Raw genomic sequence first — 57,671 nt, 5'->3', positions numbered from 1 at the left:
ACGAGTGACCCATAATCTACGGAAGTCACGTTTCTTTTGACGACGGTCTCTGTAAGCATAAGTATAAGATTTCATTACTTGTTCTTTAGCTGTTTTGAATAATGTATGTTTTGAACCGTAATAACCTTTAGATAATTTAATAATCTTTTTGCGGCGTTTACGGGTTACTGTCCCACCTTTTACACGTGGCATAGTGATTTCCTCCTTATTAGAACCAAAGTTCTATCTCGTATTGTTGTTTAGAATTATTTCATTTGTGATAATTGTTGGCTGATGCGTTTCATATCAGATGCGCTGACCATTGAAGCCTGACGCAATTGACGTCTTTGTTTCTTCGTTTTTCCGTGGAATCTATGGCTTGTAAAAGCGCTCCAACGTTTTAGTCCGCCGTTACCAGTTCTTTTGAAACGTTTAGCTGATCCACGGTGAGTTTTTTGTTTTGGCATTTGTCTTTCCTCCTAAATTAAGTTACAAATTTATTTATCGGCTTTGGGCGCCAACATCAAGAACATGCTTCTTCCGTCCATTTTAGGATGAGATTCAATCGTCGAAACGTCAGTAAGCTCAGATGCAAGGCGATCAAGGACCCTTTGTCCGATCTCTTTGTGGGTGATTGCACGTCCTTTGAATCGGATGGATGCTTTCACTTTGTCACCTTTTTCTAAGAATTTGCGAGCATTCCGCATTTTCGTTTGAAAATCATTTTCGTCGATGGAAGGACTCAAGCGTACTTCTTTTAGGCTTACCACTTTTTGGTTTTTACGGGCTTCACGTTCACGTTTTTGTTGATCGAAACGGAACTTGCCGTAATCCATAATACGGGCAACGGGCGGGTTTGCATTTGGCGATACCAAAACTAAATCTAAATTTGCTGCCTCTGCAATCTGCAATGCATCACTTTTCGATTTGACTCCTAGTTGCTCGCCGTCACTACCGATAATGCGTAGCTCGCGGGCACGGATGCCGTCGTTAACCATCATATCTTTTGCTATGGTCGTTCACCTCCATGATATTTGAGAGAAAGAACGCAGAAAAAAGCCGGCGGGTCATAATAACCCGCCGACAATACTCGCATTGCTGCAAGTTACTTGTACATATCTGGCCCAGGGACGCAATTGTCCACTTAGGCGAGAAGCGGGTGCTTCTGCTTAATTTCTCAACTTTTATAGTATACCTTGTTTAAATGAAAACGTCAAGCGCATTTCTCTAAAAATGTTCTTTTTCAAGATATGATCAGATATTCAGGATTCAGGTGCGTATTGCCAGATTTCTTCGAGATCATTCGCTGGCAATTCCGCCACTAATTCATTGACTGTTTTGTTCCATTCCGGAACAACATATTCGGGATTCAGTTCCTGCAAGGGCAACAGCACAAAGGCGCGCTCCTGCATCCGCGGATGCGGAACGGTCAACCGTTCTTCGTCCAAACGCTCCACTCCGTACAAAACGATGTCGACGTCCAAGGTGCGCGGGCCGAATCGGATGGTGCGCACTCTTCCGAGTTCCTGCTCGATGCTTTGGCATCTGTCCAGCAAAGCCAAAGGCAGCAGGTCCGTTTCCGCTTCGAACACAAGGTTCAGGAAATCCGGTTGGTCGAGATAGCCGACGGGTTTCGACTCATAAATGGATGATACGCGTTTCACTTCCACATCCGGCAAGGCCCGGAAGAGCTCCAAAGCTTTTTCGAGATGGTCCGCGCGCGGTTCCAGATTCGTGCCTAAGGCGATGTACACGATAGGCATGCGCTTAGCTCCCTTCCCTTTCACGGTAGATTTCAACCGCAACGGAATCATAATGGCCGACGATCGGAGGATCCGGTTTGATCACTTTCACTTGGCAAGCCTGCAGCCCGTCGAAGCGCGTAAGCAAAGCGATGGCGATATGTTCTGCCAAAGCTTCGATCAGGTTGAAGTTTTCGCCCTCCACTACCGCTTTGACGGTCTTGTAGGCATGTCCGTAATGGATCGAATCCTCCATTTTGTCGCTGTAGCCGGCTTTTTTTGTATCGGTGTGCAGCACAACATCTACGTTGAAGCGTTGTCCCAACACCTTTTCTTCCGCATTCAATCCATGAAAGGCATAGAACTGCAGATTATTCAAATAGATTTTATCCAATCGGGCTCTCTCCTTTTTTCAACATGATATCCATCATCCGTGCCATTTCCGCATTGGCCTTCACATTGTGCACGCGGAACAGCTGGGCGCCGTTCACGATGCCCAAAGCAGTCGTTGCGGCCGTCCCCAGATCGCGCTCCTTGAAAGGGAGATCGCCAAGTGCCGTTCCGATGAACCTTTTCCGGGACGTTCCCAAGAGCACTGGGTACCCAAGATCCACAAATCGCTTCAGATGATGGACTACATTCAGATTATCTTCATAGGTTTTTCCGAATCCGCAGCCGGGATCCAAGATGATATTATGTCTCGGAACGCCAGCATCCACTGCGATCCGTACGCTCTTCGCCAAGTCAGCCAGCATATCTTCGATCAAAAAGGCATAATCCGGTTTTTCCCGGTTATGCATCAAAATGATCTGCACATCAAATACCGCCGCCACCGCTGCGATCTCGGGATCGTACTTGCAGCCCCAGATATCATTGATGATATCGATGCCCGCTTCACAAGCCGCGCGGGCAACCGCCGACTTGTAGGTGTCGATCGAAAGCGGCACATCGACTGCCTTTTTGAGTGCTTCAATGATCGGTACCACGCGGGCGATTTCCTCTTCATCAGAAATCTGAGTGTGGCCCGGGCGTGTGGATTCCCCGCCGATGTCGATGATATCGGCGCCATCCGCAACCATTTCTAGGGCGTGGGCAACAGCTTTTTCGACCGTATTCCACTCTCCACCATCAGAAAACGAGTCCGGCGTCACATTCAGTATCCCCATGATATGGCTGCGCTGCGACAGGTCATATACTTTCGTCTTCGTTGTTAGTTTCAAAATCCAATCTCCTCGTCAGCGTGTAATGTGTCTACAGTTTGATCAATTCCAGCACTTCACTTCTGGATTTGAATGATTGTTTGAATGCGCCACGGACTGCGGATGTCACGGTTTTGCTGCCCGGTTTTTTCACGCCCCGCATTGTCATGCACATATGCTCGGCTTCCAAAACCACCATGACTCCCTGCGGTTGCAAATGCTCCATCAGGATATCCGCAACCGTCGTCGTGATCCGTTCTTGGATCTGCGGCTTTTTGCTGACCTCATCCAGGATACGCGCCAGCTTGCTCAACCCGATTACCTGTCCATCCTTCGGCATATAAGCGATATGTCCCACCCCGAAAAAAGGCACCAGATGATGTTCGCAAGTCGAATAGAAAGGAATATCCTTCACTAATACGATTTCGTCAGTGTCTTCATGGAAGACCACCTTAGCGTGATCGGCAGGGTCTTTCTCGACACCGGAAAAAATCTCGGCATACATGCGTGCTACCCGCTTCGGTGTATCCTGCAATCCTGAGCGGTTCGGATCTTCCCCAATCGCCTCCAAAATCATTTGGACGGCGGTTTCTATCTTTTCTAAATCCATTTTTATCCTCCTAAACGCTCATTCCCCGGCTAACGCCGCAAGGGTGATGTCAGCGACTGCTTTAGCCGCGACCAATAGAGCTTTTTCATTGATGTCAAATTTCGGGTGATGATTATTGAAAACTTCTGCCTGATTCGGGCGGGCGCCGACATTCAGGAAAGCGCCGGGGATCTTCAGCAGATACTGTCCGAAATCCTCCGCTCCGGTGTTGGCCGAAGTCTCGATGACCTGCTTCAAGTAAGACCCCACACCATGCTTTTCCAGAACAGCGGCAGCTTTCGCGGTCTCCTTCGGATGGTTGTACAAAGGCGGATAATCGGAGTTGTAGTCGATCTCCACTTTCACGTCGTACATCTCCTCAAGACCGCGGCCGATTCGGTGGAAGTGTTCCTCGATGACCTTTCCGACCTCAAGATCCATGTAACGGGCATCCCCACGCAGGATCAGATTATCCTTGATGACATTGCTGCTGCCGACCGCCTCGAAGGAGCCGATCGTCACGACAGCCATGTCATAAGGGTTGATGCGCCGGGAAACGATGGTCTGCAGATTCATCACGAAGCTCGATGCCGCCACAATCGTATCGTTGGAGCGGTGCGGTTGCGAACCATGCCCGCCCGTCCCCTGGATCGTGACTTTGATGTCGCTGCAGCCTGCATAAGCGTAGCCGCTGGTATAAAAGACGGTGCCGACTTCGTAGTCCGGATAGAAATGGATGCCGTAGATTTCATCGACATCATCCAGCAAGCCAGAATCCATGATGCTCTTGGCGCCGGCCGGGGCCATTTCTTCAGCATGCTGATGCACGATTTTGACGGTGCCTTGCCATTTGTCCCGCAGGCGGATCAGACAATCTGCCAAGACCATCAGATAGGCGGTGTGTCCATCATGTCCGCAGGCATGCATGACGCCTGGATTTTTGGATGCGAACGGCAGACCGGTCTGTTCCTCAATCTGGAGCGCATCAAAATCCGCCCGTAGCGCGATGGTCCGGCCGGGTTGTTTTCCGTTGATCGTTACGACGATGCCATAGCCGTTTCCGACGTTCGTCTGCACATCAACCGGTTTATCCTGATAAAAACGGGCGATGAACGCAGCCGTTTCCTTCTCGTCGAATGACAGTTCAGGATGCTCATGGAAATGACGGCGCAAAGCGATCATGTCATCTTCGCGGCCGTCCAGCATTTTCATCAATTCATCTCTTAACATCTTCTCATCAACCCCCATTAAGCAAATTATATAAAGACGAAGGCCCGGAACACAAACTGCCATGTTCCGGGCCTTCATCAAGCTAACAGAATCAAAGCTACATCACTGAAACTTATTGTATCATGATTTGCTCAGAAAGATGTGGATTTGATAAGATTATTTGAAGTTTTTGATTTCAGATTGAACCTCAGCCAAGAAATCATCCATGCTGAAAGTAACCATTTCTTTCGATCCGTAGCGACGGACAGTTACGGTTCCGTTCAGCAATTCCTGATCGCCGATGACCAATTGGTAAGGAATTTTTTGAGTCTGGGAAGCACGGATTTTGTAACCCATCTTCTCGTTGCGGTCATCGACTTCGACGCGCATACCCAACTGTTCCATGACGGCTTTCAGTTCAAACGCTTGATCGGCATGCAGATCCAAGTTGACAGGGATGATCGTCGCTTGGACAGGAGCCAACCATACCGGGAATGCACCTTTATACTCTTCGATCAGATACGCCACAAAACGCTCCATTGTGGAGATGACGCCACGGTGGATGACGACCGGACGGTGGTTGTTTTCGCCGTCTTCGCCGACATAAGTCAGGTCAAAGCGCTCAGGCAACAGGAAGTCCAATTGGATAGTGGACATCGTTTCCTCCAAGCCCATCGCTGTCTTGAACTGCACATCCAATTTAGGGCCGTAGAAAGCAGCTTCGCCGATGGCTTCGAAGTATTCCAAACCAAATTCGTCCATCGCTTCCTTCAGCATCGCTTCCGCGCGGTTCCACATATCGTCGTCATCGAAGTATTTCACTTTGTCCTCAGGATCGCGGTAACTCAGGCGGAAACGGTAGTCTGTGATCTGGAAGTCAGCGTAAACATCCATGACCAATTGCAGCACGCGTTTGAACTCATCCTTGATCTGATCCGGACGGACAAAGGCGTGGGCATCATTCAGGGTCATTTCACGTACGCGTTGCAGTCCTGACAAGGCGCCGCTCTTTTCGTAACGGTGCATCATGCCCAATTCGGCGATGCGGATCGGTAATTCGCGGTAGCTGTGAATGTCGTTCTTGTAGACCATCATGTGGTGCGGACAGTTCATCGGACGCAACACCAGCATTTCGCCATCGCCCATATCCATCGGCGGGAACATATCCTCATGGTAGTGGTCCCAATGGCCTGAAGTTTTGTACAATTCCACGTTCGCCATGATCGGTGTGTAGACGTGCTGGTAACCCAAACTGATTTCTTTGTCGGTGATATAACGCTCAAGCGTACGACGAATCGTTGCGCCTTTAGGAAGCCAGAAAGGCAAACCGGAACCGACTTCAGGGGAAATCATGAACAAGTCCAGTTCTTTGCCCAATTTGCGGTGATCGCGTTCTTTTGCTTCTTCGCGCATCTTGATGAATTCAGCCAAGGCTTTCTTGTCGAAGAAGGCTGTTCCGTAGACACGTTGCATCATTTTGTTGTTCGAGTTCCCTCTCCAGTAGGCACCCGCCAACGACAACAGTTTGAACACTTGGATTTTCCCGGTTGCCGGCACGTGGACGCCGCGGCAAAGGTCCGTGAAGTCATCTTGCGTATAGACAGTGATGACGTCACCCTCAGGCAAAGCTGTGATCAATTCGACTTTGTAAGGATCATTTGCGAAGATTTCCAATGCTTCCGCACGGCTCACTTCACGTCTGACGATCGGATAATTCGCCTTCACGATGTTCATCATTTCCGCTTCGACTTTCGGCAAGTCCTCTTCGGCAAGCTGCACTTCCATATCGGTATCATAGTAGAACCCAGTTTCGATCGCTGGACCGACACCGAAATGGATTTCAGGGAACAAGCGCGTCAAGGCATGCGCCATCAAGTGGGCAGTCGAGTGGCGCAGGACACCCAATCCGTCTGCGTGATCCGGTGTCACGATTTCAAGCGAACCATTCGTCTCCAAGGGACGGGTGAAGTCGACCAATTCCCCGTTGAACTTTCCGGCCAAAGCCTTTTTGGCTAGGCTGTTGCTGATGCTTTTTGCTACTTCTTCCACTGTTACGCCGGCTTCGAATACTTTTACGGCGCCGTCTGGAAAAGTGATTTTGATTTCTGACATGCTGATTCCTCCAATTAATTAAATTCTGACCTTACATTGGTGATGAGAAATGCTGAACGGGTTCGTTCAGCCCTGAAAGAAATTTAGGAAATCGTGCCGACTGAGCATCGTAGAGCGCAATAGGGACGATTTATCTAATTTCCGAAGGGCTAACCCGTGAAGCTGGACAACTTTTTTAGATGAATGAACTTTTGTGTAAATTCATTCATGTTAAAAAAGGCAATAAAAAAAGCCCATCCCCAGCTTATGCCGGAAATGGGACGTGTCTACGTGGTTCCACCCAAATTCAAAGAGTGCGACAGGCATCCGCTTAAGATTCTGTCTCATCCTTACTTGAACGCGATAACGAGCGTACCGTTTCCCCCTACTGCAGTTTCAGGGAATCTCTCGAAAGGGGTCGATACATGATTGATTAGGATGTTTCACCAAGCCATCCCTCGCTAAAAATCAGTTCATCCACCGGTGTCTTTCTCATCGATTTGTCTTTCGTTTCATCTGTAGTCCATTTAAACACAAAAAATAGTTGTTTTCAAGTTTAATATAAGAAAAGCTGAACGGGTTCGTCAGCCTATTGCTCGAAACGACGGTTCTTCCCGGTCATAGGAATCTCGCGCGATAAGAAGCGGATCCGCTCCATCAGACGTTTCGCCTTCATCGGCTCGTCATCGCCCCGGTTGCCCATGCGCAAATGCTCCTCCAACTGCTGCATCGTAAAGTTGGAACTGAAGAATGTCGGCAAGTCTTCCTGCATGCGGTACTGGAGGATGACACCGAGCACTTCATCGCGGATCCAGGTGGAATTGGCTTCCGCTCCGATGTCATCCAACATCAGAATCTCCGCCTTCTTCACTGCATCAATCTTTTCGTTGACCGTGTTGCTCTGGATCGCCTGCTTCATCTCCATCGTGAAGGTCGGATAATGCATCAGTGTCGTAAGATGGCCGCCCATCGCCAATTCATGCGCAATCGCACCCAACAGATAGGATTTCCCTACCCCGAATGGACCATAGAAATAAAGCGCTTGGTGATGCACTTTCGGATTGCCATTGAATGAATCAATGAAATTCAACGATTCCAGAATGGCCGGCATCCGCTCGTTCGATTGGACAAAGCGATCCAACGTCGCTGTGCGGACATCCTTCGGCATCGACATCGAATGGACGCGGCTCCGCAATTCCTTTTCTTTTTCCCTCGCCATCGTCTCGTCCGTCGGTGTATAGACGACATCTATGTAACCGGCATTCAATACAAGGTTCGGCTCATAGCCGGGATTCTGCGATTCTTTCCCCAGCCGGATTTTCTCTTTTTCCTGCACATATTCGTGCAATTTCGAATAACTTCTCTCGACGATTTCCCGCGACAGTCGCTCTTCGTATTTCTGGAAGAACGCTTGGACATCGGCATCCTGCATAATTGTGTCGATCATGCCTTTGTAGCGTTGGCTGATTTCGGGATTGTTCATATATTTGTAAAATGCTCTTCCGATATGATCCATCACTCATCCCCTGCCTTTCCGCTACTTTTTAATTTTTTGATGCGTTCATTCAATTTTTGTTGCGCTTCCGGCGTCAGCGGTGTTTCCACAACCGCTTTGTGTTCCTCTTTAGCCCAATCCGGCAAGTTTTCTTTCTTGCGCGCCACCGTTTTCCCGTAATTCTTTGCGGTTGTTCGGCTGGCTGCCCGCTTCTCAGCTTTCGCTTTCATCTCGCCGGCGAATTGTTTCGCTTTCGCCAACGCTTTTTCGGGCGAATCGACGCCGTCCTGCAGCCAATCATTTGCGATGGCTTCCACATAGGCCTTGGAAAGATGCGGATTGTTGAGGATGACCAACACATAGTGCGTCAATACATTGAGCACACTTGGTTTGAAATCAGCCTTTTCCATCAGCGTACGCAGCAATTGCGTCTCCGAGGCGGTCACGATGCCGCCTTTCTGCTTTTTGATGCTCGTCAAAAATTGATGCGGCGTCAATTGTTCACAGGCCTTGATGAAAGAGATCTCTTCACTGGAAAAGCGTGCCTGAATCAATTTTTGTTCCCGGCCTTTTTCAGTATCTTTAGCCAATTGGATGCTCTGGGTGACTTTATCCTTAACTTCCAAACGAGTGCTGTGTCTCTGTTCATAGGCATCGGATACAATTTTTTTGAGCGCTTCTCCGTCCACTTTGCCCGATTCGATATCGGCGGCCTCCAGAATGAATTGAGCCATCTGCAGTTCGTCGCAACCATACAGCGTGTAGAGGATAGTGATTGTGTGCTCCAATTCCTTTGTGATGGATTCACGTTTGACGAATTGTTTGTTCAACAGCTGTCGGAAAAACGAGAAATCAAACCCCTCGTTCTCGATTACGGGCAGGCTTGCCGCGTTATCACCCAACAACGTATTATCGTTCTGCCTCATCCGCGCTTGCTCAGTAAAGGCGCTTTCCGAGAAAGAAAAAACATCCAAAAAGGACTTGGTGATATTTTCCGCAGTTTTTACGTCGCGGACTTGCCGGCTGAACCGTTGCTGCAACTCGCGGTATTTCCGTTCGCCGACTTTTTCATACAACAGCAACCCCATCAGGTCATCACTGAAAAACGCATGACTGGACAGCGGTGGCTGCAATTCGTATAGGTACTGCTTCTCAGGCTCGTTTACCAGAAATGTCTTCAGCAAACCGATCCCTTCCAATTTCACGCGCGCTTGATAGAACTCTTGGATTCCGCTATTCGATAAAGCCAATAATTCGGTGTGAAGCAACTCCTTGCTCCAATAGCTCTCTTGCGGAATCTCCGCAAGCAGCGTCAAATAGAGGCTGAATGCTTGCGGCCCGATGATGGGCTGATACAATTGCGTCAGGATTTTGCGGTCCACATCGGAAATCAAGTTCGTCTGACTTGCTCTGAAAGGATCCTTAGGACTTATATTTTGCCATGGATAGCTCATTATTCATTGTCTTCCTTTCCGGGGGCTGCCTCGTTGGGAGGAGCATCGGATGGTTGGATGTCTGAAGATTCAGCTGCTGCTTGTTCGGCTTTTTTCTTCTCCATGTTCTTCAATTCATCAAGGAAGGTTTTCCTGTCCGAAAATTGGCGGTAAACACTTGCGAAACGGATATAGGCGACGTCGTCTATTTTGGACAGCTTGTCCATGACGTATTCCCCGATGACGATGCTGGATACTTCATTTTCTCCAAGCGCTCGGATTTCGGCTTCCACTTCATTGACGACAGTCTCAAGTTGTTCGAGGGCAATCGGCCGCTTTTCGCAGGAGCGGATCAATCCCCGCAACAACTTTTCACGGCTGAATTCTTCGCGCGCGCCATTTTTTTTGATGACAAGCAACGGCGTTTGCTCGATCCTTTCGAATGTAGTGAAGCGGAAATGGCATTGTTCGCATTCGCGACGGCGGCGGATGGCTTTCCCGTCATCAGCCGGACGACTATCGACAACACGCGATCCGTGATAGTGACATTTTGGGCATTGCATCGGCTTTCCCCCTTTTCTTTCCTTTATTATCACTTCATTATAACATACTTGTGGCTCAAAAACCTTGAAAAGATGGTCTTTCCGGGACCATCAGGCTAGGCGGAAAGATGTCGGCGCAGCCATTCTTTGACTTGTTTTTCGGTTTCTTCGATCGTCCCGGAATTGTCGATGACAAAGTCCGCCAGCCCTTTTTTCTTTTCGATCGAAAGCTGACTTTGCATCCTCCGGGTGGCTTCATCTGCATCCAAATGATTGCGGCTCATCAGCCTTTGCAATTGCAGTCCTTCCGGAACATAGACGACCATCACCGCATCGCAACTGTCCGCATACCCGCCTTCGTACAGCAATGGGATATCAAGCACGATCAGTTCGTGCCCTTCCGAAATATAACGCTCTTTTTCTGCCTGTATCCAATGACGGATGCGCTCCTTCAGCAACGCATCCAGTTCTGCCCGCTTCTCCCTGTCCGAAAAGATCAGCGCCCCCAAATGTTTGCGATCCAGCGTGCCATCAGGCAGCAGATAGGCTTCCCCGAAATGTTCGATGATGTCCACTAACCCCGGCGCACCAGGAAGAACGACAGCTCTTGCTCCCAAGTCCGCATCCACGACCGGAATGCCCGCAGACAAAAACAGCTTCGCTACAGTCGATTTCCCTGTAGCGATGCTTCCTGTAAGACCTAATATATAACTCATGTTCGTTTATTTCGCCCCTTTGTACGCAATATCAGTGATGTCTGCTGCCTTCGAACGCGTCTTTGGCAGTTGTTGACAATGCGGACAATAATGCGTCCCTCGCTGTGCAACCCTTATTTTTTCGATAGGATGGCCGCAGTTCGGACAAGGCTGTCCGGTCTGTCCGTAAACGGCAAGGGAGACTTGGAATTTACCGGCCTCCCCCAACGTGTTTTTGTAAGTCCGGATCGTCGAACCGCCGGCTTCCACCGATCTACTGATCACATCGATGATGGCTTCCTGCAGTCTTTTGGCTGCAGCCGGTCCGATTGTATCGGCTGGTTGCAGGGGATGGATCCTGGCTTGGAAAAGCGACTCATCCGCATAGATATTTCCGACGCCGGCAACAATATTCTGGTCCAGGATGACCGCTTTGATAGCCCGATGCGACTTGGCAAGATCCTTTTTGAATTTGCTCAATTTGAAGAAATCCGCGGTCGGTTCCGGCCCCATCTTTTTGAAAGGTTCATAATCATCCCGCTTTTCGATCGGCAACAGCGTGAATTTACCGAACTTGCGCACGTCAAGGTAACGCAATTGGCGGCCATCGGCGAGATAAAAAATGACATGGGTATGCTTCTTGATCGGTTCACCGGATTCGCTCACCTCATATTTGCCTTCCATCCGCAGATGGGAAATCATCGCCCAGTGGTCCAACAAGAAAATCAGATACTTGCCGCGGCGTTCGATGGTGTGGATCTGTTCCCCCCGCAGGACCGTCTTGAACCGTTCCGTGGAGAAAGGCGGCGTGATCATACGATCCCAAAAGACGGCTACATCTATAATGACGGCTCCTCCGACAAGGCTAATGAGCCCCTTGCGGATGGTTTCTACTTCTGGCAATTCCGGCATAAGCAGCCCCCCTTTCTTTTATCGGTTTGTTCCTTGTTTATTTTGCTTCATACCAGCTATCACCGAAGTTACTGTCCACTTTAAGCGGCACAGCCAAGGAGACGGCATGCTCCATGATTTCCGGCACCAATTTTTCCAACACCGGGATTTCTTCTTCAGGGCATTCGAAGATCAGTTCATCATGCACCTGCAACAGCATATTCGCTTGAAGGCCTTTTTCCTTAAGGACTTTATCCATCCGGACCATCGCAACTTTGATGATATCGGCGGCAGTGCCTTGGATCGGCGAATTGATGGCAGTGCGTTCCGCAAAGGAGCGCAGATTGAAATTGCGGTTATGGATATCAGGCAGGTAGCGGCGTCTGTGGAATAACGTTTCGACATACCCGTTCTCTTTGGCTTCTTTGACGATATCCTCCATAAATTGCTTCACACCTGGATATTTGTCGAAATAGCGGTCAATGAACTCTTGAGCGGCTTTTCGGGTGATGTTCAGGTTTTGGGACAACCCATAGTCGCTGATACCGTAGACAACCCCAAAATTGACGGCCTTCGCTTGTCGGCGCAGATTGGCGGTGACGTCTTCCGGGTTTTCGATGCCAAATACGCGCATGGCGGTCGAGGTATGGATATCCTGGCCTTCCAGGAAGGCTTCACGCAGATGCTCATCCCCGGAAATGTGCGCCAGCACACGCAATTCGATCTGCGAATAGTCGGAGGCGAACAACTTCCAGCCTTCTTGTTGCGGAACGAAGGCTTGTCTGATTTTCCGGCCTTCTTCCATCCGGATCGGGATGTTCTGCAGGTTCGGATCGACGGAACTCAAACGGCCGGTCTGCGTCAACGTTTGTTGGTAACGGGTATGGATCTTGCCGGTTTCTGGTTTGATGAATTTCAGGAGTCCTTCCACATAAGTCGATTGCAATTTTGCCAACTGTCGGTAATTCAGGATGTGCTCCACAATCGGCGCCTGCGCCTGCAGTTTTTCCAGCACATCGACCGCTGTTGAATAACCTGTTTTCGTCTTTTTGATGGCGGGCAAGCCCATCTTCTCGAACAGGATGACGCCCAGTTGCTTCGGTGAGTTGATGTTGAACTCTTCCCCCGCTTCGGCATAGATGGTTTTTTCGATTTCAAGTAAACGGCCGGCAAATTCCTCTTTCATGGTCAGCAAGCGCTTTGGTTCCACCTTGATTCCTTGGATTTCCATATGCGCCAACACAAATGACAAGGGCAGCTCCATTTCGTAATACAGGTCTTTTTGCACGTTGCTTTCCAGCTCCGTATTCAATTGGGCAAACAGCGCTTGGATCGCTTTCACTTTGCGCGCCAAATGATCATGCAGCACGGCATCCTCGGGAACGGCCGTTTTAGCGCCTTTTCCGTAGATGGCCTCATCAAAGGAGACATCGTTGTAGCCATATTCCTGAGCGACTTGCGCAAGGTCTTTGCTGTTGTCCTTCGCATTCAGGATGTAGGAAGCCAACAGGATATCAAAGTCGATGCCTGCCAGCGCGATGCCGGCATAATGCAGCATGACCATCGTCCGTTTGCCGTCGTACACAATTTTGTTGGCTTCGGCGTTCTCAGCCCATTCCTTGAAAGCAAGGCTAGCCTGCACAGTTTCCAATGAAGCCGTGTATATTTTTTCGTCCGTGCCCCAGCTGACTGCCAGGATTTTCCCGTCGTGGTAGTTGTCCTCAAGCATCTCCACATAAAGTGCCATCCGGTCCGTAAAATGCTCGGGACGGATTTCGGTAAGGGCTTCGAAATGGATGTCCTCGAAGGATTCCGAGCGGTCTTCCGATGCCACGCCCAGTTTGTCCAGGAAGCCATTGAAATCCATTTCGCGGTAAAAATCGGTCAGTTTATCGATCTGTTTGCCTTCAACCGCGAGTTCATCGAGCTGCAACGTCACGGGCGAGTCCAGATCGATCGTAGCCAATGCTTTGCTCATGAATGCATTGGCTTTGTCATTGATGAGATTTTCTTTCATCTTGCTTTTCTTCAGTTCATCCACGTGCTCGTAAAGATTTTCGATGGAGCCGTATTCGGTAAGGAGTTTCAAAGCAGTCTTCTCGCCGACTTTGGTGACGCCTGGATAATTATCCGACGAGTCGCCCATCAGACCTTTCATGTCGATGATCTGCTTCGGTTCGATGCCGTATTCTTCACGGATGACGTCCGGGGTGTAGGATTTTAATTCCGACACGCCTTTGACAGTGATGTCGACCCGGATATTATCTGTCGTCAATTGGATCATATCCTTATCGCCTGAAATGATGACGACATCATAACCGGCCTGATCAGCCATCCGTGAGTAAGTCCCGATGATGTCATCGGCTTCATAATTGACCAATTCATAGGTTTTGCCTCCGAAAGCATGGACCAAGACGCCGAAATAAGGCCACTGTTCAGACAACTCCGACGGCATGCTGGCACGCCCGCCTTTGTAATCATCATAAAGGGCATTACGGAAAGTCGTTTTCCCTGAATCGAATGCTACCAACAGATGCGTAGGCTCTTCTGTCTGGAAGATGCGTTCCAATATATTATTGAATGCGTAGAGCGCGTTCGTATGCAATCCGTTCTTGTTGCGGAACCCATCCAGATTCGGCAACCCGAAAAAGGATCTGAAAGCTACACTGCTGCCATCCACCAATAGTAATTTTTTCTTTTTATCAGTCATCTGTTTACATCCTAACTCTGCTTATTCTGAATCGTCTGCTGCCATGGATGCGGACTCAGTTTCCGTATCGACAGTTTCCTCGACTTTAGTTTGCTCATTCATGACTACGTTCTCTTCCTCATCAAAAATCAACTTGCGAGGCGTCTCTACAATCAATTCAGCATCCAACACACGTTCGTTTTCCATATTCGTTCCGACAACGCTGATCGTCACTTGTTCCCGGCGCTCATCCACGCGCTCCACTTCGAAATTGAAAGTGATTGTGCTGTTGTGGTAGATCGGTTCAATCACATTCAAAGAAACGTCCACAATATGTGAACCCGGACCCGGTAAATGTTTGGAAACATTGCTCGTCAAAATCCCCACCAACAAAACGGTTGGCACGATCGGCTTATGGAACCGAGTCGTCTGCGAATAATCATGTTGAATATAGAGAGGGTTCCCGTCATTCGTCAACCCAAGATACAGCAAAATATCTTTGTCTTCGATGATTTCCGTGACAGTCAACGAATCCCCCTCTTGAATTTCATCAATCGATTTTCCAAGCTTTATATCTTTCAGACCCATTTTCACTTTTCCTTTCTTTGAACACATATATGTCTATCATATCAAAAACGCCGTTCCGATAAAAGCCGTTTAGCTGATTGAAACCATTTATTCCGAAAACCGGAACAAGCCCTCACCTGCTTGCATCAAAAAAGCCCAGGAAGCAATCCCTGGACTAACAGTGTGTGATGATTCGCGTCTAGATACCCGGACGTTGGAGTGAACAGTGGATGTCCACCTCTTTTGTGGACATCCACTGTTTGCGAAACGGGAGCGGTATCTGCGAATCAGAACCGTTCTATAACAGTGTGTGATGAATCCTGAGCTCAGAGTTTGAGCACTAACGAGGTTCAGAACCGTTCTATTGAATTAATTTGTTGTCGGCACGCTGTGGCTCAACAGCTCTTCATAAGCCAGTTCAAATTTTTGAACATCCCCGGCGCCCATGAAAATGGCGACAGCATCATGGAACTGCAACAGCGGAGACATGTTGTTGACGTTCAATACCGTTGCGCCTTTTTCGATTTTGTCAGCCAAATCGCCGATCGAAACCTGCCCGTCCTTTTCGCGAGCGGAGCCGAAAATATCGCAAAGGAAGACCTTATCGGCCAATTCCAACGACTCAGCGAACTCACTAAGCAGAGCAACCGTACGCGTGAAAGTATGTGGTTGGAAAATCGCAATGATTTCCTTTGTAGGGTATTTCTGTCTGGCCGCATCGAGGGTAGCGCGGATTTCGGATGGATGATGGGCATAATCATCGATGACGACCATATCCGAAATGTATTTCTCACTGAAGCGACGTTTTACGCCTGTGAATGTCTTCAGCTGCGCAGCTACCTTGTCATTGTCCAAGCCTTCCAACCAGCAGAATGTGATGATGGCCAATGAGTTAAGGATATTATGCGTGCCGAATGACGGGATTTCAAAATGACCGTACATTTCGCCATTTATTTCCACATCGAACTGACTGCCGGTTGTATCCTTCGTGACATTTTTGGCGACAACATCATTGTCTTCAGCAAAGCCATAAAATGTGACAGGATATTTGCCTTTCAATTCACGGACATACGCATCTTCGCCGCAAGCGATGACGCCTTTTTTCACTTGGGATGCAAATGAATCAAAAGCGCTGTAAACATCATCGATGTCTTTATAGTAATCCGGGTGATCGAAATCGATGTTCGTGATGATGGCATAGTCGGGTGAATAAGCCAAGAAATGACGTCTGTATTCACAGGCTTCCAACACAAAATACTCCGCATCTTCCCGACCGAAACCAGTACCATCGCCGATCAGATAGCTTGTTGGCGCAATCCCGTCCAACACATGGGACAACAACCCGGTCGTGCTCGTTTTACCGTGTGAACCGGTAATGGCGACGCTCGTATAGTTTTTGATCAAGTCGCCTATGAAATCATGGTAGCGGATGACCGTCAAACCGAGTTCTTTCGCTTTCGCGATTTCCTCATGGGAATCCGGGAAAGCATTCCCTGCGATGACAGTCAAATCGGGTGTGATGTTCGCTGCGCCGAATGGCATGATTGTGATGCCGGCATCATCCAACCCTTTTTGTGTAAAGAAATAAGTTTCGACATCCGATCCTTGGACGCGATAGCCTTTCCCATGCAGGATCAATGCCAACGCACTCATCCCAGAACCTTTGATGCCGACAAAATGATAAATCGTTTCCGTTTCCATAATTACCTCCAAGTGAATAAGAAAGGTTAGTCTTTCGGCTACCTTCTGATGTTTGTGTCACAAAACAATCGTTTAGGACCTGATGACTTGCTGTCCATTTATTGAATCGGAACCAGTATAGCACGTGCAGATTAAGAAAATACTTAAAATTATTTAAAATTTGAGGTCAAACATGTCAATAATTTCATTCAGCAGTACGTGCTGCGCACAAATCGGCCTGATGTTACAAAGCGATGACTAAAAATAAGAGTGGCTTACCGAATCGGCAGGCTCATGAACAAATTTTCCGGCTACATCATAAGCGCGTTCCTGCTCCATGATGCCCAACAGAGAGCGGTTCATTGCCCGTTTGGATTTACCTTCCAACGGTTGCAAGTCACTTGTTTCCACGCTGTCTTCCTCCAGGGCCACATCGTCTTCAACAGGGGAGGCAAGCTCGAAAATAAGCAAGTCCGAGCTATTCTTCTTCAATACTGCCGCAATCGCACGATAATCGATTTTCTTTTCTTTCAGGTTTTCCCAGCCCTTCAGCGGTTCCGGTACTTCGGTCAGTTGGAAAGGCCTTCTGCTCTTGTAGGAAGCGAACGGGTGCATGCCCAATTCCGTGCGGCGTTCCTTCTGCTTTTCGTCCTTCAGTCTTTTTTTCTCGACCGCAAAAATATCTTCAGCAGGCTTCACAGCTTGATCCCTGAAGGATACGAAAGCCTCCTTGTTGTGGCGGATATAAGGGACCGTGTCCATCGGATGCAGCAAATCTTGCGAGATGTAGGAGGACGGTTGTGCAGAATCGCCTTTTACTTCCATGATACCATGCTCTTCGTCCTCTTTTTTCAGGTAATTCGGAAAATCAAACTTATTTGTCACAGGATGACTTCCTTCCACCCCTGAACGATGGTCATGCCGAAAAAAACTTGGTCCATCATAGCGACTCATCCAGTCAGCTCCTCTCTTGTTTTGCTTCCGGTAATTCTACATCCGGTTTCATTGGAATTCCTTTATAATAGTACTTCTTTTCCGTCCAAAATTCTATAGGATTATTTGGAAAATGCTGCGCCTATTGCATAGCTGTCATCCAAGACGAGGATGCCTTTTTTGGGGCTTGCGTTTTCCAGTTGCAATTCTTTGGCTGAACAGATCATGCCGTGGCTGGCTACGCCGCGCAATTCACCCGGCCAGATAATCAAACCGCTGGGCATGACTGCGCCCGGCTTGGCTACGACAACGCGTTGCCCTTTTTTGATGTTAGCTGCACCACAGACGATCTGCAGTACTTCTCCGTTGTCCACTTCCGTTTGCGTAACGGACAGATGGTCGGAGTCTGCATGCGGCACGCACTCTTTGACGTAGCCCACAACAAATTTAGGCGAGCGATCGACAACGACAGCATCACTGAAACCTGCCGATTGGATCAAAGCATTCACTTTTGCCGCTTCTTCATCGGATAACAGTACTTGTCCGTTTGCATCCAACTTAAGCGTATCTGAAATCGAAAACAGATTGTAGCCCATCGTTTCATTTGTACGGTTGTTGAAAATGCGCGTCACATTCCCTTTTGATTCGCAGGATTGTTCTTGGCGGACGGCGATATCCCCTTTCGTCAACATTAATGTATCCCCGACTGCTTCACGATTATAAAAACTTAACCACATTTTGTATTTGCTCCTTTATGCTTCTTCATTTATTTTTCCCAAACGAAATAGTATCACAATTGTTCCAAAAAGGCTTCAATCTCTTTTTGCGTCTTCCGGTTGCGTGAAACGAAACGACCCAATAGTTCTCCCTCAGCATAGACGACGAAGCTCGGGATTCCGGAAATCTGCAAGGCTTCACCCAACGTACCGAAATCATCGCGATCTATTTCGACGAAACGAAAATCCGCGAATTTATTTTCCACCTCAGGCATGAACGGACGGATGTAATGGCAATCCGGGCACCAGCTGGTCATGAAGACGAATACCGTTTTTCCCGAATCGCGCAGTTCTTTGAATTGATCCAAATCTTTCAGTTTATCCATAATCAAGCTCCCCCTCAGTTCATGTCCATGATGGTTTCATAAGTGCTCTTGTCCAATGCTTTGATGACTTGTGCGACCATTTCCTTGGCCGCCGCATAATCATCGATGTGGAACATCGTCTGATGTGTATGGATGTAGCGCGCGCAGACGCCGATGACCGCGCTCGGCACCCCGTCGTTCATGACATGGGCGGCTCCCGCATCCGTTCCGCCTTTGGAAACGAAATACTGATAAGGGATATCGTGCGTTTCCGCCGTATCCAACAGGAATTCGCGCATCCCTTTCAAGGTGATCATGCCGGGATCCTGGATCCGCAAAAGGAAACCTTCCCCCAGATGGCCGAAAGTATCCTTTGTCGTCGTAAGGTCATCCGCAGCCGAGCAGTCCACCGCGAAGAACAGATCCGGCTTGAACTTGTGCACGGCCCCTTTTGTCCCCCGCAGTCCGACTTCTTCCTGGACATTTGCGCCAGCAATCAATGTGTTCGGCAATTTTTCATCCTTCAATGCTTCCAATGTTTCCAAAACGACCGTGTTCCCGTAGCGGTTGTCCCATGCTTTTGAAATGATTTTTTTCTTGTTGGCGGTCCAGATCGTTTCGACTTGGGGAACAATCGTATCTCCGGGACGGACTCCGAATGCCAACGCTTCTTCTTTCGTATCGAAACCAGCGTCGAAGAGGATATCCGTCACTTTGACTTTTTTTCCTTCATCGGCCCCACGCAACAAGTGCGGCGGAACAGATGAAGAGATCACAGGAATATCGCCTTTTGACGTCTGCAGCGTATAACGCTGTGCCGAAACGACATAGGCATTCCAGCCTCCTAGCGGCACGACCCGGAAAAGTCCGCGATCCGTGATGCCTGCCACCATAAAGCCGACTTCATCCATGTGCGCCGCCACCATGATACGCGGTGCAGTCTTATCTTCATGCTCTCTGATTCCGAAAATGCCACCCAAACCATCCGTATCGATGCGATCCACCAGTGGCGCCATTCTTTCGCGCATATAGTTCCGGATATTGCGTTCGTTTCCGCTTGTTCCCTGCAATTCCGTCAATTCTTTTATCATAGCAAATGTTTTATCTTCCATATTTGAATGGAGCAGGACACAACTTTATCCTTATGCCGCTCCCGGTCCCCCTTCATTGTCTGACTATCCTTCCCATTATAGCGCAGCATCCTTGTCATAGCAACGATTCCATTCATCAAGAAGTTCTGGTGGATGCGGGAAACGTTTCCTTTACGAAGCCTGTTGCTTGCGACGTTTCCCTATTATTTTTTTTGTTTTATTGCTATACTTGAGGGAGAAAAAAGAAAGCGCATCACTTTGAGGAGGAACACATGATGAACTTTTTGGAAAAATGCATGTGCAAAAAACACAAAGAAGAAATTTTGGGCGGCATTTTATTCGGAGCCGGACTTGTACTCGGCTCAGTCGTGACAGCCCTTTGCTATGAGCAGAAACGGACTGTAAACGGTGACAAAATACTGGAAAACGTCAAAAAGATGTTCTTGGCTGAAGCACCGATCGAAGGATCATGGATCGAACTGCATCCTGTCCCGCTCAGTCGTTATTCTTCAAAAACGGATGTGTATTACGGCGGAATCTCACGTAAAGAAGAAGGCGTGTTGGTGCAATATGAATTCATCGCCGACGCCTACACAGGGACCATTTTGGACTTATACAAACTCTAAAAAAAATCATGAAAAAAGAAGGGGCCGTCTCATTGAGACGGCCCTCTATCTGTCTGGTGTTTCTGCGCATTTGCGGGGGAGAGACCTGAGAGAACCCGCATCTGTCGGCTATTCGGATACCGAAGACCACAAAACACCCGACAGATCGCTCTTCTGTCGGGCATTCGCCCAGGACGGTGACCTGATCACCCGAGAGATCATGCATCTGTCGGCTGAACGGATACCGAAGACCGCAAAACACCCGACAGATCGCTCTTCTGTCGGGCGTTCGCCCAGGACGGTGACCTGATCACCCGAGAGAACCCGCATCTGTCGGCTGAACGGATACCGAAGACCGCAAAACACCCGACAGATCGCTCTTCTGTCGGGCGTACGCCCAGGACGGTGACCTGATCACCCGAGAGATCATGCATCTGTCGGCTTTTCGGTATTCATAGTCATTCCAACAACCGACAATCAGATATTCATTTGGTTACAAAAAAGAAGGGGCCGTCTCATTTTTTTGAGAGGGCTCCTTCAGTTTGGTTTCTGTTCTATTTTTCTGAATCAGCCGTTGCTTTCTTCGGGAACGCTGCTTCAACGCGGTAGATGCGGTCTCCTCTTGAAGAGAACTTCGCTTCGTACTCCGTCATGATGTTCCCCTCAAAGTCGCTCTTGTGCAGATCCAACCACACTTGCTTCAACGTCATTCCGTATTGCGAGAAGCTCGCCAACGAATATTCGAACAAGCCTTGGTTATCCGTCTTGAAATGGATTTCCCCGCCGGAGACCAGGATTTGCTCATAGTTCCGCAGGAAATTTTTGTAGGTCAAGCGGCGTTTGTCGTGTTTGGACTTTGGCCACGGATCGGAAAAGTTCAGATAGACGCGAGCCACTTCGCCTTCCGCAAAGAAATCTGCTACATTCTCTCCGTCCGTATTCAGCAACTGGACATTTTTCAGACCTGATTCGATCATCTTATCAAGCGTCATGACCGCTACGCTCGTCTGGCGTTCGATCCCGATATAGTTCACTTCCGGATGCATGCGAGCCATCTCAACGATGAACTGGCCCTTTCCGGAACCGATTTCCACATGGATCGGTTGCTCGTTGCCGAAGCGTTCCTGCCATTTCCCTTTCCAATCCGCTGGTTCCATCACTACATATTGGGTACTTTCAGCCAATTTTTCGGCAGCCCATGGTTTATTTCTTACGCGCATAATTCTCCTCTTTCTTATCTGTTTTTTTTCGAAAAAAGAAATCCTTTCCGTTCGTATAAGACGAAGAGGATTTCATAAATAACTGTTTAGGCGATTCTGATAAAGCTGTTTGAGCAACAGAATCAGTTGGTTCATTTCCACATTGCGTTCCTGCGAATGGCTCTTTTTGATCATGCAGAGGCACACCATCATGCTGTACCACTCCAAACGGCGTTCCATATTGTCATTCATCTGCAAGCCATACTGCTCCAACCAAACTCCCCATTCTTCATAGGGAACGTATTGCACAAGCAAGGTACTGATGTCCGAGAAGGGATCGGCAATTTTGACCATTTCCCAGTCCACCAGATACAACCGGTCTTCCTCATCCAACAGGAAATTTTTCCGATTCACGTCTCCGTGGCAGACCGTCTTTTGCGAGTCGTCGATGCTGGCGATGCTGTTTTTCACATATTCAGTCACCTGTTGAAGGACTGAATTGGATTGAAGATCATCCGGCAAATCCGCAACGTACAGGTTGTAGAAATTGATTGGGTTGAAGATTTCACCCTTTACCTTCTGAAGCATCTTCAGGAGATTTTCGGAATGATGGATGCGATGCAGGATGTCCCGCACAGTCTTCCCTTTCATCTCATCCGGATTCAATTCCCTGCCGTAGAGCCATTCCTGAGCTGTCAGGACATCCCCGTTGCCGACCCGTTTGGTCCAGATCAATCGCGGTGTGATCCCCTCAACGGAAAGCGCAGCTAAGAAAGGTGAAGAGTTTCTTTTCAAAAAGACTCTTTCCTCGGCTCTGGTGCCCATATAAGCTTGTCCTGTGTCTCCTCCGATGGGATGTAGCCGCCACCCTGAGTCCATTTTATAATCCATCGAGCTCATTCCTTACTCTAATCTTTAGTTTTGAAAAGCGGTACAAGCCCGCTCTGCCTTGAAAGAAATTTAGGAAATCTGGCCCTGAATGAGCATCGCAGAGCGCAATGGGTCAGATTTATCTAATTTCCGAGAGGCAGGCTTGGACCGCTAGACATCTTTTTTGGTGCATAAAACATTTTGCAAATATGTGAAGCACCAAAGGTGATGCACTTTTAATTTGGTAAATTCATATCATTGAAAAGAAGGAGCCGGGACGAAAGCCCCAGCTATCTCGGTCTGCTCTTCTGTTCATGCGCTACGTGTTCATTCGGCGACGCAGATCGTTTTGCTCTGAAAGCGCAACGGCCATCACTCGCATACAATTATCATTTTAGATTTCTTTACATATTCAGTCAAGAATATTCCATGGGGTTTCGGAACTGAAGCGCGTTTAACCCGTGCATCAGTAATTTGCCGCTTCCCTTTTTTCTGTACGGCCGCCCATGTAAAACTGGATGAACAACCAGATGAACCCGGCGTTTAAGGCTATTGAAGCCAATCCCGTCTGCCAACTGTTGTTGATGAAGATGATTCCCGCAAAAAAGAATCCTTCCACTCCCAAAAGGTAGCCCAGCAAACGCTTGAAACCGGAAAATTTAGCTTCGCGCTGCGTCGGATAAAGCCGGTACAGCATATTTTCACTGAAATGGAAATACAGCGGCATCAGCTGGAATCCTGTCAAATAAAGGAATAACAGACTGAGTCCTAAAGAAAATCCGGCTGACGGCGTGAACAGAAGCAACAACAAGCCAATGCCCAACAGGCGGAAAAACAAGCCGCTGTAATCTGTCCCGCGCAAAAATGCCCGCGCGTATAAATACTGATAGGAATTGCCTTTGCCTTCAACGCGGCGCAGCAAACCGTCGAAATATTTTCTTCTTTTTGCTTTGCTCTTCACTTGAGGAACATCCGTAAACAGATTGATGACTCGGTTTATGCGAGCCTTGCGTTGTTCTTCCGAGGCGATCATCTGCTCCCATTGATAGAGCGGATAGCGCGCCTCATACGCCACTTGTACTTTTTTACGCAGAAACATAGTATACAGAATTACAAGTACCGGCGCAACCCATGGATGAAAAAATATCGCGATGCTGAACGATAAAATCGCCGCGCAAGCCAAGTAGAGGTCATTTTTTTGGCGAACTTTCCTGTCGCCTATCTTCAGGCCCAGTTCCTGCAGATCCAAATGGTTCATTTTCAACAGAATCAAGGTTGCATAAATCGGAAACAAATCACTTGCCCCGATCGTTCTCCCGGCAAAAAGCATCGGCATTGCCGCGGCTGCCAAAAAGAACAACAGAACCGTCGGAAGGATCAGGCTGTATTTTTTCGCTTTGCTGAAATAGCTCCCCCATTCCTTTTCTTTAGCCAAAAGGAACACTTGATCGGCCGGCTCCAAAAAGGTCGCCAGCTTACCGATAAAAATGCTGCCGGAAAAAATAGCCACTATCAGAAGCTTTCCCCAAAGGAAATCCGGCGTCACGGTTTTCACGAATTCGGAATATTGGTAAGCCAAAGCTCCCAGCAGAAATAGTAGCACCAGGACGAAATGATCATTGAAGATATATTTGCTGTAGCGGCTGAATTTTTTCAGGTGCAGTTGTTGCCTTCTTTTCCAGATACTGTCCAGGTTCATGGTCGATCCACTTCTTTCGTCAAGCTGATGTAAAGCTCATCCAGACTCGCTCCCGGCATACCCATTTCAGCCTGCAAATCTGCCATCGTGCCTTTCACTTTAACCTCACCATGGTGAAGCAGGACGAAATTATCACATTCTTTTTCGGCAGAAGCCAGCACATGCGTGGACATCAAAATTGCTGCACCTTGCGCTTTTTTCTCCCTGACCATCTCCAGGAATGAGTGGATGCCAAGCGGATCGAGACCCAGGAATGGTTCATCGATGACATATACCGGCACATCCAACATGAATGCACAGACGATCATCACTTTTTGTTTCATGCCTTTGGAAAAATAAGCCGGAAACCAGTCCAGTTTGTCCTCCAGACGGAAATCCCGAATGTAGCGCATCGCCTTTTCCAGGGCGACTGCTTCCGTGATTCCGTAAGCCATCGCTGTGATTTCCAAATGTTCCCTTAAAGTGAGCTCTTCGTAGAGCACCGGCGTCTCGGGAATAAAAGCGAAGGACTGGCGATAACGCTCCGTATCTTCGCGCAACGTCCGGCCATCGATCGCAATCCTTCCGCTGAAAGGCATCATCAGACCGATAATGTGTTTGATGGTCGTGCTCTTGCCTGCTCCGTTCAAGCCGATCAATCCAGTCAATTCACCTGCTTTGACCTCAAAATTTATATTTTTTATGACAGGCAATTGCGTATAGCCGCCCGTGACATTCTCCAATAATAGTGCCATTTAACCGTCCCTTTCGCATGCGTTTGTGCCTTATATTATAGCACAGGCTTGCCTCATCCCAAATATCTTGCTGACAGCGGCTCCATTTTACCCTCAGGATATCAAATAAAACGCAAATATGATAAAGTTATGCTATAGGATAAAGTAGATTATGGACAGAAAGAGGTCAGGCATATGACAGATTGTATTTTTTGCAAAATCGCGAACCACGAAATCCCGAGCAGCATTGTCTATGAAGATGATGTCGTCATTGCGTTCCTGGATTTATCACAAGTGACAAAAGGTCATACGCTGCTGGTACCCAAGAAGCATGTCGCTGATATTTTTGAATATGATGAAGAATTGGCGAAGGAAGTCTTTTCGCGCATCCCTAAAATCGCGCGCGCAATCGAACGTTCCAGCGATGACATTTTGGGACTGAACATTCTGAACAATAATCGTTCGATAGCTTACCAGTCTGTTTTCCATTCGCATATCCACTTCTTGCCGCGTTACGAAGATTCGGATTCGGATGGTTTCGGTTTGAAATGGAAGACGCACGAAGGAAAATATTCGCAGGAAGAATTGGCAAAAGTAGTCGCAGCCATCAAAGATAGTCTGGAGGAATAAATATGCGTTCATTTATGGAAGGAATAGTATTCGGCACGGTAGTCGGTGGTCTGCTTGGCTTGCTGAACACCCCCCGCAGCGGAAAAGAAAATCGTGAGAAAGCGAAAGCTTACCTTGAAGACAACACACTTGCGGTCGAAGACCTCAACGTAAGCGTCCAAGGTCTGCGCAACGCGATCCAATCATTGACCAATGAAGGGTTGGCTTCCGTCACGACAGTCACTGAAGATGTGGCAAAATCGGTTGAGAAATTCACCCAGCAAGTTCAACCCAGAATCAACCGCATCAACGATAAGATTGCAGTGTTGACTGAAGATATGGAACAAGTCGCTGCGAGCTTGGAATCGCAAATGCCTGCAGCGACAGATGCAGCAAATCAGTAATCGAAATAAAAAATATGCCGTGCCAAATGCAAACCGGATAAACGGTCATTTGGCGCGGCATATTTTTCTGTATTTCTGTCATAAGGAGTCCAGTCAAGAACCCCTATTTATTCTGATTATCGGATAGTTTGAAAAGCGACTGTATCGGCATCGCCGCGAAAGATTCCGTGAGCACCTGTTCCACTGTCGCAGCCGCTGCAGCCAGTTTTGCTGCACCAGTTTTCGTCAAGGACGTATAGATGATCCGCCGATCCTGCTCGCAGACATTCCGCTCCAACGCTCCGCAGCCCTTCGCCTCAAACTTGCTGACCAATCTCGACACTGCGCTTTGGCTCAAGCCGACCTTGTCCTCCAGATCCTGGAGTTTCAGCTTTTGATCCGATTCCTGTGACAAGAAATAAAGGACATAGAACTCTTTCAGAGAAAGGTTATGGTTCGTCTGCAAACCTCTTTCCAATGTGCTCTCGACCTTCAGATGAAAATTGTTGATCTCCAGCCATTGGCAAAACGCAGAACTCATTTCACATTTCACAAAGTTTCCCCCAGTCCTTTCTTTTTATCAACTCATGATACCAAATATTGGCATTTTGAGCAATCTGCCACCGTTGCAGGCAGGGGGCCCCTCTTTTTGTGCTATGTTGCGGTTTTTGCTCGCTTTCAAATTGGGCTGCAGATATGAATTTTCTGAGAAGTTTGCTAGCGTTTTTAAGGAATATTTTCCATAATCACGGCGTTTATGATATATTTATAGATGGTTATTCATGAGATAGATAAATAGAAATAGATAGGAAGTGCCACATTCATGAAAAAGAAATTAGCATTGACGTCCGTTGCTTTCCTGACGGCCATCACATTAGCAGGCTGCTCGACCGGCGAAACTGTCGCAACGACTCCAGCAGGCGATATCACAAAAGATGAATTATACGACGCAATGAAAGCATCAATCGGCGAAACCGTCTTGCAACGTCTGATTTTGATCGATGTATTGAACGATAAAATCGGAGATAATAAATTAGAAGCTGAAACCGAAGCTGAACTGTTGACGACCATCGAACAATACGGCGGAGAAGAAACATTCAACTACATCTTGTCACAATCAGGCTTCGCAAATAAAGAAGAATACCAAGATGTATTGTATTTGAACAAACTGATCGAAGCAGCAGTACGAGCTGAAACGACTTTCACGGATGAAGAAGTTGAGGCCTATTATGAAGCGTACCAACCACAAATCAACGTACAGCATATCTTGGTTGCGGATGAAGCAACTGCTGTAGATCTGATCAACCAAATCAATGAAGGTGCTGATTTCGCTGAATTGGCTAAGGCCAACTCTACCGACACAGCGACTGCTGAAAACGGTGGAGAAACAGGATTGTTCGGAGCAGGCGAAATGGTCGCAGCCTTCGAAGAAGCCGCTTATTCACTTGAAGTCGGTGAAGTGACACAAACACCAGTCGCTACCGAATACGGCTACCACATCATCAAGATGATCGAGAAGACAGAAAAAGGAACATTGGAAGAAGAACGCGAAAACATCGAAACAGTGATGATGGACGAAAAACTTGCCGACAATGATTACCTGACATCCGTCATGTCCACAATCGTCCAAGCAGCAAATGTTGAAATCAAGGACGAAGATTTGGCAGCAGCAATCGATCAATTCTTGCCTGCGAAAGAAACAAGCTCATCAGATGCAACATCTGAAGCAACAACTTCAGAAGCAGCTAGTTCAGAAGCAAAATCAGCTACATCCGAATCTGCAAACTAATCCCTATAATTTAAAACACGCAAGTTACCAGCCTTTTGATGCTGGTAGCTTGCGTGTTTTTTTGTTATTGCCCTTCTTCAGCAGCTTGAGTAAAGAGCGGTTTATAGAAGCTGCGGTTCTCCAACCCGAAAATCCGCTCGCTGAACGTTCCCGGTGTCGTGCGCAATAAGGCCGTATCAATCATATTGATGGAAGCATCCAAATTATCAAGATGATGGATGATTTCAGCTTCCAAAAGATGAGGCGTTACCGGCGAACCGAATTCTTGTTTGCCGTGATGTGCCAGAACAATGTGTTTCAACAAAATCACTTCTTCGCTGTCCTCATCGATGTTCAGGGACAGACAGGCTTTGGTGATTTCTTCATCAATCAGGACGATGTGCCCAATCAGATTCCCTTTCAGAGTATACTCGGTCGACATGCTGCCGCTCAACTCGATCGTTTTCCCAATGTCGTGGAGAATCACTCCCCCGTACAGCAACGATTTATTGACCGTAGGATAATGTTGGATGACCGTTTTCGCCATCCGTAAAATCGATACCGTATGGAAACCCAGTCCGCCTACGATGGCATGATGGTGACGTTTTGCAGCCGGATACTCGAAAAATTCACGTTGATATTTTTTGAGTATATGGCGGACAATCCGGTTGATTGGTGCGCTCGTGATCTCAAACAGGATTTGGCTGACTTCCTCCACCATTTCTTCCGATTTCAACGGAGCACGCTCCATATAGAGTTCAGGTCGGCTTGGTTCCCCTTCGCGGGCGAGCCTGAGTTTTGTGATACGCAGTTGGGGATTGTTCTGATACATTTCCCGTTTGCCGGTTACGGCAACGACTTGGCCAGCTTGGAATTGTTGGATGTCCTCCTCTTTTGCGTCCCAGTACTTCCCATCAATTTGACCGCTGCGGTCCTGAAAAGTAAAAGCGATGAATTTCTTGCCGTTTTTTGCCAGACGGATATCCGCACTTTTGATCAGCACATAAATTTCAAAATTATCATCTATTTCGTGTTCATATATTTTTTTGGCCACGCCTATCAGCCCCTTTCACTCCTATTTTAACATGTATACTTGTTTCTGTGGAAATCGTTGAACGCAAAGGTCATCAAACGTGAAAAAGAGCACCTGCACATCTTCACTCAGCTCTTCAAGCAATGTAAACATGATATTTTTCCTGTCATCATCGAAGTTCACAAAACCATCGTCAATCAAGATCGGCATACTGACGATATCAGCAGTGTTCTTCACAAACGCAAGTCGCAGCGCAATGTAAAGCTGTTCCACCGTTCCCTGCGACAATTCATTTGGTAAGAAGGTTGTTCCATCCTTACGTTGCACCTTCATGCCGTTCTTTTGGAACGCAATCCCGGTATATGCACCTTCCGTCAACCGACTGAAGAAGGTTATCGTATCATCGAGCATTAGCGGCAGGCGATCCTCTTTCCCGTAACGCAAAGCCCCTTCAATCCACTCTCCGGCTGTAACCAAGCCGGCCCACTCGATGGCAAGGTCCCTCAGCTCGGTTTCGGCCAAAGCGAACTCCTGCAGCAAGGCACTGTAGGTCCCGCCTTCTTCCAATTGTTCCAACTGATGCTTCAGTTCCACTTCCGTTCTTTGAAGTGTAGACATTTCGGCCTTCAAACGCTGCATTTCCAGTTCATTTTTTTCGTAAAGGGCTGTGCTCTTCTTGGCATCGCCATAACGATCCAAGAGTTGTTCGCGCCCACTGACCTGCTCATCCAAAAATCCTTTGCGTTTGAGGTTCTGCTCCTGCTTCTCCTTCAGAGCCAACAACTGGTAAAATTCAGCTTCCGTTTTTGCGTTTGCCTGATCCAATAGCCGCTGCCTCTGTTGATGAGACTCGGTAAGGTCGCGTTGGATCTGCTCCAACTCTTGCTGCAATTCATTGATTTTATCCTGAACATTCGAAGCCATATTTTCTTCCAAAATGACGGCATTCTGTATCTCGGAGAAGCGTGCGACCATTTCAGTCACTGTCAGATGTTCAAAATGGAAACGGCTGCGGATGAACGCAGTCTGCTCATTCCATTTATTCACGGCGAAATTAAGATTGCGCATTTCGGCTTCCTGATTGATGATCAGGGCGGCCTTCTCCGCCAACACGGCACCGGGGTCCAATTGCAGGAGTTCCGTTGCCGTCATGCGCGCCGGATATCCTTTCTGCTGCAGGAAGGTCGTCCATTCGGTTTGGAGCATATTTCCGCGCTCTTCCAGCTCTTCCCGGCTATTCAAAAGTTCCAAAAACTTATCCTGCAACTCTTCGAGCTCTCTGGTTACAACCGAGATCCTTTCCCTGACAGCCGCTTGCTTCAGAAATTGCTCCATCGCATTTTCGGAGGAGCCTTCTGGGAAGGCAGCATCCTTGATTGTCGTCTGAGGCTTCCTTCCCATCAGGAAAACGCCACCGACAGCAAGCAAAGCGGCCAACACCCAAGCAATTATCCTGAAGTCCGCCAGAACAAAGGACAGGATCACAAACACAGCTGCAGCCGCCAGTAACATCATGCCAAGCGGATTTCTTTTCGTTGGGGCGGGTGCAGCAATTCTTTGCCTCGGCTGTTGCACATCGTTTTGCAGCGCGGCATATGCTTCCTCAGCAAGCTTCTCGTGTTGCAGTCGAGTCTCTTCTTGCTGGAGGGTTTCCAGCTGTTCCTCATGAAAACCGATGTTGTGATCCAACCGCAGTAGCTGTTCTTCGATCTGTCGGATGTCCTGCGCAAGCTGCTGCAGCTGTACGCGTTCTTCTTCGTTCAGCGGCTCCGGAGCGGGAAGCGCCAGGTTCAACCCCAAGGCCATTTTTTGTTTGGCCAAGTCAGCCTTGTTGTTGCTGACTTCATTTTCAAGATAACTGATCTTATTCAGATCCGCTTGTGTTTTGGCTGCACTGTGCTGCAAAGCAGCAAAATCCGGTTGATGCGCCTTGTACCATTCCACATGGACATATTCACCCAACTGTCTCTGCAACTGCGCTAACCGTTCCTGGAGTTGCGTTTGCGCTTGGATCGACCCGGCCATTTTTTCCTGCTGGTTCTGCCACAGGTAACGGGCATCTTCAGGCACTTCACTGTAGTCGACTGCCGTAATTTCTTTTTCCAGCCGTTTCCACTCCTGATAACTGTCCGCCAACCGTAAACTTTCTGCGATTGCGGTTTGTTCCTGCTCCAGTTCCTTTTGACGGGACAACAGCTCGGCCTGCTGTTTTTGGCTGTCCGATAAATGAAGCAGCGACGTTTCATAAGTCGCATTCTTTGCTTTTGCTTGCTGAAGCTTCCTTTGCAGTTTTTCAGCAGCCTGTATCTTCTTGTTCAATGGTGGAACGCTGCCTGTCGGTTTGAATCGTTTCGCGGCTTCGTCACGGTATTCTTTGGCTAATTGCAGCAAACGCTCGCTCCCGCTGGTTCCGATGCTCAACAGATAATGATTGAGCTCTTCCTTTTGGGTTTTTTTCAAAGAAAGCAGGCTGTCTATTTTGAATGTGTATAACGACTCGAAAGTCTCACGATCCATCCCCAACAGGAAACGCCCGAGATTTTTTGTCGTCTGCTGGACACCATCCGGCAGCGTAACGAGGGCTTGCCCTTTGTTGCGGTCTTTCACCCGTTCAACGATGACATCCCCGAACCGCGTGTCCTCCAAAAACAAGCGGCCACCGTATGCTTGCGCTTGTTTCGGAACATACAGATTCTGATCTTTCTTGCGGGCACTGGGAAACCCGAAGAGGATGCTGTTGATGAAGGATGACAAGGTACTTTTGCCGGCTTCATTTTTGCCATGAAAGACCTGCAGATCCTGCACATCATCAAAGGACCGGTTCACCCATTTTCCGTAGCCGTATATTTCAATCTTCCGTATCTTCACTGTCTTCCTCCTCAAACGCGACCGCCTGCACCAGTCTGGTCTTTGCTGCAGCCAGCACTTCCTCTTTGAAACTTCGGTCTTTTTTTAAATCAGGGAATGTCGTCCGGATGAGCGGATGTTGGAAAAAGTTATCCAGCTGTTGATAGAATACGTCATCGCCATTGATTTCCGTCCAACTTTTCGAAAAACTTTCCTTCATGACCTGATCAAAAGAAAACAGTTCCTTTTCCGTATCAACCGCAATTTTCAACTGATAAAGATAGATGAAAGGCCGTTCCAACCGTTGTCTGACACCCTCCAGCATCTCTTCGTCCTCAATCTTTTTGACGACATCGGGATGAAGCTCCTGGATGTCCGTGAACAGCAGCGACAACAAAACGCTCGATCCACTCTGGGAGCGATGATGGTCCATTCGTTCCTCTATGCGCGCGAATACATCATTCAGGGTTTTGCATCCAAGCAACGAAACTGTCTCTTTTTCCCAAACAATCGGAGCCGTCGGGAGAAAAGACAGCGTCGGCGTCATCCCTTTTTGGAGCGTTACCAGATAAGCGCCTTTCGCTTCGGTCTCGTTCGGATTGCGTCCTTGCGTATTGCCGCAATAGACGACAGGCGGGGCCGTCTGCAGCTGCTGCCTTTTATGGATATGCCCCAGAGCCCAATAATCATAGTTTTTCGCGTTCAATTCGCCTAAAGAAAACGGCGCATAGACGCCTTCGGAAGAGTTCAAGCCTTCTAGAAAGCCATGCAGCATCCCGATGTGGTAATCCACGCTGTGATTCCGGTTCGGGTATTCGACGATCATCCGTTCCTCGACCCATCTGGAAGGGTAGCTGAAGCCGGTGATGGCTACCCGCTCCCCTGCTTTAGTGGTCAGCATTTCGGTCGTTACTTCTTTTTCGAAGACCGTGACGTTTTCGGGAAGCTGCAGTTTGAGTGCTTCCCTTCCGAGAAAATCGTGGTTCCCATGCGACAAATAAACCGGGATACCGGAACGATCCAGCCGCCCCAGTTCATCCCTCAGAAAAGCTTGCGCCTTTACGCTCTGATTCTCCTCATCGTAGATATCCCCGCTGATCAGAAAAAAATCAACTTCCGCCGCGATGGCTTGCGTCACCAGTTCCCGAAAGGAATCAAAAGTGGACTGGTAAATGGCATCAAAAAGTTGCGGTTCCAGCTGTTTTATCCCCTTAAAAGGGCTATCCAGATGGAGATCCGCTGTATGGATAAATGTAATCACAAGCTGTCCTTCCTTCCGCATTCTATGCTAAATCTGATAAAGAAGATAAAATCCCTTTGGAAAATATATAAAATCAAAAAAACTGCGCCATTTCCGCCAAATATCGGATGAAGAACATTGGACGGCATTGATAGGCAATGCATTGAATCCTGTCCTTATCTATCATCCGGCCATTCTTTCGGAAATGGTCACAGCTTATCGTAAAAAATTAAGTCTTAATCTTGTGCAGGCGCGTATAATTCTTGCAACGGTTTTGTGATGATGGCGTTGACTTCTTCCATCAACTGGCTCAACTGTTGTTCTTTAGCCATCAAAGATTGGATAACTTCGTTGCCGGATGCTCTCTCAGCAATTGCTTGAGCAGAAGCCACATCATCATCAGTGATCGCTTCACCTGTCATTTGTTTTTGTTGCAGCCCGATTTGCACATTACGGAACTCCTCAAACAACTCAAAAGCCACTTTATCTTCTCTCATTGTAGCATAAGCTGAAGACAACTCAGTAAAAACAGAAGCCTCACGCAGATTTTTTTCCAACTCATAAGCCGTATCATAAATATTACTCATTATCCCATTCCTTCCATTCGCATATTACCTAAACTATAACATTATCCGAACAATAAAGCCATCAAAAAACACGAAAATATGTTCTTATCAGAGCGTGATGAATCCCGTTCTAGAAATCGAGCACTAAGAGGACTAACACAAAGCGGACGTTTTTTGTCCGTGTGTGTTAGTCAGCTTAGGCGGAGATTTCTGGTATTCAGAACGCGTTTACGCAGAGCGTGATGAATCGCGGTTAGAAATCGAGCACAAACTTTTATTAAGCCGAACGATCTCTTAGAACATTATGCTCAGCTTGTCCGATTCTTCTGGCTTATCGGACAACTCGCTGTACCTTTACTCTCCGCTTGTCCGATTCCCTACAATTATCAGACATTCCTCAACAAGCACAAAAAAAGACAAGCCGTCACAGCCTGTCTTTCCTTAAATCAATTCTTACTGCCCAAAAGCTTCATTGGCCCAATCGAACAATTTTTGTGAACCCTCGCCGATGCTCTGTCCGAACGAACCCATTTCGTTCATGAACTCATCCAATCCATTTTTCAGCCCATTTATGATGCCACTGTCATAGGTTTCTTCGGCAGCGGCGACCATAAATTCTGTCTGCGGGCTGATCGACAGCAAAGCGCCCATCTCGGCACTGTACAAATTCGCCATCGTCTTGCCGGCGTTGTTCAGATTGTGGGCTTCATTGGTTTCGTCATACCCCAACCAAGTAGCGACGACAAGATCGGGCGTGTACCCCACCATCCACTGCGACTTGATGTAGCCTGTTTCCCGGTCAAGCTCCGTCGTTCCGGTCTTGCCGGCGATCACCATGCCGTTCGATGGTTGTGCCGATGCGCCGGTTCCGCCATCTGCGTACACGCCCATCAGCATGCTCGTCATTTCCTCCGCGACTGCCGCCGTCGTGACACGGTTCGTTTCCGGATTCGTATTGTCCACGATCACGGCACCGGTCGCATCGACAATTTTCGTGATGAAGCGCGCTTCTGTGCGCACCCCTTCATTCACAAAAGTCGTATACGCACTGGCCAACTGCACTGGCGACACACCGGTGCTCATCCCTCCTAAGGCGATCGCGCCCAGATTTTCATCGGCTTCACCGATGGGGATCCCGAAATCCGCCAACTTGGCGATCCCTTTTTGGATGCCAAGCTTGTCCAACAGCCACACAGCGGACGTGTTCTTGCTCTCGGCAAGCGCTTGGTACATCGGCAACGTATCATCAAGACTGTACTGATTATAGTTCCATACAGAATAGGCGTCATCGCCATACGTCAAAGAATCATCATCCATCACTTCCGCGTCCACTTCGTATCCCGCCTCAAGAGCCGGCGTATAGACGGACAACGGTTTGATTGTCGAACCCGGTGCCATAGACATCTGTGTTGCGCGGTTAAAGGTACGGAAACCTTCATAATTTGTTGCTCCGACGACCGCAAGAACATCCCCTGTGGTCGGCTCCAAGGCAACAGAAGCACTCTGCAGCAAAGTCCCGTCTTCGGCAGCCGGCAGATAGGCATTCTCATAGGCAGTATCCATCTGAATCTGATAATCCTGATCCAGACCGGTGTAGATTTTGTAGCCACGGTTCAGCAGATCCTCTTCATCCAGTCCATAGGTATTGATGGCCTCGTTTATGACCGCATCGAAATAGTAGGGATAGTTATAACCGCTGTCGGCATAATAGTTATCCACAACATTGATATCTTCGGCGATTGCCGCATCCGCTGTGGCTTGATCGATAAACGCATTGTCTGCCAACAGCTGCAGGACCGTATTCCTTCTGTCAGTGCTCGCTTCATAATTATCAATCGGATTATAGTAGCTCGGCGACTTCAGTATTCCCGCCAGAACGGCTGCTTGCGCTAAGCTGACTTCACTCGCTGGGATTCCGAAGTATTTCTGCGAAGCATCCTCGACTCCCCACACCCCGGAACCGAAGTAGGCGTTGTTCAAGTACATCTCAAGTATTTCGTCCTTCGTGTATTTATTTTCGATTTCGAATGCCAGAAACAGCTCCTTAGCTTTCCGGATCAGCGTCTGATCCAACGTCAGGTAGGCATTTTTGGCCAGCTGTTGTGTAAGTGTCGAGCCCCCGCCGACGATGTTCCCGCCATTCAGCACGAAACCGACAGCGGCACGGCCGATTCCGATCGGGTCAACCCCGGTGTGCGTGTAGAAACGCTTGTCTTCCGTCGAAACGACGGCAGTCTGGATGTTCGGAGAAATCTGGTCGATCGTAACGAACGTCCCTTTCTGCGAATAAAGTTCTCCGGCTTCATTCCCGTAGCGGTCGTAGATGACGGTTGTCTGTTCCAGGCCGGCCTTCAGATTTTCGACATTGGCGGTCTTTGCCAAAAAGACAAGATAGGTGCTGCTGATCAATGTAAAGATCAACAAGGACAATACAATGAACTTGTTGATCCGGTATTTCCGCCAGAGGTTTTTGCGTTTCTCGTTGAAACGGACCCAACCGGCTTTTAAAATTTCCTTAAATGGTTTATTCTGCATTTTTTCATCCTTCTTCATTTTCTACATCCCCCCGGCTTGCTGAATGCCTATGCGGTGCGTGTGGCAGTGGAGCAGCAACATAAGTTTGTCACATGAAGGCACATCGCGATAACAGGATTCCGTATCATAGTAACAGGAATCGCTCAAATAAGAAACCCGACTTAAGTAGCAGAAGTGCGCTCGTGTTGCAATTTCTCTATTTTGATTTATAATTTTAGCATAAGTATCGTTTTGAAATAACCGAATTTTGCTTAAATAATTATTAAGGTAGGTGGCACCAGTGGGACAGAACGCATCAGATGACAATCATCTGTAGACCAAAAGAATTTTCGAAAACGTGTATTTTCAGGGATTCTTTTGGTCGCTTTCATTTGTTTCAGCGTGAAACCAGAGATCTCGTGAAGAAATTTCCTATTCAGGATCATTATTTCACAGGAGGTGAAGTCTGCTGCCCTTGCAGGAAGCAGACAATCAATTATGTCAATTACAACCGGTTTAATCTTATTTTTTCTTATCCTCTTCATCGCTTCTTTTTTCGTCATGTCGGAATATGTGCTGGTCAGGATACGCCCTTCCAGACTGGATTTCCTTGTTGAAGAAGGCAATCCGCAAGCAAAATTATTGAAAAATATGACCGTCAAACTGGACAGTTATCTTTCAGCGACGCAACTGGGGGTTACAATCACATCCCTCGGCTTAGGTTGGTTAGGGGATCCCACCTTTAAACGTCTGTTCGATACACTTTTTGGCAACCTGCCGATCCCTAGCGCAATCGCGACAATCCTGTCCTTCGTTGTTTCCTTCGCTGTTTTAACTTCCATCCAAGTCATCATCGGAGAACTCGTTCCGAAAAACGTCGCCTTGAGCCGTACTGAAAAGTTAGGATTGCGCATCGCCAAACCTTTGAACATTTGGTACCGCGTGATGTTCCCACTGATTTTTGTGCTGAACAAAACCGCCAATGGCATTTCCAAAGCGATCGGAATGAAAACGATCGGTGAATCGGACGACAATGTATCCGAAGAAGAACTCCGCCTGATCATGAGCCAAAGCCTGAAAAGCGGCGAAATCAACCGCGAAGAGTACCAATTCGTGGAAAATGTCTTCAACTTCGATGAGCGGATGGCGCGCGAAATCATGGTTCCGCGTACGGAAATCGTAGCGGTCGACTTCGAAATGACGCTTAGCGATATCGCAAATGTCGTTCAGCAGGAAAAGTATACCCGCTATCCGGTCATGCGCGAGGATAAAGACTCGATCGTAGGCGTCATCAACACCAAAGAAGTCTTCGCTGCCTTTGTCGAAGCTGTCCAAAACAAGGACGAAAGCAAATTCACCGTCACCGATTTCGTTCGTCCTGTCATCACGGTCATCGAAACGATTCCGATCAAGGAACTCCTTGTGAAAATGCAAAAGGAACACAACCAAGTAGCCATTCTGATTGACGAATACGGCGGTACGAGCGGCCTCGTTTCGATGGAGGACATCGTGGAGGAAATCGTCGGCGACATCAGCGATGATTTCGAGACGAAAAATCAACCGGAGTTCATCATGCTGGGGGAGGACCATTACCGCATCAGTGCCCGCATGCTGATCGATGATGTCAACGACCTGTTCGGCCTGGACATCGACAACGAAAACGTCGATACGATGGGCGGCTGGCTGCTGGACCAAAAGTATGACGTCAAGGAAGGCGAAGAAGTCGCATACCACGGTTACCGCTTCAAGGCCATCCAAAAAGAGAAAAACTCGATTATCGTCATCGATATTTTTACGACAAAGAAACCGAAGAACCATGTTGATTCTGCAGATTCGGAAGAAAAAGAAGAACCCGAAGTAACCGAATAAGCAAACAAAAAAGACTTTGCGGCAGGCAATCATATGCCTGCCGCAAAGTCTTTTTTTGATGAGATTTCTTAGTGAAGATGCCCCGTATCCAATTCCGGACGCCCCTTGAAGAAAGGCAGCACCGTTTTCGCAATTAACGGCAGTTTGCCGATTTCATCGCTTTCGATCGTCCATACCAACAACGGCTCATGCAGGCTCAAACGCAAGATGAACCAGCCTTCCCCACACTCGCCGCTCAGATTCACGCGCACACCCTCAAGATGATCCGCAACCAACGCCATGTCCTCGGTCGCAGCGATGAAAGTTGCGAAATCCTTGATGATGGCGTTGCCCACTTCAAAAATCGGTTCTTCGATGATCGTAAAGCGGTACTCCATCGTTTCAGCCGGCTGGCCAAGTGTCGCGATCAGATCGCCCAAGCGTTTTCCTTCCGTTGACAACTGCGCATCCGCGACCAGCAGTTTTGCGATCAGGTAGGCACCGTCATCCAGGAAATAATTTTCCTTCAGCGCCGCATGTCCGCTCGTTTCGATAGCCAACACCGCATTGGTGCCCGCTTCATTCAATTCGATGCCGCGGTTGATGACATTCCGGTAACCGGTCAGATAACGGTCCTGAACGCCGCCAAGGTCCGTGATGAACGTTTCCAGATGGGCGGAAGTCGCAGAATTCGTTACGATTGTCGCGCCCGGCTCTTCATTCAACAGTACCGCCGAAATCAACGCAATCAGATTGTTGCGGTTGAACGCTTTTCCGTCGCTGTCGACGATCGCGGAACGGTCCACATCCGTGTCGAAGATGATCCCAAGATCGGCCTTGTTTGCGATAACCGCATCTTGGATGCTCTTCATCGCGGCCTTATTGTCAGGGTTCGGAACGTGATTCGGGAAAGTGCCGTCCGGATCAAGGAATTGGCTGCCGGAAGTGTCGGCTCCCAATGGCTGCAGCACCCGGTCCACAAAAAATCCGCCCGCCCCGTTGCCGGCATCGACGATGATGTGGCGTCCTGTCAAAGGTTTTTCAGGGTTTTCCGCTGAAGCGATGCCTTTGCGGATTTTGTCCTGGAGATCGGCTGCGTAAGTCGAAAGCAGGTCCATCTCGGTCACAACAGCCGCTTGTGCTTTTTCAGCGAATGCTTCAGGCATTTCGTAGGCATATTCCAGAATTTCTTCGATATCTTCGTGCTCCGCTCCACCCGTTTTGGTGAAGAATTTCAGCCCGTTGTATTCAAAAGGGAGATGGCTGGCCGTGATCATGATTGCTGCATCCGTGGCGTAATCTTCGTACTGCGTAGACATGAACATCGCCGGCGTAGTGCAGAGGCCGACATCGATGATTTCGACGGCATAAGGCGCCATGCCTGCCATTAGTGCCGCTTTGATGTCCCCACCGGATAAGCGGCTGTCCTGTCCGATCGCAATTTTGACTTTCTTTTCGCCGCTTAAGCTGATGTTTTTCCCTTTTTGAAGCCAATCCACGAAACCATAGCCGATGCGCGTCACTTTGTCCGCCGTCAGCGTCGCTTCATGTTTTTCCGTCGCAATCGCGATCCCGCGAACATCCGATCCATTCTGTAAGGCCAATAATGCAGCTTTTTCCATCATTCCATCCCCTTTTCGATTTTCCGTTACATTCATTATACCTATTTAGGGGCGATAAAAAAAGAACGGCCGGAGCTTTTTTGCTTTCGGCCGAACAGTTTGCGATTCAATTTGATAGTTGAGGTCCTAACCCTTCAACTTGTCGTTCTCATAAGTGTGGGTCAATTCCAGATTAGGGAAACCTTGCTGGCGCAGCGCCTCATAGACGATCATGCAGGCAGTGTTCGAAAGGTTCAGGGAACGCACATGCTCATCATTCATCGGAATGCGCAGACATTTTTCAGCATTTTCCTGCATGAAAGATTCAGGCAAGCCGGTCGTCTCTTTTCCGAAGATGAAGAAAATATCCTCGTCCTTTGTAAAATCAGCCTCGCTGTAGATGCGGTCAGCGAATTTCGTGATCAGATACAGCTGGCGGTCGCCCAAATAGGCGAGGAATGCCGCCAGATCAACATGATGGATGATATTCACGTCATGCCAGTAGTCAAGCCCAGCGCGTTTCAACTGTTTGTCATCAGTGGAAAAACCCAGCGGTTCGATCAGATGCAAAGTTGTATTGGTTGCAGCGCAAGTGCGCGCGATATTGCCTGTATTCGCAGGGATCTGCGGTTCAAATAGTACGATATGGTTGGTCATTAGTGAAACTCCTTCATTCTGGTGTATTAGTCTGTATCTTTCAATTCGAGCATCTTCAGATACGCTTTCTCCATCTCGGCTTTGGTCTCTTCGTCCGTTTCGATTATAAGCCGTTCGGAGAAAAAAGCCAACAATTCCGGATTGGATTCGCGCACGATCTCCGCGATGGCCCAAGCAGCAGTCCCGCGCAGCACCGGCCGGGGATCCTGCTCAATCATCCGCAACAGCTCCGGAATAGCCGTCCGGTCACGATAATTCGCCAAAGCAATGACCGCGTTGCGCTGCAGCGGTTTCTTGCCGCGCCACGAACCAGCCAAATGGCCGAATTGCTCCTTGAATTCCCGATTAGAGATCGTCAGCATCGGCTGCAGCACAGGCGTGACGCTTTCCGGTTCCGGCTCCATTTCCGGATGCAAGTGATGATCCATGCCCCGATTATATGGGCAGACTTGCTGGCAGATATCACAGCCGTAAATGACGTGGCCGATTTTTTGACGGTACGCTTCCGGCATGTACCCTTTTGTCTGCGTCTGGTATGAAAGACAGCTGTTCGGATTCAATTGGCCGTTGCCGAGAATCGCCCCGGTCGGACAGAAGTCCACACAGCGCGTGCATTCCCCGCAGCCGAAGATACCCGGTTCATCCGCAGGGAATGGGATATCGGTGATGATTTCCCCCAAATAAACGTAGGAACCGAATTCGCGCGTGATCAATAGTCCATTGCGGCCGATGAAGCCCAACCCGGCCCGCTGCGCCACCACGGTATCGATCAGCTCTCCTGTATCCACCATCGCCTTGAAGCGGGCACCCGGAATTTTTTCCTGGATGAAGGCAATCAAGCGGTCCATCCTTTCGCGGAGAATGACATGGTAGTCGGTCCCCCAGGAAGCGCGAGAGAAATTGCCGCGGCGTTCTCCGCGCACCCGCTCAGCATTTTCGGTCATTTTGCTCGGGTAGGCCAGCGCAATCGAAAGGATCGACTGCGGTTTGTCGAATATCCGGTCCGGATAAATCCGTTCGTCCAGGACTGGGTGCTCAAAGCCCACCGTATGGCCCTTCGCATGTTGCTCCTTCAAACTTTCCAACATATATTCAAAAGGTTCGGCAGTCGTGAACCCCAGTTTGTCGATACCCATTTTTTTGCTTTCTTCTATTATTTCAGCCTTCAATGCGGCAAAATTCATTTTTCTTGCTCCTGACAGTCAGTATTTTGTGTACCGTTCGGTGCCTCCGTCGACCTCCGAAAAAGATTGCGAAAATACGCACAAAAAAACGTATCGTTTCGGTGTCAGGCACGGCGAATGCGATACGTTGGTCAAGGTCATTTTGTGGAACAAAACGATAATAATGGCTACAAAATGATATACGTATTATAGCATATCACACCGCTGTGTCAATATTTTTCGGAAACATAGGATATGTTCCGTTTACGTAAAAATCAGACCGCTTTGCTGGCGACCAAAAGTGTGACTGCAACCGTGACGGACTGCAATGGATTTGCCGCCGCGTTCGCCAAAGCTGCTTCAGAAGCGCCCCAGGACAATGGCGTCATCTCCATAAGCCAGCCATAGCTTTTTGCATCAAGATCCACGGTATAGATGACTTCTTCGCTGACAGCATCCGGATAGATATCGTAGAATCGGTCCACCACTTGTTGATTGTCGTACTCTCTCTTTGAAGTATCCAAGGCGTACAACTGCTCTCTTAACTCGATCAGATACTCTGCATTCGGCACAACCTTGATGACCTTTCCACCCGGTTTCAGAACACGGTCGAATTCTTGATACTGCGATGGTGAAAAGATGTTCAAGATGACATCAAAAGCACTTTCTCCAAAAGGCGAATGCGCCAGATCGGCCACGCACCAGAAAGCATCCGGGAAAAAGTTGCTCGCTGCCAGCTGGATCGCATCCTTCGATATATCAAAGCCGATTTTTGTTCCCATTAAGCCCTTTTCGGTCAAATAATGCAGATGGGAACCTTCTCCGCAGCCGACATCCAAAACTGTCGCCGACTCCGGATCATCGATATGGGCATAAACGGCATCCAACAACGGATGGAAAAAGCCGGTGTCCGCCAAATTTTTCCGGCTCGAGAGCATCTCTTTGCCGTATTCATTCTGGCCTCCCTTCATCAAAAGATGCAGGGTACCCTTTTTTGATACATCAAAATGATGGCCATTCGCACAGACGACACTATGCCCATCCACCGTTTCAAAGATCCCTTTGCAGATAGGACACTGGAAGAGATTCCGATGTTGTTTCAGATAGAGACTGCCCGCCTCAATTTTTTTCATATTTAACTGTCCTTTCCGGCCTCTTCCGAGTACACGGTGCAAGGCATTAACTGATTCAAAACTCCTCAAACAGTTTACCATACTATCCGTTCGGAATCAGCTTTTGCTTTCGTCATCGCACTTTTTGGAACCGGATTCATATCGGTGGAATTATGATTTACGTAGGTATATACTGTGGGTGAACAAAAGGTTCAACCAAAAAAGAAAGGAGATTTTTCAAATGTCAAATGAGTTACGCAAAAGCAACAGTTTCTTCGACCTGCTGTCGGATACCGGATCGATGTTTCAAAATCGTTTTTTTCAGGAAATAAAATTGGACGTACATGAAACCGAGGACAACTATCAAGTCACAGCCGATCTGCCGGGCTACAGCAAAGAGGATATCACTGTGGATTATGACAACGACATTCTCTCCATTTCAGCCGTCCGCAAATCGGAAAAAATCGAAAAAGACGAAAAAGGACAAATCATCCGCCAAGAACGTTCTTCGGGGTCCGTCCACAGGGAAATTTATTTGAAAGGCATCAACGAAGAAGATGTTACAGCTACTCTGACGGATGGTGTCTTGAATTTGGTGCTTCCGAAAAAAGAACCTAGTGTACTTTCCAAACGTAAAATTGAAATTTTCTGATCCATAAAGAACAGACCGAGCAAACCGCTTCCTGGCTTGCTCGGCTATTTTTTTGCACTCAAAACGAATACTTTCACTTGAACAATCAGATATTAAGAGATAAAATACATCTATGGATAAAATATATCCACGAAAGAAGGCGAAAATGATGAAAATGAAAAGCGGTGTGGAACAGGCCATCTGCATTATGATCATGCTGGCGACCCAAATCGATCAGCGTCCGATAAAAAGCGCTATCCTGAGCAAACGTCTGTCCGTTTCCGATTCCTATCTGAAAAAAGTGATGCGCTCCCTTGTTGTTTCAGGATTGGTCGATTCCGGAGCCGGTAAAGACGGCGGGTTCAGATTAAGCCGGACACCGGAAGAAATCACGATGCTGCATATTTACGAAGCGATCGAAGGCGCACACAGCTTTGTCAGGCCTACCAATCTGGCCGAAAAGGTTTTCCTGCGTGCGGATAAAATCCGAGACAAGAAACAGGAGGTCCTCGCAGTATTCTTCGATGCGGAACAGCAATTCAAAAGCCGCTTGGAGAAATACACGCTCGACTCGCTGTTGGTCGAAGGCTCAGACAGGATCGGCGCCACTGATTGGGAGTCCATCGTCCTGTCCGCAGAAAATTAAATGAAGGAAGTGCAGCACCTTGTTGAAACAAGAATGGAAGTCTATCCTCAAAACGAAAAAAATGTTGATTATCCTGTTCGGGATCAGCTTGATCCCTTCCCTCTACACCGTCCTCTTCCTCAGTTCCATGTGGGATCCCTACGGCAAACTGGCCGAACTGCCGGTCGCCGTTGTGAATCAGGACATGGCCGTCTCCTATAATGAAGAAACATTGGGGATCGGTGACTCGCTTGTCGCCGGTTTAGAGAAGTCCGACAGCCTGGACTTTCATTTCGTGTCCGAGGAAGAAGCCGAAGCCGGACTGGCTGATGGTACTTATTACATGGCGCTGACCATACCCGAGAACTTCTCGGAAAATGCGATCACCTTGTTGGATGCAACGCCTAATCCGATGGCATTGACATACAGGACCAGTGCAGGCAGAAGCTATATCGCTTCAAAACTGACGGCTTCCGCCGCCAAAGAAATCAAAGATTCCATCTCCGCTGAGGTGACGGCCATCTACGCAGAGACCATCTTTGACAAACTTCAGACCGTCGCAGAAGGCATGCAGACGGCAGCGGATGGCAGCGCACAACTCAGCGACGGGACCGTCCAGATCAAGGAAGGCAACGAAAGCTTGAGCGAGAATCTCCAGGTGCTTGCGGACAGCTCCCTTAGCTTCCGTGACGGAGCCGAGACGCTGGCGGTTGGGCTGCAAACGTATCTGAACGGAGTCGGCCAGTTGGATGCCGGCGCCACTGCATTGAACGATGGTGCAGCCAAGCTGACAGCCGCTATGCCGGCATTGCAAACAGGCGTCGGCCGACTGAATGACGGCGCGGCTGCTGCGGCTGCCGGCAGTGTGTCGTTGAGCAACGGGATTTCCAGCTTGGCGACGAACAGCCTCATGCTTTCGACAGGTATGGACACCTTGAACAGCGGCATGGGCCAACTGTCGGAAGGCAGCGCATCGTTGACTGCAGGCTTAGCGGCGCTTAACACGAGTCTCACCAGTGCGGAACAACAAGCAAAACTGACTGCGTTGCAGAGCGGGCTTGACCAGATCAAAAACGGCATTGAAACTCTCGACAGCCAACTGCAGCAATCCAGTTTGTCAGAGGATTTGGCGACCGCCCTATCCCAATTGGACGGCTTATCCACCACGATTGCGTCGTTCCAAGCAGAATTGAACACCATCCTTGCTGCCGCGGATCCCGCCAGCAACACAACTGCCATTATGGCTGCAATCGCCCAAAGCGGAACCGAATTGACGAACGATCAGGAAGCGGCTGTCAACCAAGCCGTCTCAGCGCAGATGACCGTCATTGCGAATGAACAATCCGGTTCCATACAGACGATCACAAATGACCTCTCAGCATTGTCCGGCTTGAATGGGATAGATGCTTCCGCCATCACGCAGCAAGTGACTGCTCTCCAAAACAGCATCAGTAGTCTGTCTGCAGGCTATGCCACTGTTTACGGCGGTGCGACGACTCTCGTTTCCGGATACGGCCAGATTGGTGCAACCACCCAAGCCCTGCTTACCGGTGGGAAATCGCTCCAGGCTGGCATCAGCAACGCACAAAGCGGCTCCCAACAGCTTGCTGACGGCCTGTCCCAACTCAGTAATGGTTCCGAACAATTGGCTGAAGGCGGACAAATTCTGACGGAAGGCAATACTCAAGTGAGTGCCGGCTTGCAGACCCTGAACGAGCAGACCGGGACCCTTACAACAGGCGCGGCAGAACTCAAGGATGGAACCAAAGCACTGGCCAACGGAACCACACAACTTGTCGAAAACGGCAGCCTGCTGACCGATGGTACCAGTCAACTTGCTGTCGGAGCTGAAAAAATCAGTGACGGCTCCGGTCAATTAGCGGATGGTTCAGAACAACTGAATGCCGGATTGATCACATTGTTGAGCGGCACAGATGAACTGGGTTCTCAATTGCTCGACGGGAGCACCGCTCTGAACGCAGTCGATGCAAACGAGAACACCTACGCGATGATGGCTGAACCGGTCGTCACGAACCAGATCGAAACGGCTCCGGTCGCCAATAACGGCACCGCGATGGCGCCATATATGATGTCCGTTGCGCTCTTCGTCGGCGCCATCAGTCTGAACTTGATGTATGACATCTTCACTCCGCGCAATTATCCGAAAAATGGCCGCAGCTGGTGGGCCAGCAAAATCTCTGTCCTTGCCGCTGTCGGCATCTGCCAAGCCCTTATCATGGTCGGACTGCTTGTGAACGTGAACGGCTTGGCGCCATCTTCGATCGGAAAATTACTGTTGCTGTCCATTCTGACCGCCCTCGTCTCGGTGTCGATCGTCATGTTCTTCAATCTGCTTTTTGATAAAGTCGGCTCCTTCCTGATGCTGATTTTCCTCATTCTGCAGCTGTCTGGATCCGGCGGTACTTATCCGATCCAGCTGTCCAACAGCTTTTTTGAGGCGATCCATCCTTATCTGCCGATGACTTATTCGATTGATGCCTATCGTCAGCTGTTCGGACTCGACGGCAGCATCTCCATGGATCTGTTCATCCTGTTGGCGATCCTGATTGCCTTCAATCTGATGATCATCCTCTTTTACACGGTCAAACGGAAACAGTTACGCAAGGAAGACTTCGAGAGCGAGGAAAACCCGGCTGCTCTGGAAATCCAAACTGCTTAAAAAAGTCCATGAATGCCAAAACACGCACACCGGTATAGGATGTGCGTGTTTTCTTTATTCTTTACTGGGTGCGGACAGCATTGAGGACGGTAACGTGCGCCTGCTCCGGTGAGCAGTGGCTTCAACGGAGTTCAGCCAATATTCTGATTGCCATCTCCGTTGGGGAGAGCCTCGTCGGAGGTTCGGCTGATAGTTTAAGCTGTACTCCGGTGAGTGCTCCGCTTACCGGAGCTGAGAACCATTTGCGTCACGATCATCGAGCCGGTCCAGTTTTCCAAACTTAATCCTCCAATACCATCTCGCCGTTTGTGGCAATCACTTCTTTGTACCAGCCGAAGGATTTTTTCTTTGAGCGTTCCAATGTACCGTTGCCCTCGTCATCTAGGTCCACATAAATGAAGCCGTAGCGCTTGCTCATCTCTCCTGTGGATGCGGACACAAGATCAATGCAACCCCAAGGTGTGTAGCCAATCAGGTCCACCCCATCCAGAACAGCTTCATGCATCGCCTTGATGTGTTCCTTCAGATAGTCGATGCGGTAATCGTCCTGTACGGAACCGTCCGCTTCCTTGATGTCCTTTGCACCAAGACCATTTTCGACGATGAACAACGGCACTTGATAACGATCCCAAAGATCATTCAGGGAAATGCGCAAGCCCATCGGATCGATCTGCCAGCCCCATTCGCTCGCCTTCAGGAATGGATTTCTGACACCGTCCATCAGGTTGCCTGCAGCTGCATCACTTTCCCCCGGAGTCCCGACGACATCAGTCGCCATACTCATGTAGTAACTGAAGCCTATGTAATCAACCGTATAATTTTTGATCAGTTCCAGGTCGCCTTCTTCCATGACTGGCGCTTTGGCATCATATTCCTGCAGCAGACGGTTCGTGTATGTCGGATAAGCCCCTCTTACTTGCACATCGCTCGTGAAATAGTCGAAAGCCCTCTCTTTAAATTGCGAAGATAATTGGTTTTCCGGATGCGCATTCAATGGATAGAATGGCGCATAGATCTGCATGCAACCAATCTGGATATCTTCGCGCAGCTCATGGCCGATCTTTACAGCAAGAGCGCTTGCGATGAATTGATGGTGCCAAGCCTGAAAACGGTTCGTGAAGTCATCGGCACCCGTGCTCGGGATCAGCCCTTGCGACAATGTCGGAAATTCTAAAGCCGAATTGATTTCATTGAATGTCATCCAATATTTTACTTTTGATGCAAAACGTTCCAGGACGACTTTAGCGTAACGTTCAAAGAAGCCAACAATCTTACGGTTTTTCCAGCCACCGTATTCCTTAGCCAGATACAGCGGCATTTCGTAGTGGGATAAAGTGATGACCGGTTCAATTCCGTATTTCAAGCATTCGTCGATCAGCTCCCCGTAGAAATCCAAGCCTTTTTCATTCGGTGTCTCCTCATCGCCCCGCGGAAAAATTCGGCTCCAGGCGATTGAAAAGCGATAGGCTTTAAAGCCCATTTCAGCGAATAAGGCGATATCTTCCTTGAAACGATGGTAGTGATCGATCCCGATGTGGTTCGGATAACCATATTTCCCCTTGTCGATTGACCAGTCGAATTCCTGCGAATTCAAAATAGCGAAACGTTGCTTCCCGCCCGGCATCGCATCCGCAACGGACGGCCCTTTCCCATCTGCATCGAAAGCCCCTTCACACTGATTTGCGGCAGTCGCGCCACCCCAAAGAAAATCCTTTTTGAAACTCATAATAATTGCCCCCTTTTTCATTGGTTTAACTGACTCAACTCTACCACTTAACCTTGACTTTAAGTCAACAGGGAATAGGAAATTTTATCCATTTGAAAATTTCGCTTGACTTAACCTTAACTTTAAGTTGTAAGCTTTGCCTATAAAACAAATTATGCCAAGCAGAGGTGAGAAAAATGAATATTTCAGAAGCAGCAGAAAAATCAGGACTGACAGCGGTAACCTTGCGCTATTACGAACGGATTGGTTTGATTCCGCCCGTGACCAGGGGCAACGGTGGCGTCCGGTTATATAAAGAATCTGATCTTGGCTGGATCGATTTCATCAAGTGCATGCGCAATGCCGGTTTGTCGATCGAATCTTTGATCGAATACACCTCTTTGTTCGATCAGGGAAAGGATACCGTCGTTGCTAGGAAGGAAATCCTGATCGAAGAACAGAAAAAAATGGAAGAACGTTACCATGAACTAGGCAAGACACTGGAAAAACTGAACAAGAAAATAGAACATTACGAACAGGAACATTCTTGAGAACTGCACGTACAATCAAAAGGAGCGACTTGGATTTTCATACACTACAAACAACAATTATTGATAAAGTGAACAACCCATTTGACGTGAAGAAACTGAATCTCGTAGAAATGGATCAATTGGCTGGAGAGATCCGCTCATTGCTATTGAACAAGATCAGCCATCAATGCCGCCATCCTTGGCATGTTTCGCCTGAATGTGTTCAAAGCCGCGCATCCGGAACACTTCTTCGATGTCGGCATCGCGGAAGGTCACTCGATTACGTTTGCGGCTGGCTTGGCTTCGCAAGGCGTCAAACCGGTTGTCTTCCACTCAATGACCTTCCTGCAGAGAGCCTATGACCAATTGTCGCAAGATCTGGCCATCAATGAATTGCTGGCTGTCTTGATTATCGGCGGTGGGAATATATCTAGTGGAGCGATGACGCATCTGGGTCTGTTCGATATTCCGTTGATCAAGAGCATCCCTAATTTCAACTATCTTGCGCCGACCAGCAAGGAAGAATTGCTTGCGATGCTGGATTGGGCTCTGCAACAGGAGAAAGGACCGATCGCCATCCGATTGCCGAACGGACCGGCCGTCTCAAGAGAAAATAAAATGGCCGACTTCCAATCGCCAACCTATGAGATTCTCCACAAAGGCAAACGAGTGGCACTCCTGGCATTGGGTTCTTTCCTTTCCCTCGGCGAACAAGTCACTGATCAGATGAAAGTCGAGACCGGCGAGGACATCACCCTCGTCAATCCGCGCTCCATCAGAGAGGTAGATGCAGATACTCTGAAGGACTTGGAAGCAACCCCTGACCTGATCGCAACGCTTGAGGACGGTTCTTTGGCTGGCCGGATTCTGTGAACAGATTGCGGCCTTCTATGGGGCTTCAGCTGTCAAAGTTCTGAACATTGGCGCGAAGAAAGCCTTCACGGAGAATGTTCCGCTTGAGGCGCTTTATGAAGAATTCCATCTGACGCCTGAGTGGATCGTAAGGGATATACTGGCAGCTTTGGCTTAATCCGTTTTACGGAAGTTGCCCAGTCCCGCTAATTTCATCACTACATCAAAAAATCCCTTCCGACATTGAGCAGTTGATGTCGGAAGGGATTTTTTTGGTTGGACTGATCGCAAGCTGAGCCAAGCAGCATTATTCAGCATTTTTTTTCGTTGCCTTATTCACCGCCTTGCTGGCTCCTGGTTACACCGCTTGTGTTGTCGGACGGACAATCATATCACTGATGGACATCCGATCTGGCGTGTCGATCGCAAATACTACTGCCGTGGCGATATCTTCCGACGTCAAGCCCCATTCTATTTGTGCTTTGCGCACTTCCTCGGCCGTCTTGCTGTCGCTGATTGTTTTGTACAATTCTGTTTGCACAGCCCCCGGAGAAATGATGGTCGATTTAATATTGTTCATACGTTGTTCTTGACGCAATCCTTCCATGATGGCGCGCACAGCAAATTTTGTGCTGCAGTATACCGCTGAATCAGGATAGACGACATGCCCTGCTACCGAATCGGTCGAAATGATGTGACCGGATTTTTGCTCTGCCATCAAGGGCAGTACTGCAGAAATGCCATTCAACACACCCATGATATTGATATCCAACAGTTCTTTCCACTCGTCCCGGCGACCTTCAACCAATGGAGCGGTAGGCATAACTCCTGCATTGTTGAACAGCACATCGACATGGCCATAAGTTTCGACAGCTAAATCGACCACTTTTTTTACATCCTCATAATTGGAAACATCTGCTGCTTGATAGACAAGTTCTGCATCCGGCAATGAACTTTTGATTTCAGCAAGGCGATCTTCGCGACGTGCCGCGATCACAAGCTTTGCCCCTCTTTCAGCCAATAGCCGCGCGGTCGCTTCACCTATTCCGCTTGAAGCACCCATGATAATGACAACTTTTTCTGTCAATGATTTCATTTTATGTTCCTCCTCTGATTCTTTGATAGTTTGACTTTAACACTTAACCTTGACTTTAAGTCAAGGTTGAAGTTTATATCATTTCCTACTGCAGGTCAGCAATCCTCTCTTTCTTCCGTTAAGTTTGTACTTCCGGAAAGCAAAAAACCAGCAGCACGCTTATCCGCTGTTGGTTTCTTTGGTTCTGCATATCTTAATGGGGCAGGCTCTCCTCCGATTCCCACAGATCGCCTTCATAGCTTTTGATTTTTCCGTTCAGGCGTTCGATCGTTTCGCCGATTTCCTTGTACTTCAGGAGCAACAGGTCCCGCTCTCTGATCAGGATATTTTTGCGTTCTTCTGCTGTATCCATCCCGTTTCTGAATAAAGAAGTATACTCAACGAGCGACTCGACGGACAGTCCCGCACTGCGCATACATTTTATGAACTCGATCCAACCAAGGTCATCCTCTTGATAATCCCGGACACCGCCATTCTTTCGGGTCACGGGAGGGATCAGACCCTCACGTTCATAGTAACGCAGCGTCGCAGCTGTGAGCCCCATAATTTTTGCAGCTTCAGAGATATTCATAAAGTTCTCATCCTTTCTCGTATACAGTATACAACAAACGGAAAAGGTTGGCGCCAAAAGAAGTCTGAAAGATTTCCCACCCATAGTGGTTTCTTTCAAACTTCTTTTTTCGATCATGTATAGGAAAATTTAAATCTATGCCCCTGCATCAACTACTGAGGAACAGCTGTTGGCTCCTGTATTTCCAGATTGTCGCTGGACAAGTCCAAGCCATTCGTTTCGATGACTTTTTTGTACCAATAGAATGATTTTTTCTTGAAGCGGTCCAAAGTGCCGTTGCCTTCGTCATCCCGGTCCACATAGACGAACCCATAACGTTTGCTCATCTGGCCGGTGCTGGCGGCGACCAGATCGACACATCCCCAAGTCGTATAGCCCAGCAACTCGACCCCATCGATTTCGACGGCATCGGTGAACGCTTCGATATGCTTGCGCAGATATTCGATCCGGTATTCATCCTCGACAAACCCATTCTCATCAGGCACATCGACCGCGCCCAGGCCGTTTTCAACGATGAACAGTGGCTTCTGATAGCGGTCATACATTTGGTTCAATGAATTGCGCAGACCCATCGGATCGATTTGCCACCCCCACTCGGAAGATGGCAAGTTCGGATTCTTGATGGTTGCAAAGATATTTCCGGTCGTTTGTTGGTAATCTTCTGCGTACGCGCTGACTGTCCGAGAGGAATAGTATGAGAAGGAAACGAAATCCACCGGCGCAGAAGCCAGAATGTCTTTGTCCTCTGGCTCCATCTTGATTTCCAAGCCTTCCCGCTCAAATTTCTTCAGGGCGTAATTCGGATATTTCCCGCGCGCCTGGACATCGATGAAGAAGTAGCCTTCGCGGTCGCGATCGATCGCTTCCTTATAGTCTTCCGGGCGGCACATGTACGGATAGTGGTTCCCGCCGGCCAACATGCAGCCCACCTTGTTGTCCGGATCGATCTCATGTGCGATCTTAGTGGCTGCTGCACTGGCGACCAACTGATGATGGGCAGCCTGATATTTCACCTGATTCTCGTTCTCACCCTCTTCAAAGACGATGCCGCCGCCTACGAAAGGTTGGTGGAGCAGAATATTGATTTCATTGATCGTCAGCCAGTAATTCACCAATCCTTTATAACGCGTCAGGACGGTTCTTGCATATTTGGTGTATAAATCAATCAATTCGCGGTTTCGCCATGAGCCATATTGTTTGATCAGGTGCAAGGGTACATCGAAATGAGCGATTGTGACTAAAGGTTCGATATCATACTTCCGCAGTTCCTTGAAAACCTCCTCGTAGAAGCGCAATCCTTCTTCATTCGGCTCCTGGTCATCACCATTCGGAAAAATTCTTGACCAGGATAAGGACATCCGATAAACTTTGAATCCCATTTCTGCGAACAATTTGATATCTTCCTTATAGCGATGATACATATCAATCGCCTCTTTAGCGGGATAATAATGCTCCTCATCCCACTCCAGCATCTTTTGCTTGCCGGCCGCGATCAGCTTGCGATCTGGTCCGGTCGGCATGACATCAATGTTCGATAGCCTTCTTCCGCCTTCAAGAACGCCTCCTTCTGCCTGATTGGCGGCACTTGCTCCACCCCATAGAAAATCTTTTGGTAATGTCATACTTTAAATTCCTCCTGATTAAATGTGAACCGTCAGCATCACATTGTTGCTATTTTTAATTCCCAAATCATCGTGTTTCACGTCGCTGTAGTTGCCAGTATTCGTTACGACCACTGGTGTTTGAGTCACGTAACCGGCTTCGCGGATGCTTTCCAGATCGAAGGTCAACAAAGTCTGACCTTGCTTGATTTTGTCCCATTGCTTGACATGTGCTTCGAAAAATTTCCCGTTCAATTCAACGGTGTTCAAGCCTACATGGATCAGCAGTTCCACGCCATCATTGGACAGAAGACCGATGGCGTGCTTTGTGGGGAACAGACTGACTACTTCCCCGTCGAAAGGCGCAACAACTTTGCCTTCAATAGGTTCAAAGGCTACGCCTTTACCCAACATTTCCCCAGAAAAAGCTTCATCCTGCACTTTAGATAGCGGAAGCATTTCACCGTTGATCGGACTCTTGATGCTGACAGACGAAACTTGGGTTGTTTGAGACGCTGTCCTTTCATTCGCTTCGACAACTACCACAGCCGGTTTCTCATATTTCAAACTCAGCAGGTAAGTTGCGATGGCTGTCGTTACTGCACTGATTGCAATTGCGATGAGGATATTGTACAAGTTGGAAATATCTTCCCCGATGTACAAAGGGATGGCCGGCAAACCGGATGAGCCTGTCGCATATCTCGAAGCGCCGCTCAAACCAGCATACAATCCACCTGCTCCCCCACCAATCATTGTTGCGATCAGCGGATATTTCTTCGGTAGAGCGATACCATACAACGCCGGCTCGGTGATCCCCATCAAAGCAGTGATCCCGCTTGATGTGCCAAGTAGCTTCTCAGATTCTACTTTAGTGACACGGCTGGTGACCAACGCGGCAACGCCTGTCGCGATATTCGAAACCATCGCTCCCGGCCCAAAAATATTTGCATATCCCACAGAAGTCAATTGGATGACATCCAACGGTCCGACACTTGTATGAATACCGAACATAACCATGATCGGCAAGAGTGTTCCGACAATGACTGCAGGTGCCCAAGGAGCAACGCCGCGGATGATTTCAAACCCTAAAGCAATATATTCACCTGCATATGATCCGATCGGTCCGACAGCAACCAATGCGACGATGCCTGTCAACAGAATCGTGAACATCGGAACGAATACGATTTTGACTGCATTCGGAATCACTCGGTTAAAGAATTTTTCGATATAAGACTGAACGATGACGATCAGCAAAATCGGAATGACGCTGGATCCGTAATTCACCAAGCGCATCGGCATGGAGAAAATTTCCACTGGATTCCCTTCCGTGATCAATCTTCCCATATTCGGGTGCAGCAGCACGCCGGCTAAAGCCATCGCAAGATAAGGACTGCATTTCAATTTTCTGGCTGCAGTGGAAGCCAATAGGAACGGCAGGAAATAGAAAACGGCATCAGCCATGAAATTGATTACGAAATATGTTTGGCTCTCATTGGAAATAACTTTGAATAATACCAATAATGCAAGCAAAGCTCTGATCATACCGGCTCCACTTATCGCAGGGATGATTGGGGTGAATGCTGAAGAAATGAATTCGACAGCCATAAGGGCCACATTTTTCTTTTTGTTATCCGAAGCGTCGACAGACTCGGTCATTTCACCCAACAATGACTGCATTTCTTCATAAACCTCGCTGACATGTGTGCCGATCACAACCTGAAATTGCCCTCCGCTGTTGATGACTCCCGCAACTCCATTCAATGCTTTCAATTCCGCAACATTTGCTTTTGATGCCTCATAAAGATCAAAACGAAGTCTGGTCTGACAATGGATCAAATTGCGGACATTTATCTCTCCTCCAACCAATCCAACGATGTCTTTAGCTAACTGTTCATACTTTTTGCTCATCTGGGAAACCCCTCTCTTTTATTGAATAGCGCGCTTTCGCTTTACATATCGACTATACTTCTTGAGAGGTGCGCTTACAATACATCGGATCCAAGTCGGCACAGCGTTTCGTGGAAACAACCAACTTCATTGGAATAGGCGAAATAATGCGAAACGTTTTCATAAAATTTCATAACTGCAGAAGGTTTCTGATATAATACTTTTTGGAGTGTACTGTTATTACTGTATAAAACAAACGCCAATGGAGGTGCTTGCATGAAACTTATTCAAAAAATCGAAGACTATACGATTTTATATAAAGACTCCCGATCGCAAATTGCTGAATTTTTAATCCACAACAAGGATGACCTTAACAACTATTCAATGAATGATATTTCCAAACAAACCTATTCATCGAAAACGACATTGGTCCGTTTTGCAAAATCACTGGGATTCAGCGGCTGGAAAGAACTGATCAAGACATTGATAGAAGAAATCCGCTATGAAGAGACGCATTATTCCGCCATCAGCCCAAATATCCCATTCGACAAAAATGATTCTTTCCAGAAGATCGTTCAAAACATCTCCACAGTCCAAATCGAAAGCATCAATGACACCGCCGACCGCATCGATACCGCTGCTCTTGAAGAGGCTGTAGGGAAACTGATCGGCGCGAACAGAATCGTTGTGCTGGGAATGAGCCCAAATAACTTGCTGGCTGAAATTTTCCGACGAAAAATGGCGACGATCGGCAAAATTGTCGAAGTGGCTCCTCCTGGTGAAATCGGTATAATCGCTTATTCTCTGACCAATAAGGATACTGCCATCGTCATCTCGTACTCTGGAAATGATGTCTCCCGGGAACCGATGAAATTCATACCGGATATGAATTCAAAAGGTGTGAAACTCATCGGTATAACAAGCGATGGGTACAATTATATGAGACAGGAGATCGATACCGTTCTGACCATTTCCTCCAGGGAGGGACTCTACAAAAAGATCAGCAATTTCTCTACCGAAGAATCGATACTGTTCATTCTAAATGTGCTCTATGCTTGCTTCTTCTCGACAGAATATATAAAACATTACACCTACAAACTAAAGAATTCGATAAAATTGGAAGAATCCCGCCGCATAAGACAAATGGATCTGAAGGAATAATTTGCTTTCCTGGTAATAGATGCAAAAAAAAATTTCGTCGCAATCTATCTTGATTGCGACGAAATTTTTTATATTCAGGCAGAAGTCTGTCTCGCTCTTCCCTACCCAATTGCACGAGTTCGACTCAGGTTAACTCCAGATAAAACGGCATGATATCCACAAAACTGCCGTCATCCATTTTAAAGCCCCCAGGAATGGTCCCCAATTCTTTGAACCCTAATTTTTTGTAGAGGTGAATCGCTCCCTTATTGTTGGCAACCACCGCATTGAACTGCATGATGCGGAACCCGGCCTGCTTAGCCATCTCCAGCGAATGTACCACAAGTTTCTCACCAATGCGCTTCCCTCTTTGATCCTCTTTAACAGCGTAAGAGGCATTCGCGATGTGACCGCAACGTTCGATATTGTTGGGATGAAGAATATACAAACCAACTAATACGCCATCTTCTTCCGCTACGCCGGTAAAAGACTGTTCCGCGAAAAAGACTGCCGCTTCAGTCATTGATAAGCCGTTTTCTTGGGGGAAATACTTACCTTCCATAACGACATGATTCCAAATACTTGCCATTGCTCCCAAATCATTGTCGCTAAATTCCCTCATAACGATACCCATCACACTACCCACTTTCGCATACAAATTCACTGATTATATTATAACCCAAACTACGATTCGCTATGCAAAAAAAATAAGCCCACAACGATGAAATCATCGTCACAAGCTTATTTATCTGATACCGGCGGCCGGGGTCGAACCGGCACGCCCTCGCGGGCACTGGATTTTGAGTCCAGCGCGTCTGCCAATTCCGCCACGCCGGCATGATAATAAATTAATTACGATAGATCACCTATCGGAAAGGCGGTAACCGGATTTGAACCGGTGATAGAGGTTTTGCAGACCTGTGCCTTACCACTTGGCTATACCGCCGAGATGTTGCTATTGGAAAATGTTTGAAAAAAACTGGGCTAGCTGGATTCGAACCAACGAATGACAGAGTCAAAGTCTGTTGCCTTACCGCTTGGCGATAGCCCAATAAAGAGGGCGACCGATGGGAATTGAACCCACGAATGCCGGATCCACAAACCGGTGCGTTAACCACTTCGCCACGATCGCCATGATATTAATTTAAAAAACAGGGGTAGTAGGACTTGAACCCACACTGACGGTTTTGGAGACCGTAGTTCTACCTTTAAACTATACCCCTATGGTGCGAATTTGAAATTTAATCCAAAAAAAATGGAGGGAGGCAGATTCGAACTGCCGAACCCGAAAGAGCGGATTTACAGTCCGCCGCGTTTAGCCACTTCGCTATCCCTCCAACATATAAAAAATGGTCCGAGACGGATTCGAACCGCCGACACCTTGAGCTTCAATCAAGTGCTCTACCAACTGAGCTATCAGACCAAAATAAAATTTAAAAACGGCTCCGACGGGATTTGAACCCGCGATCTCCTGCGTGACAGGCAGGCATGTTAACCCCTACACCACGGAACCAATGGAGGTTGACGGGATCGAACCGCCGACATTCTGCTTGTAAGGCAGACGCTCTCCCAGCTGAGCTAAACCTCCATAATGCTGGTAAATATGATCCGTACGGGAATCGAACCCGTGTTACCGCCGTGAAAGGGCGGTGTCTTAACCGCTTGACCAACGGACCAAGATATTCATTATACTGGGAATACGGAGAGTAAGGGATTCGAACCCTTGAGACAGTTTAACCCGCCTACACGATTTCCAATCGTGCTCCTTCGGCCGCTCGGACAACTCTCCAAGTTCCGATAAAATCTTATTCATATCAAATGCATGAGACTTAACCGAAAAACTCCGCAAGTAGGACTCGAACCTACGACATCATGATTAACAGTCATGCGCTACTACCAACTGAGCTATTGCGGAAAAGCAAAAAGCGCGGCAACGTCCTACTCTCACAAAGGGAAACCCTTCACTACAATCGGCGCTAAGAAGCTTAACTTCTGTGTTCGAGATGGGAACAGGTGTGAC

General features: G+C 48.1%; 53 protein-coding genes, 12 tRNA genes, 1 rRNA gene and 1 other annotated feature (1 of these 67 running past the window's edge). Of the genes, 12 read left to right on the top strand and 54 right to left on the bottom strand.

Annotated elements, in window-relative coordinates; all coding sequences use genetic code 11:
• The 21 genes from rplT to pepA all read right to left on the bottom strand — a co-directional run.
• Nucleotides 1-192, bottom strand: the 5' portion of a protein-coding gene (gene rplT, locus C8U37_RS00330) for a 50S ribosomal protein L20 (protein WP_086628381.1). The gene continues 168 nt to the left of window position 1, outside the view; the window shows 192 of its 360 coding nt (coding positions 1-192); it begins with the start codon at nt 190-192; the stop codon falls past the left edge of the window.
• A 53-nt stretch (nt 193-245) separates the two neighbouring features.
• The gene (gene rpmI, locus C8U37_RS00325; protein ID WP_086628382.1) at nt 246-446 is read right to left on the bottom strand and encodes a 50S ribosomal protein L35; all 201 of its coding nucleotides are present in this window, start codon (nt 444-446) and stop codon (nt 246-248) included.
• Between the two features lie 30 nt (nt 447-476).
• On the bottom strand, nt 477-980 hold the full coding sequence (infC, locus tag C8U37_RS00320; protein ID WP_086628383.1) for a translation initiation factor IF-3: 504 nt from the start codon (nt 978-980) through the stop codon (nt 477-479).
• Nucleotides 981-1,024: 44 nt separating this feature from the next.
• Nucleotides 1,025-1,156 (bottom strand) — a sequence feature (ribosomal protein L20 leader region).
• Nucleotides 1,157-1,241: 85 nt separating this feature from the next.
• Nucleotides 1,242-1,742 carry a 2-amino-4-hydroxy-6-hydroxymethyldihydropteridine diphosphokinase gene (gene folK / locus C8U37_RS00315; RefSeq protein ID WP_108031240.1) on the bottom strand — a complete coding sequence of 167 codons (501 nt, stop codon included), beginning with the start codon at nt 1,740-1,742 and terminating at the stop codon, nt 1,242-1,244.
• A gap of 4 nt (nt 1,743-1,746) precedes the next feature.
• Complete coding sequence (gene folB, locus C8U37_RS00310; protein WP_108031238.1) at nt 1,747-2,115, bottom strand: dihydroneopterin aldolase; 369 nt, start codon at nt 2,113-2,115, stop codon at nt 1,747-1,749.
• The gene (gene folP, locus C8U37_RS00305; RefSeq protein WP_108031483.1) at nt 2,108-2,887 is read right to left on the bottom strand and encodes a dihydropteroate synthase; all 780 of its coding nucleotides are present in this window, start codon (nt 2,885-2,887) and stop codon (nt 2,108-2,110) included. The genes folB and folP overlap by 8 nt, the downstream gene beginning before the upstream one ends.
• Nucleotides 2,888-2,972: 85 nt before the next feature.
• The gene (gene folE, locus C8U37_RS00300; protein WP_106450871.1) at nt 2,973-3,530 is read right to left on the bottom strand and encodes a GTP cyclohydrolase I FolE; all 558 of its coding nucleotides are present in this window, start codon (nt 3,528-3,530) and stop codon (nt 2,973-2,975) included.
• An 18-nt stretch (nt 3,531-3,548) separates the two neighbouring features.
• Nucleotides 3,549-4,739 (bottom strand): amidohydrolase, encoded by a 1,191-nt coding sequence (locus tag C8U37_RS00295; protein WP_108031236.1) that lies wholly within the window; start codon nt 4,737-4,739, stop codon nt 3,549-3,551.
• A 156-nt stretch (nt 4,740-4,895) separates the two neighbouring features.
• Nucleotides 4,896-6,830, bottom strand: a complete 1,935-nt coding sequence (thrS, locus tag C8U37_RS00290) for a threonine--tRNA ligase (protein ID WP_108031234.1) — start codon at nt 6,828-6,830, stop codon at nt 4,896-4,898.
• A gap of 568 nt (nt 6,831-7,398) precedes the next feature.
• Entirely contained in the window at nt 7,399-8,325 is a 927-nt protein-coding gene (dnaI, locus tag C8U37_RS00285; protein WP_108031232.1) for a primosomal protein DnaI, read from the bottom strand.
• Nucleotides 8,325-9,758, bottom strand: coding sequence for a replication initiation and membrane attachment family protein (locus tag C8U37_RS00280; protein WP_108031230.1), 1,434 nt, complete (start codon nt 9,756-9,758; stop codon nt 8,325-8,327). The genes dnaI and C8U37_RS00280 overlap by 1 nt, the downstream gene beginning before the upstream one ends.
• Nucleotides 9,758-10,300: a transcriptional regulator NrdR gene (gene nrdR, locus C8U37_RS00275; RefSeq protein WP_108031228.1), complete on the bottom strand. Its 543-nt coding sequence runs from the start codon at nt 10,298-10,300 to the stop codon at nt 9,758-9,760. The genes C8U37_RS00280 and nrdR overlap by 1 nt, the downstream gene beginning before the upstream one ends.
• A gap of 95 nt (nt 10,301-10,395) precedes the next feature.
• Entirely contained in the window at nt 10,396-10,995 is a 600-nt protein-coding gene (gene coaE / locus C8U37_RS00270) for a dephospho-CoA kinase (protein WP_108031226.1), read from the bottom strand.
• 6 nt (nt 10,996-11,001) lie between these two features.
• Nucleotides 11,002-11,886: a DNA-formamidopyrimidine glycosylase gene (gene mutM / locus C8U37_RS00265; RefSeq protein WP_108031224.1), complete on the bottom strand. Its 885-nt coding sequence runs from the start codon at nt 11,884-11,886 to the stop codon at nt 11,002-11,004.
• A gap of 37 nt (nt 11,887-11,923) precedes the next feature.
• Nucleotides 11,924-14,575, bottom strand: coding sequence for a DNA polymerase I (gene polA / locus C8U37_RS00260; protein WP_108031222.1), 2,652 nt, complete (start codon nt 14,573-14,575; stop codon nt 11,924-11,926).
• A gap of 21 nt (nt 14,576-14,596) precedes the next feature.
• A complete protein-coding gene (locus tag C8U37_RS00255; protein ID WP_170100131.1) occupies nt 14,597-15,142 on the bottom strand; it encodes a MaoC/PaaZ C-terminal domain-containing protein in 546 nt (181 codons plus the stop codon).
• 348 nt (nt 15,143-15,490) lie between these two features.
• Entirely contained in the window at nt 15,491-16,822 is a 1,332-nt protein-coding gene (murC, locus tag C8U37_RS00250; protein ID WP_108031220.1) for a UDP-N-acetylmuramate--L-alanine ligase, read from the bottom strand.
• A 237-nt stretch (nt 16,823-17,059) separates the two neighbouring features.
• Nucleotides 17,060-17,686, bottom strand: coding sequence for a hypothetical protein (locus tag C8U37_RS00245; RefSeq protein WP_108031218.1), 627 nt, complete (start codon nt 17,684-17,686; stop codon nt 17,060-17,062).
• Nucleotides 17,687-17,856: 170 nt separating this feature from the next.
• Complete coding sequence (gene ytpR, locus C8U37_RS00240; protein WP_108031216.1) at nt 17,857-18,471, bottom strand: YtpR family tRNA-binding protein; 615 nt, start codon at nt 18,469-18,471, stop codon at nt 17,857-17,859.
• 53 nt (nt 18,472-18,524) lie between these two features.
• Nucleotides 18,525-18,836 (bottom strand): thioredoxin family protein, encoded by a 312-nt coding sequence (locus C8U37_RS00235; protein ID WP_086628398.1) that lies wholly within the window; start codon nt 18,834-18,836, stop codon nt 18,525-18,527.
• 14 nt (nt 18,837-18,850) lie between these two features.
• Nucleotides 18,851-19,927 carry a glutamyl aminopeptidase gene (gene pepA, locus C8U37_RS00230; RefSeq protein WP_108031213.1) on the bottom strand — a complete coding sequence of 359 codons (1,077 nt, stop codon included), beginning with the start codon at nt 19,925-19,927 and terminating at the stop codon, nt 18,851-18,853.
• A gap of 251 nt (nt 19,928-20,178) precedes the next feature.
• Between pepA and C8U37_RS00225 the strand changes: the two genes are divergently transcribed.
• A complete protein-coding gene (locus tag C8U37_RS00225; RefSeq protein ID WP_233436803.1) occupies nt 20,179-20,532 on the top strand; it encodes a PepSY domain-containing protein in 354 nt (117 codons plus the stop codon).
• A gap of 533 nt (nt 20,533-21,065) precedes the next feature.
• Here the strand turns inward: C8U37_RS00225 and trmB are convergent.
• The 4 genes from trmB to C8U37_RS00205 form a co-directional block, all read right to left on the bottom strand.
• Nucleotides 21,066-21,731, bottom strand: a complete 666-nt coding sequence (trmB, locus tag C8U37_RS00220) for a tRNA (guanosine(46)-N7)-methyltransferase TrmB (RefSeq protein WP_086628399.1) — start codon at nt 21,729-21,731, stop codon at nt 21,066-21,068.
• 72 nt (nt 21,732-21,803) lie between these two features.
• A complete protein-coding gene (locus C8U37_RS00215) occupies nt 21,804-22,601 on the bottom strand; it encodes a phosphotransferase family protein (protein ID WP_108031211.1) in 798 nt (265 codons plus the stop codon).
• A 445-nt stretch (nt 22,602-23,046) separates the two neighbouring features.
• Complete coding sequence (locus C8U37_RS00210; protein ID WP_108031209.1) at nt 23,047-24,279, bottom strand: ABC transporter permease; 1,233 nt, start codon at nt 24,277-24,279, stop codon at nt 23,047-23,049.
• Nucleotides 24,276-25,013, bottom strand: a complete 738-nt coding sequence (locus tag C8U37_RS00205; protein WP_108031206.1) for an ABC transporter ATP-binding protein — start codon at nt 25,011-25,013, stop codon at nt 24,276-24,278. Before C8U37_RS00205 ends, C8U37_RS00210 begins: the two co-directional genes overlap by 4 nt.
• 174 nt (nt 25,014-25,187) lie before the next feature.
• Here C8U37_RS00205 and C8U37_RS00200 point away from each other — a divergent pair, with 174 nt between their 5' ends.
• Nucleotides 25,188-25,622 carry an HIT family protein gene (locus tag C8U37_RS00200; RefSeq protein ID WP_108031204.1) on the top strand — a complete coding sequence of 145 codons (435 nt, stop codon included), beginning with the start codon at nt 25,188-25,190 and terminating at the stop codon, nt 25,620-25,622.
• Between the two features lie 2 nt (nt 25,623-25,624).
• On the top strand, nt 25,625-26,005 hold the full coding sequence (locus tag C8U37_RS00195) for a YtxH domain-containing protein (protein WP_108031202.1): 381 nt from the start codon (nt 25,625-25,627) through the stop codon (nt 26,003-26,005).
• A 103-nt stretch (nt 26,006-26,108) separates the two neighbouring features.
• On the opposite strand, the gene C8U37_RS00190 is transcribed toward C8U37_RS00195, so the two are convergent.
• Complete coding sequence (locus tag C8U37_RS00190; RefSeq protein WP_211306088.1) at nt 26,109-26,537, bottom strand: MarR family winged helix-turn-helix transcriptional regulator; 429 nt, start codon at nt 26,535-26,537, stop codon at nt 26,109-26,111.
• Nucleotides 26,538-26,807: 270 nt separating this feature from the next.
• On the opposite strand from C8U37_RS00190, the gene C8U37_RS00185 reads away from it, so the two are divergent.
• Nucleotides 26,808-27,773, top strand: a complete 966-nt coding sequence (locus C8U37_RS00185) for a peptidylprolyl isomerase (RefSeq protein ID WP_108031200.1) — start codon at nt 26,808-26,810, stop codon at nt 27,771-27,773.
• Nucleotides 27,774-27,837: 64 nt separating this feature from the next.
• Here C8U37_RS00185 and C8U37_RS00180 read toward each other — a convergent pair whose 3' ends face one another.
• The 5 genes from C8U37_RS00180 to C8U37_RS00160 all read right to left on the bottom strand — a co-directional run bounded on the left by C8U37_RS00180 (nt 27,838) and on the right by C8U37_RS00160 (nt 35,991).
• A complete protein-coding gene (locus C8U37_RS00180) occupies nt 27,838-28,806 on the bottom strand; it encodes a 3'-5' exoribonuclease YhaM family protein (RefSeq protein ID WP_108031198.1) in 969 nt (322 codons plus the stop codon).
• A 21-nt stretch (nt 28,807-28,827) separates the two neighbouring features.
• A complete protein-coding gene (locus C8U37_RS00175) occupies nt 28,828-31,653 on the bottom strand; it encodes an ATP-binding protein (RefSeq protein ID WP_170100130.1) in 2,826 nt (941 codons plus the stop codon).
• Complete coding sequence (locus C8U37_RS00170) at nt 31,634-32,893, bottom strand: metallophosphoesterase family protein (RefSeq protein WP_170100129.1); 1,260 nt, start codon at nt 32,891-32,893, stop codon at nt 31,634-31,636. Before C8U37_RS00170 ends, C8U37_RS00175 begins: the two co-directional genes overlap by 20 nt.
• A gap of 215 nt (nt 32,894-33,108) precedes the next feature.
• Entirely contained in the window at nt 33,109-33,459 is a 351-nt protein-coding gene (locus C8U37_RS00165) for a YlbF/YmcA family competence regulator (RefSeq protein ID WP_108031192.1), read from the bottom strand.
• A gap of 432 nt (nt 33,460-33,891) precedes the next feature.
• Complete coding sequence (locus tag C8U37_RS00160) at nt 33,892-35,991, bottom strand: PBP1A family penicillin-binding protein (protein WP_108031190.1); 2,100 nt, start codon at nt 35,989-35,991, stop codon at nt 33,892-33,894.
• A gap of 459 nt (nt 35,992-36,450) precedes the next feature.
• On the opposite strand from C8U37_RS00160, the gene C8U37_RS00155 reads away from it, so the two are divergent.
• Entirely contained in the window at nt 36,451-37,821 is a 1,371-nt protein-coding gene (locus C8U37_RS00155) for a hemolysin family protein (protein WP_108031188.1), read from the top strand.
• Nucleotides 37,822-37,889: 68 nt separating this feature from the next.
• On the opposite strand, the gene C8U37_RS00150 is transcribed toward C8U37_RS00155, so the two are convergent.
• The 4 genes from C8U37_RS00150 to C8U37_RS00135 form a co-directional block, all read right to left on the bottom strand.
• Nucleotides 37,890-39,422, bottom strand: a complete 1,533-nt coding sequence (locus C8U37_RS00150) for a phosphohexomutase domain-containing protein (protein WP_425445652.1) — start codon at nt 39,420-39,422, stop codon at nt 37,890-37,892.
• A gap of 126 nt (nt 39,423-39,548) precedes the next feature.
• Nucleotides 39,549-40,058: a tRNA (uridine(34)/cytosine(34)/5-carboxymethylaminomethyluridine(34)-2'-O)-methyltransferase TrmL gene (gene trmL / locus C8U37_RS00145; protein WP_108031184.1), complete on the bottom strand. Its 510-nt coding sequence runs from the start codon at nt 40,056-40,058 to the stop codon at nt 39,549-39,551.
• A gap of 26 nt (nt 40,059-40,084) precedes the next feature.
• Nucleotides 40,085-41,242: a tRNA epoxyqueuosine(34) reductase QueG gene (queG, locus tag C8U37_RS00140; RefSeq protein ID WP_108031182.1), complete on the bottom strand. Its 1,158-nt coding sequence runs from the start codon at nt 41,240-41,242 to the stop codon at nt 40,085-40,087.
• A 254-nt stretch (nt 41,243-41,496) separates the two neighbouring features.
• Nucleotides 41,497-42,354, bottom strand: coding sequence for a methyltransferase domain-containing protein (locus C8U37_RS00135; protein ID WP_108031180.1), 858 nt, complete (start codon nt 42,352-42,354; stop codon nt 41,497-41,499).
• Between the two features lie 220 nt (nt 42,355-42,574).
• Here C8U37_RS00135 and C8U37_RS00130 point away from each other — a divergent pair, with 220 nt between their 5' ends.
• The 3 genes from C8U37_RS00130 to C8U37_RS00120 all read left to right on the top strand — a co-directional run bounded on the left by C8U37_RS00130 (nt 42,575) and on the right by C8U37_RS00120 (nt 46,269).
• The gene (locus C8U37_RS00130; protein WP_107996006.1) at nt 42,575-42,985 is read left to right on the top strand and encodes an Hsp20/alpha crystallin family protein; all 411 of its coding nucleotides are present in this window, start codon (nt 42,575-42,577) and stop codon (nt 42,983-42,985) included.
• 148 nt (nt 42,986-43,133) lie between these two features.
• Nucleotides 43,134-43,610, top strand: a complete 477-nt coding sequence (locus C8U37_RS00125; protein ID WP_108031178.1) for an RrF2 family transcriptional regulator — start codon at nt 43,134-43,136, stop codon at nt 43,608-43,610.
• 19 nt (nt 43,611-43,629) lie between these two features.
• Nucleotides 43,630-46,269 carry a YhgE/Pip domain-containing protein gene (locus C8U37_RS00120; protein ID WP_108031176.1) on the top strand — a complete coding sequence of 880 codons (2,640 nt, stop codon included), beginning with the start codon at nt 43,630-43,632 and terminating at the stop codon, nt 46,267-46,269.
• Between the two features lie 280 nt (nt 46,270-46,549).
• Here C8U37_RS00120 and C8U37_RS00115 read toward each other — a convergent pair whose 3' ends face one another.
• Nucleotides 46,550-47,995 (bottom strand): glycoside hydrolase family 1 protein, encoded by a 1,446-nt coding sequence (locus C8U37_RS00115; protein WP_108031173.1) that lies wholly within the window; start codon nt 47,993-47,995, stop codon nt 46,550-46,552.
• A gap of 176 nt (nt 47,996-48,171) precedes the next feature.
• On the opposite strand from C8U37_RS00115, the gene C8U37_RS00110 reads away from it, so the two are divergent.
• From C8U37_RS00110 to C8U37_RS00100, 3 genes are all read left to right on the top strand, one after another.
• Nucleotides 48,172-48,525: a MerR family transcriptional regulator gene (locus C8U37_RS00110; protein WP_108031171.1), complete on the top strand. Its 354-nt coding sequence runs from the start codon at nt 48,172-48,174 to the stop codon at nt 48,523-48,525.
• Nucleotides 48,526-48,708: 183 nt separating this feature from the next.
• Nucleotides 48,709-49,377: a transketolase C-terminal domain-containing protein gene (locus C8U37_RS00105; protein WP_108031169.1), complete on the top strand. Its 669-nt coding sequence runs from the start codon at nt 48,709-48,711 to the stop codon at nt 49,375-49,377.
• Nucleotides 49,343-49,534 carry a hypothetical protein gene (locus C8U37_RS00100; RefSeq protein WP_108031167.1) on the top strand — a complete coding sequence of 64 codons (192 nt, stop codon included), beginning with the start codon at nt 49,343-49,345 and terminating at the stop codon, nt 49,532-49,534. The genes C8U37_RS00105 and C8U37_RS00100 overlap by 35 nt, the downstream gene beginning before the upstream one ends.
• Before the next feature lie 180 nt (nt 49,535-49,714).
• Here C8U37_RS00100 and C8U37_RS00095 read toward each other — a convergent pair whose 3' ends face one another.
• From C8U37_RS00095 to C8U37_RS00080, 4 genes are all read right to left on the bottom strand, one after another.
• A complete protein-coding gene (locus C8U37_RS00095; RefSeq protein WP_108031165.1) occupies nt 49,715-50,452 on the bottom strand; it encodes an SDR family oxidoreductase in 738 nt (245 codons plus the stop codon).
• Nucleotides 50,453-50,645: 193 nt separating this feature from the next.
• Nucleotides 50,646-51,023, bottom strand: a complete 378-nt coding sequence (locus tag C8U37_RS00090; protein WP_108031163.1) for a MerR family transcriptional regulator — start codon at nt 51,021-51,023, stop codon at nt 50,646-50,648.
• Nucleotides 51,024-51,175: 152 nt separating this feature from the next.
• Complete coding sequence (locus tag C8U37_RS00085; RefSeq protein ID WP_108031161.1) at nt 51,176-52,645, bottom strand: 6-phospho-beta-glucosidase; 1,470 nt, start codon at nt 52,643-52,645, stop codon at nt 51,176-51,178.
• Nucleotides 52,646-52,663: 18 nt separating this feature from the next.
• Nucleotides 52,664-54,532, bottom strand: a complete 1,869-nt coding sequence (locus C8U37_RS00080) for a beta-glucoside-specific PTS transporter subunit IIABC (RefSeq protein WP_108031159.1) — start codon at nt 54,530-54,532, stop codon at nt 52,664-52,666.
• A gap of 255 nt (nt 54,533-54,787) precedes the next feature.
• On the opposite strand from C8U37_RS00080, the gene C8U37_RS00075 reads away from it, so the two are divergent.
• Nucleotides 54,788-55,672 carry a MurR/RpiR family transcriptional regulator gene (locus C8U37_RS00075; protein WP_108031157.1) on the top strand — a complete coding sequence of 295 codons (885 nt, stop codon included), beginning with the start codon at nt 54,788-54,790 and terminating at the stop codon, nt 55,670-55,672.
• A 124-nt stretch (nt 55,673-55,796) separates the two neighbouring features.
• Here C8U37_RS00075 and C8U37_RS00070 read toward each other — a convergent pair whose 3' ends face one another.
• The 14 genes from C8U37_RS00070 to rrf form a co-directional block, all read right to left on the bottom strand.
• A complete protein-coding gene (locus C8U37_RS00070) occupies nt 55,797-56,285 on the bottom strand; it encodes a GNAT family N-acetyltransferase (RefSeq protein ID WP_108031155.1) in 489 nt (162 codons plus the stop codon).
• Between the two features lie 119 nt (nt 56,286-56,404).
• Nucleotides 56,405-56,488: transfer RNA gene (locus C8U37_RS00065), tRNA-Leu, on the bottom strand.
• A gap of 38 nt (nt 56,489-56,526) precedes the next feature.
• Nucleotides 56,527-56,597, bottom strand: a tRNA-Cys gene (locus tag C8U37_RS00060).
• Nucleotides 56,598-56,630: 33 nt separating this feature from the next.
• Nucleotides 56,631-56,702, bottom strand: a tRNA-Gln gene (locus C8U37_RS00055).
• A gap of 8 nt (nt 56,703-56,710) precedes the next feature.
• Nucleotides 56,711-56,783 (bottom strand) — tRNA-His (locus C8U37_RS00050).
• Between the two features lie 20 nt (nt 56,784-56,803).
• A tRNA-Trp gene (locus C8U37_RS00045) sits at nt 56,804-56,874 on the bottom strand.
• 33 nt (nt 56,875-56,907) lie between these two features.
• Nucleotides 56,908-56,988 (bottom strand) — tRNA-Tyr (locus C8U37_RS00040).
• Between the two features lie 13 nt (nt 56,989-57,001).
• Nucleotides 57,002-57,074: transfer RNA gene (locus C8U37_RS00035), tRNA-Phe, on the bottom strand.
• A 17-nt stretch (nt 57,075-57,091) separates the two neighbouring features.
• Nucleotides 57,092-57,164 (bottom strand) — tRNA-Asp (locus C8U37_RS00030).
• A 2-nt stretch (nt 57,165-57,166) separates the two neighbouring features.
• Nucleotides 57,167-57,239 (bottom strand) — tRNA-Val (locus tag C8U37_RS00025).
• Nucleotides 57,240-57,255: 16 nt separating this feature from the next.
• Nucleotides 57,256-57,327 (bottom strand) — tRNA-Glu (locus C8U37_RS00020).
• Nucleotides 57,328-57,351: 24 nt separating this feature from the next.
• Nucleotides 57,352-57,440, bottom strand: a tRNA-Ser gene (locus tag C8U37_RS00015).
• Nucleotides 57,441-57,492: 52 nt separating this feature from the next.
• A tRNA-Asn gene (locus C8U37_RS00010) sits at nt 57,493-57,566 on the bottom strand.
• 10 nt (nt 57,567-57,576) lie between these two features.
• Nucleotides 57,577-57,671 (bottom strand): 5S ribosomal RNA (gene rrf / locus C8U37_RS00005); the annotation flags it as partial.

Origin of the sequence: Trichococcus patagoniensis (genome assembly GCF_003051085.1) — a bacterium.
Lineage (GTDB): Bacteria > Bacillota > Bacilli > Lactobacillales > Aerococcaceae > Trichococcus > Trichococcus patagoniensis.
This window is presented reverse-complemented; position numbering and strand designations above follow the sequence as displayed.

Coding starts and splice junctions, on each gene's coding strand:
- rpmI (WP_086628382.1), bottom strand. CDS start 446: ATGCCAAAACAAAAAACTCACCGTGGATCAGCTAAACGTTTCAAAAGA.
- infC (WP_086628383.1), bottom strand. CDS start 980: ATGATGGTTAACGACGGCATCCGTGCCCGCGAGCTACGCATTATCGGT.
- folK (WP_108031240.1), bottom strand. CDS start 1,742: ATGCCTATCGTGTACATCGCCTTAGGCACGAATCTGGAACCGCGCGCG.
- folP (WP_108031483.1), bottom strand. CDS start 2,887: ATGGGGATACTGAATGTGACGCCGGACTCGTTTTCTGATGGTGGAGAG.
- folE (WP_106450871.1), bottom strand. CDS start 3,530: ATGGATTTAGAAAAGATAGAAACCGCCGTCCAAATGATTTTGGAGGCG.
- C8U37_RS00295 (WP_108031236.1), bottom strand. CDS start 4,739: ATGTTAAGAGATGAATTGATGAAAATGCTGGACGGCCGCGAAGATGAC.
- thrS (WP_108031234.1), bottom strand. CDS start 6,830: ATGTCAGAAATCAAAATCACTTTTCCAGACGGCGCCGTAAAAGTATTC.
- dnaI (WP_108031232.1), bottom strand. CDS start 8,325: ATGGATCATATCGGAAGAGCATTTTACAAATATATGAACAATCCCGAA.
- C8U37_RS00280 (WP_108031230.1), bottom strand. CDS start 9,758: ATGAGCTATCCATGGCAAAATATAAGTCCTAAGGATCCTTTCAGAGCA.
- nrdR (WP_108031228.1), bottom strand. CDS start 10,300: ATGCAATGCCCAAAATGTCACTATCACGGATCGCGTGTTGTCGATAGT.
- coaE (WP_108031226.1), bottom strand. CDS start 10,995: ATGAGTTATATATTAGGTCTTACAGGAAGCATCGCTACAGGGAAATCG.
- mutM (WP_108031224.1), bottom strand. CDS start 11,886: ATGCCGGAATTGCCAGAAGTAGAAACCATCCGCAAGGGGCTCATTAGC.
- polA (WP_108031222.1), bottom strand. CDS start 14,575: ATGACTGATAAAAAGAAAAAATTACTATTGGTGGATGGCAGCAGTGTA.
- C8U37_RS00255 (WP_170100131.1), bottom strand. CDS start 15,142: ATGGGTCTGAAAGATATAAAGCTTGGAAAATCGATTGATGAAATTCAA.
- murC (WP_108031220.1), bottom strand. CDS start 16,822: ATGGAAACGGAAACGATTTATCATTTTGTCGGCATCAAAGGTTCTGGG.
- ytpR (WP_108031216.1), bottom strand. CDS start 18,471: ATGTGGTTAAGTTTTTATAATCGTGAAGCAGTCGGGGATACATTAATG.
- C8U37_RS00235 (WP_086628398.1), bottom strand. CDS start 18,836: ATGGATAAACTGAAAGATTTGGATCAATTCAAAGAACTGCGCGATTCG.
- pepA (WP_108031213.1), bottom strand. CDS start 19,927: ATGGAAGATAAAACATTTGCTATGATAAAAGAATTGACGGAATTGCAG.
- C8U37_RS00225 (WP_233436803.1), top strand. CDS start 20,179: ATGATGAACTTTTTGGAAAAATGCATGTGCAAAAAACACAAAGAAGAA.
- trmB (WP_086628399.1), bottom strand. CDS start 21,731: ATGCGCGTAAGAAATAAACCATGGGCTGCCGAAAAATTGGCTGAAAGT.
- C8U37_RS00215 (WP_108031211.1), bottom strand. CDS start 22,601: ATGGATTATAAAATGGACTCAGGGTGGCGGCTACATCCCATCGGAGGA.
- C8U37_RS00210 (WP_108031209.1), bottom strand. CDS start 24,279: ATGAACCTGGACAGTATCTGGAAAAGAAGGCAACAACTGCACCTGAAA.
- C8U37_RS00205 (WP_108031206.1), bottom strand. CDS start 25,013: ATGGCACTATTATTGGAGAATGTCACGGGCGGCTATACGCAATTGCCT.
- C8U37_RS00200 (WP_108031204.1), top strand. CDS start 25,188: ATGACAGATTGTATTTTTTGCAAAATCGCGAACCACGAAATCCCGAGC.
- C8U37_RS00195 (WP_108031202.1), top strand. CDS start 25,625: ATGCGTTCATTTATGGAAGGAATAGTATTCGGCACGGTAGTCGGTGGT.
- C8U37_RS00185 (WP_108031200.1), top strand. CDS start 26,808: ATGAAAAAGAAATTAGCATTGACGTCCGTTGCTTTCCTGACGGCCATC.
- C8U37_RS00165 (WP_108031192.1), bottom strand. CDS start 33,459: ATGAGTAATATTTATGATACGGCTTATGAGTTGGAAAAAAATCTGCGT.
- C8U37_RS00160 (WP_108031190.1), bottom strand. CDS start 35,991: ATGAAGAAGGATGAAAAAATGCAGAATAAACCATTTAAGGAAATTTTA.
- C8U37_RS00155 (WP_108031188.1), top strand. CDS start 36,451: ATGTCAATTACAACCGGTTTAATCTTATTTTTTCTTATCCTCTTCATC.
- C8U37_RS00150 (WP_425445652.1), bottom strand. CDS start 39,422: ATGGAAAAAGCTGCATTATTGGCCTTACAGAATGGATCGGATGTTCGC.
- trmL (WP_108031184.1), bottom strand. CDS start 40,058: ATGACCAACCATATCGTACTATTTGAACCGCAGATCCCTGCGAATACA.
- queG (WP_108031182.1), bottom strand. CDS start 41,242: ATGAATTTTGCCGCATTGAAGGCTGAAATAATAGAAGAAAGCAAAAAA.
- C8U37_RS00135 (WP_108031180.1), bottom strand. CDS start 42,354: ATGAAAAAAATTGAGGCGGGCAGTCTCTATCTGAAACAACATCGGAAT.
- C8U37_RS00130 (WP_107996006.1), top strand. CDS start 42,575: ATGTCAAATGAGTTACGCAAAAGCAACAGTTTCTTCGACCTGCTGTCG.
- C8U37_RS00125 (WP_108031178.1), top strand. CDS start 43,134: ATGAAAATGAAAAGCGGTGTGGAACAGGCCATCTGCATTATGATCATG.
- C8U37_RS00115 (WP_108031173.1), bottom strand. CDS start 47,995: ATGAGTTTCAAAAAGGATTTTCTTTGGGGTGGCGCGACTGCCGCAAAT.
- C8U37_RS00110 (WP_108031171.1), top strand. CDS start 48,172: ATGAATATTTCAGAAGCAGCAGAAAAATCAGGACTGACAGCGGTAACC.
- C8U37_RS00105 (WP_108031169.1), top strand. CDS start 48,709: ATGTTTCGCCTGAATGTGTTCAAAGCCGCGCATCCGGAACACTTCTTC.
- C8U37_RS00095 (WP_108031165.1), bottom strand. CDS start 50,452: ATGAAATCATTGACAGAAAAAGTTGTCATTATCATGGGTGCTTCAAGC.
- C8U37_RS00090 (WP_108031163.1), bottom strand. CDS start 51,023: ATGAATATCTCTGAAGCTGCAAAAATTATGGGGCTCACAGCTGCGACG.
- C8U37_RS00085 (WP_108031161.1), bottom strand. CDS start 52,645: ATGACATTACCAAAAGATTTTCTATGGGGTGGAGCAAGTGCCGCCAAT.
- C8U37_RS00080 (WP_108031159.1), bottom strand. CDS start 54,532: ATGAGCAAAAAGTATGAACAGTTAGCTAAAGACATCGTTGGATTGGTT.
- C8U37_RS00075 (WP_108031157.1), top strand. CDS start 54,788: ATGAAACTTATTCAAAAAATCGAAGACTATACGATTTTATATAAAGAC.
- C8U37_RS00070 (WP_108031155.1), bottom strand. CDS start 56,285: ATGGGTATCGTTATGAGGGAATTTAGCGACAATGATTTGGGAGCAATG.